A 54,345-nucleotide genomic window follows, 5' to 3' on the forward strand; every position below is an offset into this window, starting at 1 on the left:
AAAAAAAAATTTAAAAGAAATTCTTAATAGTCCTGATGGAATAATAATATTAATCGTTGTTGCGGCACTTTTAATCGGGGGGATATATTTATTAACATTATGATTTCAGGTATCTTAGTTTAAAACGTATAAGGAAATTAATAGCACGCATTAAGGAGGTACATAAGTAATGATAGATATAATATTCTCATTCTTCTTAGTGGTTACTTATTTCATTATTTATCTCTTTTCAAGTGGAGAAAAGAAACAACAAGCAAAAGAAAATCTAAAAGAAGTTATTACAGGTGCGGATGGTAAACTCCTATTAGTTACTGTTATGGGAATTCTAATCATGGTAATCTGGTTATATTTTTATGTTTTAGGTTTATGAATATAAACTAAAATCATATCCAAGTATACGAGATAATGGTTCACCTGGGAAGTATGCGTATTATGGTGGAGAATAGGACACTGGTGGTCTTTTTGGAGAAGCTAAATGTGTTATGAAACTGATGAACCGGATAATAGGTAGTATATAAAGGTCTTATCTTTTTTATAGGAAGATAAGGCTTTTTTATGCATAAAGAAAAGACACCCTAAGGTGTCTTCCTCCGACTTGAACCACTTTAATTTTAATAATATGTATTGGACTCCCGCCCAAATATTATTTTACCATGTTAAATTGCTTTGATCATTGAGAAATATGAGTTAGTGTTTTTTTACATTTGGTTTCTTTTGCTTTAGAAATGAAGTTAGTACAAATTCTTCTTTAAAAACATCATAAGAAAAGCGACAAATCACTTCTTCTGTATAAAGATCCCATATAAATGTTTTATTTTTTTTATTTTCTATATTTTCTGGTGTTCCAGCGCCTTTATCTCCATCAAATGCAGCTACAACTTCATCGTATGTCATGTACTGTTTAAGAGCATTATAAGATTTGAGTTTATCATAATAATTTTTATTACCTTTAAACTCTTCAAGTTCCTTAATTTTATCGTTTAGTTCTTTTTCTTTTTTTGTGTTATCAGAAATTATTCTGTCCACTTCTTCTTCAGTGAATGTTTTACTAGCAGTAGTGCTTTCCACTTTCTGAAGGTTTGATGCTATTAATCCCAGTCCAAAAAATAAGCTGATTGACACTAAAAATGTTAAACTTGTAACAATAAAAGTCTTTTTAATTGCTTTTTTATTTTTTAGTTTAACAAGCGCAACGATAAAAGTAATGATGGTGACCAGTACGAATAAATAGAAAAACCATACTAATGTCTTAGTGAAAGAATAGGTAAGTATATCAGGATGATCGTATTCCAGTTCAGATACGATCGTGAATATGGTGAAAAATGTAATAACGAAAAATACTATAATCCCCGTAATTATAGTTACCAGTGATTGTTTTCTTGTCAGGTTCATAAGTATCTTCATCACTCCAAATGTAAGATTTCTCAACCAAGCATAACAAATCCAGTTACAACTATATTATCATATTTTGTCGAATGAAAATAAAAAAAGACACCCTAAGGTGCCTTTTGACTTGAACCACTTTAATTTTAATAATATGTATTGGACGCCAATCCAAATATTATTTTACCACGTTAATTTGTTTTGTACATTGAGAAAAATGGTTTAAATTTATATCTTATTGCGAATTGCTTTTAATACTCCGTCAACATTGTAATCAGGAATATTACTAATTGTACGTTTCTTTTTTCCAAACATTTTCTTTATTTCTAAGTAAATAACACCTGTATTTGCATTGGATAAGCCAAATAAATTTGGAGCAATATCGAAGTCTACGTTTTTAATATCCTTGTATTTAATTACTTCAGCTTCAGCGCCTCCGAAAAATCCGCCTTTCATCATTACGAGGTAGAGATTATGTTCCCCTACAACCATAAATCCCATTTTTGTTAATTTAGGATTAGCAACTTCAAAGCAGTAGATCGCTTCTTTAGCTTTCATAACCTTCTTTAAAGCATCGAAAGCATATTTATAATATGTGCGTTCTGTTTTCGGCAGTTCTTTTGATATTTCAACCATTTCTGCAAGTGTAACTGGGTATTCAATAATGCCAAAACGTTCATCAATTTTAGTGTATTTTGGAGTAGCCATATAATATCCCCTTTAAAAATGTAAGATTTAACCCAAGCATAACAAATCCAGTTACAACTATTTTGTCATATTTTGTCGAAGAAAAATAAAAAGCACTCATAAGAGTGCTTATCCATAAATCTAATGTTTTTTACTAGATTTTTTATGTCCTTTATTTCGTTCACAAGCCACGCCATCACCATCACGATCTAAATGTGAAGCATAAGCTGGGCTATCTGGAGTTATATCATAGTAACCAGCATTATTTGCATCTGTACAGTTTGCAAAGTGAACTTTCTCTTGTTTAGGTGCAGCTTGTTGCTGAGGTGCTGTGTTAGCTGCAGCTTTTTGTTGTTCCTGTTCTTTTGCTCGAGCTGCTTCTTGTTGTTTCTTTTGTTCTTCCTGTTGTCTTTGAGCCTCTTCTTGTTTGCGTTGTTCATCTAATCGCTTTTGCTCTTCAGCCTTTTTCTGTTCTTCCAATTGCTTTTGCTCTTCGGCTTTTTTCTGTTCTTCCAATTGCTTTTGCTCTTCAGCCTTTTTCTGTTCTTCTAACTTCTTTTGCTCGTCTAACTTTTTCTGTTCCTCAGCTTTTTGTTTTTCTTCCTTTTCTTTTTGCTTATCTTTGTCCTCTTGCTTTACTTCAGCAGCAGTTGTTTTTACTTTTGTATCTTTAGCCTTTTCGCTTTTAGGAGAAAGTGAGAAAAATACCATCGATAAAATTAAACAAGAAATTGCTGAAATAGCGAGTTTCTTTTTACTCTTTCTTCTAATAGCAGCGACAATTAGCAATACTAAAAATATAAGTGCGGCTAAAAAGAATAATGCCATTAATGCTTCCATAATCGGGCCTCTTTTCAAATAATATAGATTTTGAGAATCACATAATGTAAGATTTCTGGATAATTATATCAAAATAAATATCTGTATATTGTCATATCGTGTCGAATGGAAATAAAAAAGAGAGCCGAAGCCCCCTTATTATATTCCTAATAGTTGTTTCTTTTTTGCTGTAAACTCTTCTTCTGTTAGAATTCCTTGATCTTTCAATGCAGCTAGTTTAGTGATTTCGTCAGCCACAGAATAGTTATTTACAGGATTTGTTGTAGAAGAATGGTCATTAGAAGCGGAAGTATTTTTTTCTTGTTCGTTCATGTACCCTTCTATTAAATCTTTTGCTTTTAAGAAATTGTTATATTCGTGTTTATTAAACATGACAGTATTTTCATCTTTTGCCAAGTCAGAGGTGGATCTAGTTTTTACTTCAGAGCTTCCAGGGAAAACGAATTGAATATAACCATGTGAAAGGAAGCCTGGTGGTTTGAATTGTATACCCGTAAGACTTTTGATTTGGATTTCTTTAGATCCCCTACCGATCAAACGAGAGTATTTAATAGTAATTTTAGTTGGTGTGACTACTAGTGTACTTAGTTGCCCTTTAAATTCTAGCATGTATATCTCCTTTTATAACAATTTATATTGATAATAAGATGATAATAGCAAATTACACCTTCTTAATTTGTCATATTCTGTCGAAAGGTAAGAAAAAAACACCCTAAGGTGCCTTCCTCCGACTTGAACTACTTTAATTTTATATAAATATACACGTATTACCCCTTTGTTATACGTGTAAACACATCCTATAAAACAGAATCGTCTATATACACCAGATTGTTAGTTCACAAAATATCAAGAGATTTGAGATCAATATGTTACGTCTTTCAAAGGAATCTGCTTTATAGAATGTATCCACAATTTATATTTTACTACATGTAATATTTATTTGGTGTAATTTTCATGAATATGTATAATTGCATAAAGTTGATGAAAAAATACGAGTATAATTTGGTATTGTGTAATAAAGGCAAGGCCCACCTACGGAAATAGGTGGGCTTTTTTATTGGGTATTACTATCTCAGTGCACAAAAGGGAATTTGTATTTAAATAATAGCATATCCTTAAAGTTCTTATATTGAGAAATAAAGAAAAGACACCCTAAGGTGCCTTCCTCCGACTTGAACCATCTTAATTTTAATAATATGTATTGGACGCCAATCCAAATATTATTTTACCATGTTAGGTTATTTTATTCATTGAGGAATAGGGCTTGAATTTATACTTTGCTGGAGTGAAAATCTTCCATATCAATACTTATAATGCACTTTTTAGTTTTTGAATTATATTACTGACCCCATCAATGCAACAATCTAAAAAACCCAGTAATTCTTCATCAATTTCCTCAATCAATATAAATAATACTTTTGAACTATCAGTGTCTATTAACAATAAAGGCATTTTTCTAAAAGGAGAGGAGCCATCTGGTTTTGTTATACTAGAATAATTAATCCCGTTTTTTGTGTACGTTTTATAATCAGCAGAATCTCTTTTAATAATACTTAATTGCTCATGTTTATTTTCGTTACAGATGGTTGCAAAATCAGCTAGCCAACTATTTTGTTTATCTACAAAAGGCTGAAAAGATTCAAATACAGGAAGTAAGTCTGGACGATCCTTTAAAATACCGGGCAATAATTTACCGACTCGGGATTTGAAATCCTCCTGTTTGAATATTTTACTTACTATTGGAAAATATACATGTGGTGACGGAGTACTAGAGATATTTTCTACAACCTCTCTAGCACTGTAATCCAGTGCAGAACGCAAGTGTTCTAAAATTTCTTTGACAATAATTTTTAATTTTAAGGTTACAACACCACTCACTAAAGATTCTTCGTATGGATCCCCATGATCCCCTATTTGTGACCTTGTATATTTTGCTCTTTCTATTAACGCTTCAGCCATATCAAACCTATTAATTTTAAATTCCTCCCTATCAATTCCCCTTAAAAATACAGTGGAATTATATAAATACATGCATTTTTTTGCAAATTATAGTTGAATTTTTCATTAGTAATTATAACTAATTCAAGTTATAATTATATAGTGAAACACTAGTTCTTAATTATAGGAATTACATGGAGGAGATAATATGGAAACAGAAAAAAAAGAATATATTGCTGCTGTGACAAAAGCTGTCAGAAATTCTTTAGGTTTATCAACTCCTATAGATTTAGAATCATTGGTAGAAAAATTAGGAGGAACCTTATCATTTACAAATGCAATAGATTATGATAAGGAAGCTAAAATTGAGAAAAAAGAGGATTCGTTTGAAATCTATATAGATCAAAATAAACCGGAAAGTAGAAAGCGCTTTTCAATTGCTCATGAATTAGGACATTTATTCTTACATATGGGCTATTTAGTAAATCCTGAGAAATGGAATTCAACAACTGACTATATAGATTCTGTATATTATCGATACGGATATAATATAGAGGAATATGAAGCTAATGAATTTGCAGCATGCTTACTCATGCCGGATGATGAATTTCAAGAGGTTGCTCAGGAAAACTTCAATCATAATCTTAAAAATTATGATATCAGATCAATAGCTAGCCACTTTAATGTTTCTGAAGAAGCTGCAATTGTTAAAGGGAAATTTATGGGATTATTTGAGGGATACTGAAAATGGGGGATTTAAGCACTTTACAAGCCGACCTGCAACAACTTAATTTGGTAAAAACTAACAATGATGAATCTAACGAATCGGGAGCTTTTCTATTTATTTCATTTGACTTAGTTAATTCAACTGCATTTAAAACATTATATCCTAATAACTGGCCAGTTATCTTTCATCGTTTTTATGAATTAGTTGAAAACCATGTGCTAAAAAATTTTTTAAACTCTAAAGTTTGGAGATATGCAGGTGATGAGATTTTATTTTATAAACAGATAAAAGACCCATCAGAACTGTATGATGCCCCTCAATTTGCATTAAAAATTATAAATTTAGTAAATGATGCTTTGAGTAAAAATTATGCTGAAACAAATAATATTTTATATGTAAAATCTACTTTATGGATTGCGGAAGCCACCTTTGTAAAATCACAAGATATTGAAAGTGTTTTCAAGGTATCCCAATTTCCTAAATTAACAAGTGAAAACTTAAATAATAGAAATAATCTTATTATCAATTTTGAGATTAACGGGAAAAGAAATATAGATTTCTTAGGTTCTGATATTGATTTAGGTTTTAGAATTGCAAAGTTTGCTCAAAGAAATAAAGTCGTGATAAGTGCAGAATTAGCTTATATTTTATATAAAGAAAGAGAAGCTATTGAAGAAATGCCCAATGGCTATGATGTAACAAATTGTTTAAGAATTGTAAGTTATGAGAAACTGAAAGGAATATGGAATAATAGGCACTATCCAATAGTATGGTATCATGATTCATGGAATGATATGGATAAAATGTTTTTATATGACGAACATTTTAACTCAGAAATCGTCAATAAATTAATTAATCAACCATTCTCTAAAAATATGAAAATAAAACGACTAAAAAAAGTTTTTACAGAAGTAGATAATATTGAAAAAATGAACAGTTTAATAAAATGTTTTTCCAATGAAAATAGTGAAATTAATGTATTACCAAGTACATCCCAGTACAACTTAACAGAGGTTCATTGTGTGGCTGTTTGTTTTAATGAAGACGGTAATATTTTATTAGGGAAACGTCCAAGTGATAAAAGAAGGTTCCCCGGAATTTGGGAATTTGGATGTGGTCAACTTAAAAAGTTCCAAAGCTTTGAAAATTGCCTTAAAGAAAGCTATAAAGAAGACTTTGCTGCGGATTTAGATTTTTTTGATAAACTTACACCTGTTAGTACTTACTTGGTAAATGATATTAATGAGGGAAGATCAATACCTGGAATAATTTTTATTGCAAGAATATTAAATGCAACAGAAGTAGACTCTAATTATTCACAGACGGCTCATCCAGAGGTAAAATGGTTTAATCCTTCTGAAGATTTTACAACCTTTGTAGATGAGGAATATGTTCAAGATTTTAAAGATACTGTAATCAAAGCTGTTAAAGCTTTTAATGAAAAAACAAATTAAAAAGCTAGAATTGTGTTCAAAATGACATTTCTAGCTTTTTATATTTATAAAATACTACTTATCTAACATCCATGAAAAACCTGAAAATAATATTCCTGCAACAAAAACAATAAATGAGTATTTTAGAAATTTGTATTTTACAGCACATACTTTAGCTAACGCATGATTTTGTTTTGCCATATCGTCTATAAATATGTCTTCTTCAGATTCCTTTAATTTTTTTACATAATCGTCTTGATTAGTATAAGCTGCAATGCCTCCCCATGACATGTATTCTAAAGTATTTGAATTATATCTAGGCCATAAAACCTTAAATAGTGCAATACCAGCAGACACAACTAAAGTTAAAATACCTATGATTAAAAATACTTTACATGCAAGTAGTTTATCCCACTTCGCCTCTTTCAAATAATTAATAAAGAATCCAATTAAAGCAACATTAATTGTTAAAGCAATACTAGCTTTTTGATCAGCAAGCTTAATATAATCCCCGATATAGACAAGGTTGTGCTTATTATAATCAAATAGCTTTTCTTCTGTTATCTTTTTCAAGTGTTAACTCATCCTCCTTGGTAGCAATCCTAATTAAAATCAGCGATTCCATTTTATTGTTTAGTTTATTTTTATATTGGCTGATTTGGTATAACATATTATTTTAATACAACTCACAAAATAAAATTATATCACTTTATTTACTAAGATGCTTACTTAAGAATATAGTACTTTTTGTGCAATATTTATGTTTTTTTACTAATATATTCTTTTTTATTCACTGATATACTCGCACTTGTTTATTTGGAAGTTTATTCTTATGATTCTAAAGAAGGAATCATAAGGATATATAAGATGAAAGTATTGATATCTAAAACAAGGTGGCGAAGGAAAAATTAGATTAATAGTATAGGGATTTTTTAAAATTATAAAAAAGAGAGCATAGGGGCCCTCCTTTCATAATTTATTAAATAAATTAGATGTAAAATTTGAATTGTTTACTGAACAGCTGAAAGTTGAGGATGATTATAATTATTAGGTTATACAGTTTATCTTTCAGCAATATTTTGATTTTTATTTTCGTAATATTCTCTATAAAGATCTGATGTTAACTTTATAAAAACTGTAATAGATAATTCTAATAAATTCATGTAATTTTCTATCATCTTATTTGAAATGTATAATGAATTTTTATGAATTACTTTATTTCTAATTGTTCTTAATTCGTCCCATGAAGTATAAAAATTCTCATCATATTGTTTCATAAGTTGTTCTAAACTTGTATTTCTATTAGAATCTAGATGTGCAATTTTTCGTGGGATAGGCAGAAACTTTTTGCTAGGAGCAGGGATATCTTGAATAGTACAGGCATCTTCATAATAAATATTAAATAGTAATTCTATAGTAGAAGCTATTAATATTACTATAGGCTTCCTATAAAGTGTGTTTACTAAAGGGAGAGAAGAAACGATACTTATTGCTAAATCAGTTGGATACCATTGGACTAATTTGTCTTCTAAATGATCAACCACTCTTGATTTAACATCAATACTATATTCTACTTCATTCTCAAGTAAATTATCTAATATGTAATAGATTTTGGTGTAGTCTTCTAAGGATAAAATTTCATGAGTACCTGCATTTTTATTAAGCATTTTGTAGGCAGATGTTAGTTCTTCAGTTAAATCATCTTTATTTTGTTTGTTTAGTCCTTGAATTGTTTTTACGAAATCATTTACTGAAAAATGAGGATAATAGCAATGTTTTAGTCTTTTATGAGCCCCACAGAATTTACACACAACACCGTTAAATACTTTTTCATGTGATGTATCAAAATTATATTTTTCAATTATTTCACCACAATCATAACAAAAGAAAGAAACCGTCAATCACTTCACCAGCTTTCATCGAATTAAATGCTATCTAATTATTTTATCCATAATCTTTTTATCCTTATTAAACTCTTCATCTTTTATATCATTATTTATTTGTAATAGATAAGATTACCATCAAATTATAACAAATCCAGTTATAACTATATTGTCATATTATGTCGAAATAAAATAAAAAAGAGAGCCGCAGCTCTCACGGTTAATATGGTAAAACATGCATAAGAGTACTTCATACAGAAAGATGCACTATTGCATATCCTTATCCGTAAGCGTGAGAAAGCATTGATATAAAGCTATTCACAAACTTTCTCAACATTTTTCTGATAACCCCACGACTGAATTTTGGCAAAAATATGATATTATGAAAATAATAAAATAAACGGACGTAAAAAGACCCACGGTGCAAGTAGTGCTGGTAACACTCTTACACTGCCCCTACTACCCTAGGGAACATTGTCGCGGATCTTATACATATAATTATAACACACCATAGATTGAGGGTGGCACGTTTTCCTTTATGGGGTTTACGTGTCTTTTGTTCCGGCAAGGAGGAGCAAAATGAAATATTGGTTATTTAAAGTTGTTGATCAAATTGATTTTCAAAAAAAGAGCCAAGAGAGTATTTCAAAAGAACTTGGAATAAGTGGCCCTGCGTTTTCAAAGAATTTATCAGGGAAAAGTGAATTGAATTTTTTAAATGTAGTAAAGTTAGTTGAATTATTATATGAAGATCCGCTTGAAAAGAATTATATGATCCATGAATTTTGTAAAAAAACTAAAAGTAAAAAGAATTTAAGAATAGCTATGGAGTATGGAAATGCTTTAGGGGATTTGGAACTCCTTAGAATCGCGATTCAAAGAGGCTTTGAATCTAATAACTCTAAAACTTACGAATGGGCATATATATATGAACTCGTTTGGTTAAGAGCTAAGAAATTTTTTACAGCTGAAAAACTTTTAACGGAGACTGAGAATAGGAAAAAGAGTAAAGTTCTTAAAAATGAAGAAACTAAAATAATGTTTGATATTTTAACATTATATTCTATGTATGATTGTAGGGATTTTAAACTTTTAAATGGGTATATACAAACATTACAGGAAAAAATATCTGAACTTCCTAGCCAATTTATAAAAGATATATACAGTAGCCGTGTAAAGGAATGGTATGCGTATGCATTGCTAATGGACGAGCAAATAGAAAAATCAAGAGAACTATGCCATAGTATATTGAATGTTAATGATGAATTAGGTTATTTAAGGTTATTAAAAATTTCTGCATTAGGATATTTAGGTGAATCATACGTTGAAAATTATGAACAATCTTTATGGTATTTAAATAAAGGGATTGAGATGCTAGACCAACTATCTTATGAGAAAGCAGAAAACCGAAAAAAAGAGTTTTTAAATATGAGGTCTTACATTAGAATAATCCATCAAAAGGATATGTATGATTTACAAATTTTTGATGTGGGCGAGAAAGCGCTTCTATATATAGTAACAGGAGAAAAAGAAAAAGCTGCCACTATATTAAGAAAGTACGAAAAAGAGAATGGTAGTCTGTCTCCAATGAAATTATGTTATTTAGGAATGGCATTGGAAGATAGAAAATTACTAGAAAAATCAATTGAGTTATTCTACTCGCAAGGGTGTAAATTTTATAGTTATTTACCTCGAAAAATATTGGTAGATATTAATAAAAATAGTATAATATACAAGGGTGATGCTAAATGAAAAAAGTACTAGCTTTAGTAACAACTTTGGCTTTAGTCGGAGTATTATATGTATCTCCTGTTAAAGGTCAAAAGGAGCAGCCTAAACAAGTAGCAAAGGATGCTCAAACTCAAATTATGCTTAGAATGGATCCAGGGACAGGAATGGGATAATTTTCTGGTTAAGGGTCCGATATAAATAGATTGAATGCGATTGTCTCTTAATGGGGCAATCGCATTCGCTGTTTATAGGGGGATTAACTAAATTTCAAAATTAAATATTGGTTATACGTTGTGATAAATTCACAAACTACTATGAAAATATCGGAGGATGTTGGTGATGGAACAAAATACAATCGAAAAAGAGTTAATTGAAGTTGAAAGTAATCTACAAGTAATCTTTAATGCGGCTCATAATGGGGATGCTGAGTCTTATGAAATTCTTTTGAAAATAAAAGAGGCGATCGGTAGCATTTAACGCTATCAATCGCCTGATATTTTAACTAGTTGTTTTATCATTTCAATAAGTTCTTTTTGTTTATCAGGATTCTTAGATCGGATATCTATCATTACTTGTTCTAAGTCATCCTTAGCTGTTAATTCAGGGTTCTTCTCATCGGATTCACCTAATACATAAGAAACGGATACATTTGCGAGTTTAGCTATATCTAAAGAAGTTTTTCTCGATGGACATTTATCTATTTCTTCGTTCTCCCACATAGATACAGCAGATTTACTTTTTAGTCCTAGTGCGTTAATGAATTCAGATTGGCTCATTTTGAGTATTTCCGTTCTGATTTCTTTAACCCTTTTACTAATCAATTGATGATTCATTAGTTTTCTCTCCTTTATAGAAGTCCCGTCTACTATTATCTTTTACTTTTTTTCATTAACTATAGTCAATATATATAAAATTTAACAGGAAAGTTCACTCAAAGACAACCTTTTTAAGTTTATAGAAAAAAATAAATTTAACTGTTCACAAAATGTGAACGTTGTGTTATTATCAAATTAACGAAAAGAACAAAGGTGATAAACATGAAACTAAATATCGAAAAGGCCAAATCGTTACGCAAGAAACGTGGTTATAGTCAGGCTTATGTAGGTGATTATCTTGGTTACTCAACAAAATCCGCTTATTCACAACTTGAATCTGGCAAGAGACAACCAAGTATATACAGATTGGGTTTGTTGTCTAAATTGTATGATGTTAAAGTTGATGAATTAGTAGAAAGTTAACGAAAAGTTAACTATTATTTTTAACTAAATGTTCACTTTTCGTGAACTTAGAGGAGGAAAGAAAATGAAGCAGTTACAGGTTTTCAATCATCAAGAATTTGGAGCGTTAGAGGTTATACACCTTAACGGTAAGGAAATGTTCAATCTTGAAAATGTAGCGTGGTCACTTGGATATACGAAAGTGGCAAAAGGGAAAACTTATCTTCGAAAAGATCGTATCGAGAAAGTCATCCAAAAAGCTGATATATCAGTAATTGTCCACGATGGACAACCATACATTACCGAAGATGGATTGTATGAGCTGATTTTCGAATCAGAAACTCAGAAAGCAAAAGAATTTCGAAAATGGGTAACAAGCGAAGTGCTTCCTTCTATTAGAAAACATGGAGCATACATGACACCAAACACAATTAATGCTCTACTTCAAGATCCAGACTTAATTATCGGTCTCGCATCACAACTCAAGCAGGAACAACAAGCGAGACAGGTTGCTGAACAAAAAAATCTCATGTTAACACAACAAATCGCAGAAAACGCATCAAAGATTACATACCTAGACCAAATTCTTCAATCACAAGATACAGTAACAGTCTCACAAGTTGCAGCGGATTACGGATTATCAGCGATGAAGCTTAATAAAATCCTGAAAGAAGAAAAAGTGCAGTACAAAGTGAATAATCAATGGTTATTGTACTCCAAACACCAAAACAAAGGTTATACAAAATCGAAAACAGTTGATGTAGTGCATACAGATGGTAGCAGATCAGTGAAAATGAATACTCGATGGACACAAAAGGGGAGGCTCTTCATCCACGAACTTCTAACGAAACGTGGAATTATTCCAGAAATGGATAGGGAGGCGATGTAAATGATGGAGGAAAGTACATTATCATTGGCGATTGTATCAGCGGCTATATGTCTATTAACATACCTCGTACACAGAATTGATGTCTGGGATAAAAAGACAGGATGGTCACAAGATGACAAATAAACAGCAACGTGATGAATATGAACGAAAGAAAATCTTGTGGATTATAAAGGATTTAAGAGCAAAGGGTGTACATAACAGCGCAGATAAGGTTGAGGAAACATACAAAAGGTATATCACGCTTGCTAAATGATAAAAGCCCTGCAAGGGGATGCAGGGCAAGACTAAGGGTATTGAAGAATTGTCGATTCTAAAAGTAAAGGACTTCTTGGAATGTAATAAGTTTAACACGTAGTTCATTAAATTTTTATATAAAGATTTTACAGATTTATGAACACAATAAAATTTGATAAAAGGAGTGATTCATGTGGAAGAAAACAAGAATCAAGCCCCTGCGGTAACAGAGGCTGTTGTAGAAGTGAAAATTCTATTAAATAATAAGCAAATTTGTGAATCTAACGTTGTACTTCAACTTGACCAGAAATAGTAGCACTATATCGTTCATGCATACGTTTTCTTAAGTTATCTTCATAAGCTTTTGTCGCTTCTTTTATAACCATTTCTAGACTGCTCTCTGGAGTTAAATCATTATACTGGTGCGATTGTTCATGGACGTATTTTAAAACACCGTCAACAATTTCATGATGAGATAGTTTGAAAATATCATCTAAGTCAACACGAATATTTATAGTAGTTGGTTTCATAAAAACACCTCCTTCCGTCTGATTAATTCGACAAAAAGGAGGAAAATCCTACAAGGATAAGACGCGCGTTCGCTTGTCGTAATATTCAGGAATTTAATGGTGTTCCCCATCTAGTAAAAGGATTCCTGGATATTTTGATGTGTGAAAGCATCAAAAAAGCCCGTACAGAAGCACAGGCCAGTTGTTACACATATCGGTAACTAAATTTTAACAAACTTTCAGAAAGTTAGCTATTGAAAAATAAAAAACGCTCGATGGCAACGAGCGAAGTAGAGAAAACATTCCCTAAAATTAGCTACCTATATTATACCATAAGTTTTCTCTCAGTAAATAAGGAGGAATTCAAAAAAATGATTGAAAATCCAATTACTTACGGAAATCATCACGATTCATCAGCAAGAGAATTCATGGATTATTGCCAAGGGTGTGGTGGAGAAATCTTCTACGGAGAAGGGTACCTTGATTTTAGTGGTGATCCAATCCATACCGAATCCCAATGCATCAAACAGTACGTTGAAGAACATTCGATGAAGAAAGTAGCAGGTGAATAAGGTGATCCTACAAAACAAAATTGAAGCTGAAATTCAAATTATGAAGAGTCTAGTTGAACGATACAAGCAAAGCAAAGAGCCTAACGCTGCATCAATGGTTGTAGCTTACGAATATGGATTACAAGCACTTATGGAAGTGTATGAAGCTAGTAAACAAACGGAAATAGTACCATTTTAAAAGAAGGGGAGATTCATATGATAACTGAAAATTACTTTTCTAAATTGGCTCAAATAGATTGTTCGGGACATGTTGAGAAGAAAGGGCGTTTTAATTACTTATCGTGGGCATGGGCGGTTAAAAAGCTTCGTGAAGTAGATCCAACAGCCACATGGGAAGTAAAACGATTTGATGGAGTGCCTTACCTCAAAACAGATTGTGGTTACTTTGTAGAAGTTGAAGTAAATGTACAAGGGATACCACTAAGTCAGATTCACCCGATACTTAACAATCAGAATAAGCCGATTGCAGAGCCTAGCAGCTTTGACATTAACACAAGTATCCAACGTTGCTTAGTAAAGGCAATTGCACTTCACGGATTAGGATTGTACATCTATGCGGGTGAAGATTTACCAGAGATCCAAGAGGAAATGATTACTGCTCAACAAGTTGGTGCAATTAAATTAAACATAAAAAAATTAGCTTCTCTTCGAAAAGTGGATGAAGACACGATTAAAGGACACTTAAGTATTAAAGAAGTTGGCGAATTGACATTAAACCAAGCTGGAGAAGTACTTAAGAAATTAACAAAGTGGGTTAAACAGGCTGAAAAAGAAACCTCTGAAATCGAAGAGCAAGAACAAGTAGAAAAAATAGAACAAACAAACTAAGGTGATGCTAAGCCTATGTTAGACAAAAATCAATCTAAAGTCGTCCTTCCGAAGTGGGTGTGGAAGGGCGCACGGAATGAAAAAGAAGCAAGAGTAAAGGCGATTGAGTACATCACTCCCGATCGCTACCCAGGATATAAAATAATCAAAATCCAAGGCGACATAGCGGTATGCGAAAGGGCGAATGCGTGATGTTTAAGATACCTGTCAGACGTGGATCAATGAAAGAAATGCTAATAGCAGTTCGTGATTTAGAAAAACGGGGTTATGACTATGTAACACCAATTAAGCGGGTATATAGAGCAGAAAGAACTTTCCATCACGAAGGTAAATTCAGGGGGAGAGACAAGGTTCGTTTTACTGGCATGGAAGACAATGTGAGCTATGAATGTTGGATGAAGAAGGTGAATTAAATGGCAGATGTTAAATGGATAAAGCTCTCTACTAGTATGTTTGAAGATGAAAAGATTCGATTAATTGAAAGTTTACCAGATGCAGATACACTACTAATCATTTGGATTAAATTGTTGTCTCAAGCGGGCAGAACAAATGCCAATGGTTACATTTTTTTGAGTGAAAACATTCCTTTCACAGAAGAAATGCTCTCAACACTTTTTAATAGACCGATAGCAACTGTGAGACTCGCACTACAAACGTTTAAGCAATTCGGAATGATAGACATCACTGATGATCAGTACATATGCATCTCGAATTGGGAGAAACATCAGAACATCGATGGGCTAGAACGTGTAAAACAATTGAATGCTGAACGAAACAAAAAGTACCGTGAACGTAAGAAACAACAGCAATTAGCGCTAGAAAATAAGGTTGAAGAAAATGACGTTTGCGTGACGTCACGTGACGATACAGATATAGAAGAAGATAAAGAATTAGATAAAGAAAAAGATAAAAAGACGAGAGAAAAATCTTCCCGTCACAAGTTTGAAACTTGCGACACCAATGGGGCTAAGTATCTGTTTGAAAAAATTAAGGGTAACAATCCTAAGCAAAAAGAACCTAACTTCGATAATTGGGCAAATGAGTTTAGATTAATGCGAGAACGCGATAACAGAGAACCGCAAGAGATTAAAGATGTTATTGATTGGTGCCAAGCTGATCCGTTCTGGCAAGGTAACATTTTATCTCCTAAAAAGCTACGGGAGAAGTTCGACCAACTAACTATTCAAATGAATTCTAAAAAAGGAGCGAATAACAATGCAGAGAGCTGCGGCAGCAATACCAACCGATATAGCCAAAAAGGTGAATATGACTATGGATTCTGATGTGTGTGATACGCATGGCATGAATAAGATGAAGTTCGGTGGACAAGTTGTTTGCCCTCGATGCTTCCTTGAAAACGATAGTAAGAAGCTTCAGCAACAGGAACAAGCGAAATACGATACGGATAAAGCGAACGAGAAGAAATTCATGTTTCACCAACAAAGTATGATTGCCGATAGCAATATTAAACAAGCTAATTTTGATAATTACAAACCTACTAGCAAGGAAGGAACGAAGAACCTTGGACTGGCAAAGGTAATTGCTACGGATTATCTCAATGGAAAAGTATTTAACACGATTATGGCCGGGAATTGCGGAGCAGGGAAAACACATCTTGCTTACGCTATAGCGGACCAACTTGCAGGAGCAGGGAAGTCAGTTGTCTTCGTTACAGTTGGCGAATTGCTACGGAAGATTAAAAGTACGTTTAGCAAAGATTCCTCCTTAACTGAGGATTCAATCATTCGAAGCCTAGTAAAAGCGGAAGTTTTAATAGTCGATGATTTGGGAGCGGAATTAGGTGCATTAGATACCAACACGAAAGCAACTAACTTCATTAATAGAGTATTATTCGATGTTTTTGATGGAAGGCAGGGTAAATCTACTATCTTCACGACAAACCTTACAGGAGAGCGTCTAGAAGGTGCATATGATGAACGAATTGTATCACGTATCTTCAATAATTTTAGAGCAATTGTTTTCAAAGATACAAAGGATTACAGAAGAAAAGCATTGCCATTCTAAGGGGGAAATGAAAATGACAAAGGTAACAGTTGAATTAACAGAAAAGCAGGTTAAGTTCCTAAAATTATTTAGCGAAAAACAATACGAAGATGCAGAAGACAATCAATACACATGTGATGCTTTGTATGTTGTTCAGAAAAAAAGATACCGTTTCATCCCATATAGCGAAGAAATTTCAGGTTACTTTGATCCAGATATCTTAAAGTTTTTTGTTGATGAAGAATATGAAGATTGGCATGAGAATGAAACGGCAGCAGTTAAACAACGGTATGAATTGATAGAGGAAGAATGTCCGATTGAAATAAAAACGTTCGATGATTTGCAATACGAACGAGTTATTGGAACAGATGGAGAAGAAAGATTCATTATGAATTTCGATGATTACTTTAAACATTATGGAATAGAAAATTACGACATAGCTTGGGTAGAAAAAGAATGGGAAAATGTAGCGTTCTTCTTCATTTTGGAAGAAGCTAAGCACTATCTAAAATATCAAGCTCATAATCTAGGGAAATCAAGAATCTACACTTATTCTGCTGGCTATGACAATAGAGGAGATTTTACGCACTTCCGTAATTTGTTATTGAAAATGGGGCAAGGGCTAAATAAGGAATCTAATCAAAAAGAAGCAGCAGCTGTTTAAAAATATAAAGGGGGAATAAACGATGTGTGTATGTGAAGGAACGGGAGTAATTAGCAAAGATATGGGGAATGGCTGCTATCAATTTGCACCGTGTATTTGCGAAGCAGGGAATCGCAGTCCTGAAGAAGTGGATAGAAGACGTAATGCCGTTATGGCGGAGTTACGAGAAATTCATCAATTACAGCTGGAGGGGAAATGGGATGCCACGACTTGGAACGGATTTGGAGAAGGAGAATTACACAATGGCGTTGCAGCAGGGGAAGTACATGAAGAAGTCGCGTCGTAACTTATATATTGCTTTAGAAGAGTTGGATTTAGTGTTTGATGAAAGCGAAGTGATTCAATTACGAGAAATGTGGGATGAGGATAAAGATATTCTTGAAATAGCAAAAGAGTTAGGAAGGCATCAACTAGAAATCGCTGCATTAATTATGGATCAGGCAGATAAGAATAAAATTAAATCTCGTCCAATGGGGTTAGGAGCATGAAACAACTAACACTGGAGGATGTAGTCGGAAGTTTCGATTATACCGCAACAAGTACCGTGGATAAATTCTTGAAGCGTAATAGCGTTATGACGTACTCAGTAGAGTTTTACGACAAAGACGAGAAGTGGAAGCTTCGTTGGTTTGAAGCAAAGTCCGAGAGCGAAGCTATAGAAATGGCTAAAAAGAAATACGGAAAGATACAGATTATCACCACGTATATTTCTGATAGGACCTTAGAAGAGATAATGAATTTAGATTAGGGGACATAGCGTTATGACGTATTTAAAGGGTAGAAATTCATTTGATTGAGCGAGACACCTGTAAGCGTCATAGCGTTAGTAGAAACGTTGGGATTATTGGAATCAGAAAGGAGAAATATGGGTTTCGGATTTACTGGCTATGGGCACTAAATAAAAAAATGGTCCTTACTATTACGTAAGAACCCCATAATCGCAGAAAAAGAGTCGTATGTGAAACCAAGTGGAATCACAATAACATTTTAACATCTAAATATATAGTTGTCTATACATCAAATCAAACCAAATAATTATTTAAACGAAGGAGCCCTAGATTTAGGGATCTAGGGCTTCTTGTGTCGGTATAACTCACACAATTTTATGAAAAGAAAAGAACTTACTGAAGATAACATATGAATGTTTCGTAAATGTATCAAAAAAGTGAACAAAATAGTTATTTTATGATGGATAAATAAAAGAAACCGTTTGTTATAAACGGATTCTTCCCACAAGGTTTGCAAGAAATTCAAGGTAACTAGAGCGGAGCACTTATTGAAATTCTTGTGATAATACTGTATGCAAAGGAATCAATAAGGTTAATGAATTTTAAACAAAATCCTTATTGGAAAGAAAAAGAGATAGGATTCACAACCCCATCTCTTCCAACAGAGCTGAATGCAATTTTGCTTCTTCACAATTTGGATTGATGCAGTAATGGATAAACGAATGTTCATCGTGTTGTATGAGAGGTTGATCACAAGATACACATGTATACGGTGAGAGCATTTTATATACCTCCTTACAAATTATGGGTTAATTTTAACACAGTTTTATTTGGTTGAGGAGTAAGACAAAATCATTAATTTAATAAAAAAAGAGCCCCGCGATAATGGCTGCAGGGCTTCATAAGGTCGAGTTATGTCGTACTCACAAGGGATTTTAACATGAATGTTGTGGTAAACATACTGGTAAATGTATCTAATTTATTTAGAACTGTTATTTTAAACAAAAACGCTATTTTAATAAAAAAAGAGCTTGCAAGGAAACAAGCTCTAACGTAATTGAGATGTCTATATATTACCATTCATTTCATTATAATTCCATCCGTTGTGGTTGAGAAATAAAGTATAAGCAATTTAATAAAAATTTCATTTTGTGGAAATAAAAAACCCTAGTTTCCTAAGGTAATGGTATAACAGCCAAATATATTTTATTCTTTTATATCGTAACTTAATATTACGTTAAAAACATCAGGTAAGTGTAACCAATTGCAGAAAATAAAAGAGCAGCTAGCAAAAGCTAACTGCTCGGTTCTCCAAGGGGGAACAAGGAGAAAGTAACTTAATGGGTTGTCTACAGTATTGACGGAATATTGAGTTTTATTCACGAGGAACGATGTTTAACTTAATGCATAGCCAACGATCAAAGTTAGTGTTAAAAACACTGATAATAAAAGTGTTAGTAGAACTGTTGCTATGCTTCTAAGCATAGCAACCCAATTATCTATTTTAGAAAATCCTTTCATACCAGCAAAAAAAGTTCCTATTGTTAAAACTAGTAAAAAAAATAAAGGATGGATAGGTAGCGAATTCATAATAAACAATTTCGTTTCAGATGAGGCTATCGAACCAATTTCAAGATATAAGAGGAATAAACCAATGCAAATAAAAGAAAAAATAAAGGACCATAGATTAATGTTATGTTTCATTGCTTTCTCCTATGTAATTAAAATATTTACATTTGATTTTACTGGAAAATTAAAGAAAAAGATAGCGATTATAAATTGAAATAAATTTTTTAACAAAATCATCCTTTTAATAGAAAGTGAGGAGTAAAGATGGGACTAGGAAATCGCGGAATGGCATTTGAGAAGCTTATCAATCTAGCTAATGAAATGTATCAAAGAGGTGGAGTGGCGCTTATAAATAAGCGTCCAACTCCTGTGAAGGTGTTGAAGAGTAAGAATGGCCGTGTACTAAATGGATTCTATGAAGCTAAAAGCACAGTAGACTATGATGGTGTGTATAAAGGACGAGCTATCGCATTTGAAGCGAAGTCTACAGAGAAAGATACACGTTTTGATTTAAAGAACATTGCACAGCATCAATTGGATTACCTGGAGAAAGCGGAGAAGATGGGAGCGATATGCTTCTTCCTTATAGAATTCAGTAAGGATAGGTCAGTATTCGCAGTGCCACTATCAGTCATTCAATCTTATGTAAGGATGTCTCATCAACCGAAGGGCAAGAAGTCTATACCAAGAGCAGACTTTGATATTTATGGGTACTTAGTAGAACAGACAGAACGAGCGCCAATTGATTACTTACAATACGTAGATGAAGCAGTGGCTCCAGTTATGTTTGATGGAATGATTCAGTTTGATCAGGACTATCAAAAGGTAGCGAATAATATTGAAGCAGCAAAAGAAAAGATGGCCAACAAGGAACATAGATTATTAAAAGCTTAATGAATAACGGAACAATGCAGAGTGTATGGTGGGGCTATGTTAATGTGCGCTGTTCCCTTATTCAACAAAGAGATAGTAAAATTTCACGTACCTGATGTGAATGTAAAAAGACAAATTCAGAAATAGGGGGATTCCTTCATGGAGAGACAATTAACTTTATTACCGGCAATCGATAGAGAGACAGAAAAACAGGTTCAGAAAGAAGTAGTGAAAATTCTAAAGGAATACCGTGCATTAAAAACTCGTTTTGAGAATGAAGTGGAGTTAGAACACGAAGGAATCAGTTTATTCCCTGAGATTAGAAACACGAGACATATTAGTAACATTAAATTTAAACAGATTGATAAGGCATTACAGTATGTTTTAGATTATGACGAGGCTGAGATTATTAAGAGGAAGTACCTAAATGCAGATAAGCCGAAAGACAGTTTTATTTATACTGAATTATCGATGAAGAAAGATCACTTCTATTATAAGAAGAAAAATGCGATTCGATTGATCGCTACATCTTTAGGGATGATTTAATAATACAAAAAAAGCCAAATTAACAGTTTTTAATTAACTATCCATTTGGCTTTTTATGTTTTATTTTTTAGGCATCCATGTATGTCCGCAATTCATGCAACCATTAACAATATTTTTTCTACCAACAAATCCACTGAATAAAATTATTGGTGGTCCTAGAAGTATAATAAGAAGACCAACAATTGCAGAAAGTCCAACAACTCCATCCATAGAATTTCGAGGAACTATAACATATAAAAAATTAGAAACTATTCCAATAGTTATAAGTGTACCTAACAGAAGAAACAGAATAAAAAACGCCCTTTTGAAATTATAACCACGCTTATTACCGACTATTTGATCTGATTTGCATTTCCTACAAACCACGCGCTTTGTTACTTTTTCTTGTTGTACCGTCATGTCTAACCACCCTTGCTTTTATAAAATCATAATAGGTTAATTATATGATATTATTACTTGAACTGGATACAAATATTATCAAAAAAAGAAAAAATATAATAAATTGGAATGTTTATGTTTTTAAAAACTTCGACAAAATACCGACAAAAATGGGGACTAAATAGGGGGAATTTTGATAATGAAATCAACGGTATTCTTAATTTACAAGCTCTTTGACAACCGCATATCGAAGAGGATTAGTACACCTATTAGTGAAACGTTCTTATGCGAGAATGTCACGGTAACGTATACCGCATAGTAGGGCGGGCAAGGCGGTACGAACCCGCGTTAAGACGAAAAGACCAATAAATGTATAACAATGACATATTCCAGTTTGGCGGGTGTGAGATAATTCGCATTCGTCATGCTGTTTCTATTGTATTTATCAATCAGCTCGGAATGCGTCCTCTGGGTTGATAATAAATATAAGTCTATTTCTCTCTAATATGTTGGTTCTTGAAAATGGAATGGGGGTGGTTGCTCATGATTGAGTGACACTTGCATTCTAAAAAGCTAAAAAGTATACGTATCTCGTACATTAGTAATTACTCATGATTCTTATTAATGACCAAAACGAGGGCAAAGAGTTCCACTCTTTGTTTGAGCCAATACAACGGAAACATTCCCCTTCCGTCCCTCTAGTGTATTGGTTCAAACAAGGCGTCGGAAGATTCATATACGTCTTGGATATAATAATTCCAGCTATATAAAAGATTTGGTCAGCTAAGGCCCTGCGACAGCTGATGTATTGACCAGCTCTACGGAGCATAAACGAGAAGATTCCTAGTCTTCTCCCAGCCACCGAACACAGGGCGTGTAGCCATAATAGTTGATGCGGTGGCTTGGAGAAGGTTGAGAGTACTCAGCCTTAAAATGATTGCGAAATTCCCCTTTCGTGAATGTTTCTCCCATCCCCTTGAAAAAAGCCTGATTACTTCGAAGGCTCAAGTTCCACTTGGGTTATTAGTAGGAGTAATGGGGCTTTTTGTTTTTTAGGAAAAGATTGTAAATAAAGTATCGTAATGTTATGTTTTATATGAAGGGGTTACATAATGAATAAAGGGGGATTATAAAATGGGAAATGTAATGATAATAGCTGAAGAGATGGAAAGTATTAAATTGTCCGCTCGGCAAATTGCTGGTAAACAACATGATATTTTAAAAAAAATGATAAAGCACATGGAAGCATTAGTTCCGTTGGAAGATGTGAAAATTGTTTATTCTAAAGGGCTTCATAATGATGATGAAGAATTCCCAAAAGAATTTTATTTTTTCACAGAGAAAAAAGTATTTATTGTTAAAGAAATCAATAATTCAATTAAATTACAAGTGATTTTTAATATTCAGGTTAAAGATATTAATTTCAATATCCTTAACGATAATCAAAATCTTGTTGAATTAAATGTTTTATATGACAATGGAACGGAAATTAGATTCCATAGCTTAGAAGACTCTAATCACCATTGGAAAAGTGAATATAGAAAACAATTAGAAGAAATTTTTAAGTTATATACACATTGAAATTATTAAGAAAAAAGCATCCATAACGGGCGCTTTTTCTTTGTTATATAGAAATTACACATTAAACGTATTTAAATACTGTTTTAGTTTTAACATGAATTCATCAATGGTACAGATAACGGATGTTTTTCTATTTAGATTAGATGTTAAATGTACCGTGAAACTCTTGGAAATACAATGACGGGAAAATATAGTGATATTGGTATATTGTAGGATAATGCGCAATTGAAGGAGTAAAAGAAATATGTCCAGGTTGCATACCATATTGATCATATGAAGGATGGTGAGGTAAATGTTGCCAAGTCGAAGTTGGAGCTACAAAAATCCTCATCGGGAAAGGATTCATAATATAATCACTCCTAAAGTAGCATTCATGTAATAGGGTATGCACTTACTGAATATAGATGTGAATAATCTAGGTTTATAAACATAATAATCAACGGACAGAAAATAGGGTTACTAATCTTATGATGTGTTCATTATGGTTGTTTTATTTTACTATGTAGATAGAACAAACATGTGTATAGCAATTATCGTAGGCGCTGCCGTGATTTGGGTGGCGTCTTGTTTGTTGTTAAGGAAAGATAAGGGGGTGAGGGGTTAGATAGTATGTATCAAAAAATCCCCTATTAAAGGGGATTAGCAAACTTGTTAAATGCAAACTTCAATGAAATTTTGCCCAAGTGGTGTAATATCAACTATTCCTTTTCGAATATCAATATTTTTAAATGGGAATGAACCATCCGAATTTGAATTTTGTTGCTCAAGCATTTGCGTTACTTCTTTAAAAAATGAATGACTAACATACTTTTCGTAGTAGGCATCATTATTTAAGTAATGCTCATAAGAGATGGAGATTAAGCCTAATCGATCTAAATTAGAAATGGATGTCGCGTTTAAATCTATTTCTTTATTCTCTGTATTCTCTAAAAATATATTTGCTTTACAAGGAGCATTTCCGCCATTGTGATAGATGTAGTCGTATTGCGCTATAGGATATCTAGAACTAGTTTTAAATAGCTTTAAATTTATTGCATCTAGTGGAGAAAGTTGTTTTATTATTTCCACAAATGATGGATGTGTTTGAGATATTGTAGCAGCATTCATAGAAGCTGATATTAAATTTGCAAACATGGTTCGTAAATCAGAACTTTCGAAGTAATATTTAGATGCTTCTAAACTTGGACCCACAATATGTAGGGGTGGTTCAACTATGTTTTCCTCTGGAATGGATGAGACAGCTTGTTCTAGTTCTTCTTTAAATTGATTTAGTGCGTTAACCCGCTTTAACTGAGTTTTTTCTGCATAAATATCTATGCCCCCGAACGCGATAGTCCAAATTGAGGATAGAGTGTTACCTGCCCTTTGTGCTAATGGTGTTACGGCTTCGTCAAGAAATTTCGGAATAATATTAATCTCCATATTAATTCATCTCCTTTTATTACATTATAACGAAAAAAAAGAAAGGTTGCGGATAAAAATGGAAGTGATTTATGAGAATCCATGGTTAACTACTTGGTTTGTTGGCTGATTTTTCTTTTGTTTTTCTAGTATCGTCGCGATGGTAAAGTCTAACAAAACAAACGAACACAACGAACGAAAATAAATGTCCTACTTAACTGTCTAAAAGTTGACCCTTTTGTACAGTTGAAATGTATAGGGTAAAAACTTTGTAAACAGATAGTTGTTAATGTCTAAAAGATAGTCTAAAATAAAAGTATATAATTCTTAAGACTTTTAGACTATTTTGAGGTGATTTGGATGGCTATCGTTGGTTATGCAAGGGTGAGTACAAAAGATCAAAACTTAGATGCACAAATTGAAAGGTTAACAGAATATGGATGTGAAAAGATATATTCTGAAAAGTACAGTGGAGCTAATAGTGATCGGGAAGAATTGCAAAAGGCATTAGAGTATATGAGAGAAGGGGATAAATTTGTTGTTTGTAAAATAGATCGTTTAGCTAGATCGATATTTGATTTGCATAAGATTGTAAATCAATTAGCTGATCGAGGAATAGCGGTAGTATTTCTTAAAGAACAAATTGATTTCTCTACACCAGCAGGTAAATTGATGTTTACTATGTTAGGGGCTATTGCTGAGTTTGAAAGGGATTTAATTAACGAAAGAACAGCTGAAGGAAGAGAAAGAGCCAAAGCAATGGGCAAACATATGGGGCGTAAGGGGCAGGATGAAAAACAGGTGAAGCAGGCTATGAACTTATTCTTTAATAGGAAAGAGAATGGTTTGAGTGTAAATGATATTTCAAAAATGACGGGAGTTCCGCGTTCTACTATTTATGCTAAAGCAAAAGAATTAAAAGAGGAGGAATTATGATGAAGGAATATGAACAGCTACGGCAGGAATTTTGAAATATAAGTAATCAGTTAAAGTAGCCTAACAGCTGCTTTTTTATTTTATAAAGAAAAAGCCCTACCTGGGGCTATATAATTTTCTTCATAACACATTGACGGCATTCTCTTAAGAAGATGAAATTTTTAATGGAACTTTTGAATGTGGAATTACCGCAATTATCACAGCGACCACTGATTTTATCAGGATGCTCTTCGTATGTGTATATTTTGCTTAAATCGTATTTTTGTTCATGTTCTTTATTTTCCATTCGTTTCACCTGCATATCAATCTGAATTAAAACAATTTAATCATAATAACATGAAGTGTTTATATAATGGATGTTTTTTATTTGACAAAGAGAACCTGCAAACATGCAGATTCTCTTGATAATGATTTATGAAGTAAGACCCGAAAATATAATACAATGATTCGAAAATGAGTTCAAGAGTGTTTGGTGATTTAAGCCACTCTATAATCTTTGTTTTTAAGCTTTTTTCTAGTATCCATGAATCCTATAATCATTATTGCCATGCATATTAACTTAAGCCAACGAACCTCCTGGTGGTACATTAGCCCAGAAAAGAATTCATAGGCATATAACAAACCGACAATTGGAAATAGCCAAGTCATAAATTTCAAATCTTTTAGATGAAACTTATAATTATTAATCTTTTTCCACATATGTATCAACTCCTATTGTTATGAGGTTCTGTAGTTTTTCTTTTTGAAATCTCGCATGTTGAGGATAAAGAATAGAAGGAAGATAACAGCTCCGATGCCATTAATCCAGTAGTATGTGCGCCCTGTTGTGAATCCGTTATAGAATTCATAGGCATTCCAAATTACAAGAAGTACTGAGCAGACAGTAGAGACCATTAATGAGCCAAAACTTCTCATGATTTTCACCTCGATTCAAAATGTTAGAACTTATTTATAATTTTACATTTAAATAAATAGATTTACAAGAAGAGGGAATAATAAAAAGAACCCGCTGGAGTTCGGGTCCTTTCAGAAGTGATGATGTATTCTCGGCTTGGGAACTGAGAAAAACACAAAAATATAATACATCGAGTTTTAGGGAATTTCAAGAATAAATTAGAGTGATTTTGGAGGATGATGAATAATGAAACTAACTAAACAAGAACAAGCGATTGCAATTGGTACATTCATTTCGATGTTGGGACAGGACTTTGTAAATGAGCGCATCGATAAACAGAAATTAGAAAGTGCAATTCCAATCTTTAATGAGTTAGAAGATAACACAACACCAAAGCAAAAGAGAGAAGCAATGGTTAGTTTGCTCGATAAAACAATGAATGAATTCCTAAAAGCTTAAAAAACTAATAGAGCCTATCGTGAGGTGGTGGTTATGGCTAGACAACGTAGCCCGGACAGAGATAAAGCATTCGAAATATATAAAGTAAGTAAAGGTGAGAAGCCATTAATTGATATTGCTACTGAGTTAAACCTTAAGCCTTCGCAAATCAGAAAGTGGAAATCACAAGACAAATGGGATGAACAAATGAATGGTAACGTTACTATTGCGAAAAGGAGCGTTACTAATGTTAAAAATCCCAAAACGAAAGAAAAACTGAAAGAGATTTTAGAAGATGAAGAGCTGACCGAAAAGGAAAGGCTCTTTTGTTTGTATTATGTGAAATACTTCAATGGTACACAAGCTGCACTGAAGGCTGGATACTCCAAAGACGGTGCTCATGTACAGGCTAGTCGATTGCTAAGACGTGAACGAGTTTCTTCCTATATAAAAGAGCTTAAAGGTGAGTTAGTCGAGAATGTATTTGTAGAAGCTATGGATGTGCTTAAAGAGTACATTAAGATTGCTTTTGCTGATATTACTAACTATGTAACCTTTGGACAGAAGGAAGTACCTGTAATGGGGATGTTTGGCCCGATGAAAGATGAATCCGGTAAAGAAATAACTCGTATCATAAATTATGTAGATTTACACGAGGCTGACATGGTTGATGGTTCTATAATAACCGAAGTAAAACTCGGAAAAGATGGCGTGTCGGTAAAACTTGCTGACAAGATGAAAGCACTGGACAAACTATCTCAGTACTTTGACTTAGTACCTGACAATTTCAAACGTAAAATAGAAGAAGAACGCCACAAAATGCAGATGGAAGTCCAGAAAGCTCAAATTGATAAAATTAAAGCAGATACTTCTCGTATTAAAGGTGATGAAGGTGAAGAGTATGAAGATGACGGATTCATCGATGCGTTAGAAGGTAAAACAGCAGAGGTGTGGGAAGATGAAACTTAAACCTGCTCCTTTTAAATTTAGACCATTCTCAAAGAAACAATTACAAGTACTCACTTGGTGGAGAAAAGATTCACCTGTGAAGGACCATGACGGTATTATATGCGATGGTTCTATTCGTGCTGGCAAAACTGTTTCGATGGCTCTTTCTTATGTTATGTGGGGAACTGAAACATTTAATAGTGAAAACTTAGGTATGGCAGGTAAAACAATTGGATCACTGCGACGCAACGTAATTACTCCATTAAAGAAGATGTTAAAATCACGTAAATATAAAGTGAAAGACCATCTATCAGAGAACATGCTTACCATTAGTAAAGATGGCCATACGAATCATTTCTATATATTTGGTGGTAAGGACGAATCATCACAAGAACTTATCCAAGGTATTACATTAGCTGGTATGTTTTTTGATGAAGTTGCTCTTATGCCACAAAGCTTTGTGAACCAGGCTACAGGACGTTGTTCTATCGAAGGCTCAAAGTATTGGTTTAACTGTAACCCTGCCGGCCCGTATCATTGGTTCAAACTTGAATGGATAGATAATAAAGAAGACAAGAATCTGCTACATGTTCATTTTACGATGGACGATAATCTTTCTTTATCTGAAAAAGTGAAGCAAAGATACTATCGTATGTATAGTGGAGTCTTCTTTCAACGCTTCATTTTAGGTTTATGGGTGCTTGCAGAAGGTATTGTATATGACATGTTTAATAAAGAAAAGCATGTTGTAAAAACAGTAGAAAGAGAATACGAGAAGTATTATGTATCTTGTGACTATGGTACACAGAACCCTATGACATATGGACTATGGGGATTGTGTAAAGGTATATGGTACAAAACAAAAGAGTACCATTATGATGGTCGTAAAAATTCACGGCAAAAGACAGATGATGAGTATCTTGACGACCTAAAAGCATTCATTGGAGATATTTCTATTCGTGGGATTATAGTTGATCCATCAGCAGCTTCATTTATTGCTTTATTGAAAAAGAATCGATTCAAAGTGCTTAAAGCTAAGAATGAAGTTATAGATGGCATACGAAATGTAGCGCGACTTCTTAATGAAGAGAAGATAAAATACAATGACTGTTGTAAAGAAACATTTCGTGAATACGCTTCTTATACTTGGGATGAAAAAGCTACAGCTCGTGGTGAAGATAAACCAAATAAAGAGAATGACCACCAAATGGATGGTGATCGTTACTTTGTAAATACAGTTGTTGTAACTAATAACAAAGCTAAGGCTGTTAAGTCAATCTATTAAGGAGGTGAGACGATGTTTGAACACTATATTCCGTTGCTGGATGAACAAAATGGCGAGCCTACCTCAAAGTTACTAAAAAAATTATTGATGAGTTTGAACCATTAAAACAACGCATGATTAACAGGTACGAGCGATACAAAGCAAGTGAAAAGGGTGTGCCTATCTTTACTCGCGAGTTTAAAGGTAATGGTAATAAAGATAAGGTTAACAATAAGCTAAACAATGACTTCTTTTCTGAAATTATCGATACAAAAATCGGTTATATGTTTGGGTTGCCTATCTCATACAGCTTAGATCATGAAGATAATGAAGTATTGAAACGTATTCAGGACTTTTTAAAAGCGAATCATACTGAGGATGCTGACGCAGAAACAGGGAAGTTCGCTTCTATTTGTGGATACGGAGCGAGACTACTGTATCACGATAAAGAAGGCATCGAAAAGGTTATGAATATCAAACCTTATGAAGCTATATTTCTTACGAATTCAAGTATTGCAGAACCTAAATACGCTATACGCTGCTATCCAATCAAAGTAATTGATGGTGATGATTTCAAGGATGGTTACAAAGTAGAGTTTTACAATGAAACAAACATTATTGAGTACACTGGTGAAGATTTAGATAAGTTAACAGAGACTGACCGTATTCCAAACTTATTTAAAGGTGTGCCACTTATTGGGTTTCCTAACAATGAAGAATTACAAGGAGATGTAGATAAAGCTATATCACTTATTGAAGGTTACGACCGTTCGTTTTCCGATGTAAACAGTGAGATTGAACAGTTTCGTCTGGCTTATATGATCTTTAAAGGCGTTGATATAGATGATGATACTATCGAGAAGCTAAAACAAACAGGAGCTCTTGATGTAGGTGAGAATGGTGAGGCTTCTTTCTTAACTAAGGACCTTAATGACAACATACTTGAACACCATCTCGACAGATTAGAAAAGAATATATGCCGTTTCACAAAGCATGTGAACCTTTCTGATGAATCATTTGGTGGTAACCTTACTGGTGTTGCTATTCGTTACAAGTTATTAGCTTTAGAAACTAAATCAGGAACATTAGAAATGAAGTTTACTAAGTCATTGCGACAACAATTTAAGTTATTGTTTGATGCTTGGAACTTACGCTCAAATAAAGGAGAACTAGACTACCTTTGTATGACGTTCCAATTCACACGAAATCTTCCAGCTAACTTAGCTGATGAAGCTGATGTGCAGTCTAAACTACAAGGTTTAGTAAGCGAAGAAACACGATTATCTATGTTATCTGTTGTTTCTGATCCGAAAGCGGAGATACAGAAGATGCAGGAAGAAGAGGCTGATTCCATGAATCTCGACAAGGTAGGTGAGCCTAGTGGAATGGGACAAGAAGCAGAAACACCTCCAAAAGATAGAGGACGAACTGGAAAAGACGATTCTCTACCTGTATAAAGATGCTTTAGAAGAAGTCAGAGGAATACTGGCTTTTTATTATGCCAAATATGCAGTGAATGAACAGTTAAGTATGCAGGAAATGCGTCGATTCAATCGATATAAGAGCATGCAAAGTGAACTGCAACAAGTAATTAATGAAATAACATATGAGAAAAAGAAAACTCTCAATGAAACGCTCTCCAATCAGTATGGAGAGTCTTTTTATTATACGAGTTATCTCATCGAGAAAGAAGTCGGCGTGGCTCTTTCGTATGGTCTTCTTGATCCGAACGTCATTAAACGAGCGGTACAAATGCCAATCGATAAAATGACACTCAATCAAAGATTAAGTACACATCGAGTACAGATAGTTAACCGAATACGCAGAGAGTTATCTATCGGTCTTAGAAAAGGCGAAGGATATGCAACAATGGCAAATCGGATTAAGCCGATACTTGATGGTGATGCGAGGAAAGCTCAAATGGTCGCTTGGACAGAAAGTGCTAGGGTGCAAAACTTAGGTACTTATGACAGTGCTTCTCACGCTTTTGATGAAGGTGTATCAATGAAGAAGATTTGGATTTCTACATTAGATAAACGTACGCGTCCTACTCACCAAGCAGCAGATCATCAAAAAGTACCGTTTAAAGGATTATTTAAAGTCGGTGGTTATAGCTGCGAATATCCACATGATAGTAATTTACCTGCTAAAGAAGTTGTACGATGCCGCTGTACTTTCATTACTGAGGTAGCGGATGTTAGCCCATTTATTGAGAGAAGGGCCAGAAACCCAACTACAGGTAAGAATGAGGTTATTACCGCAGTTAGTTATGAAGAATGGAAAGAATCTCTTGAATAATAAAAAACACTTGAGGGCTTATAGATTACGAACTTAATAGGGCGTAATTATAGGAACTCAGAGGAGGAATAATAATGAAACAATTACAAAAGCATGCGGAAGTACATTTTTTAGAAGAAAGAGAACTAACAAGGTTACCGTTACGTTTATCAAATCTGCAATTCTTTTCTGATCCTGCAATACCTGCAGATGAGACATTACAGAATGAACAAACATCACCTGCGGATGATATAACAGATTCACTAGTTGAAGAGCAAAAAGAACCGCCAGTTGGTGAACAAAAAGAACCGAAATTAGATGATGCAACAAAAACATTTATTGAGAAGATGGTACAATCAGCGGAAGATAGAGTGCGCTCTAAATATTCGAAAGAACTGAATGCAACAAAAAAGGAATTAGAGAACTATAAAACCGCTTCTATGACTGCACAAGAGAAAGCTGAATATGAGATGAAGCAACTTCAGGAACAACTAGAAGAACGAGAAAGAGTACTTCATCAGAAAGAAATGCAGAGTGTTGCATCAGATGGTTTATCAGCGGTTGGATTGGATCTTAAATTTGTAGATTTTGTTATTGGTTCAGATGTAGAAGATACAAAAGTTAGGGTGTCAAAGTTTAATGATTTATTCTCTACTGCATTAGAAGTAAAAGTGGCTGAAAAGTTTAAAGCTGCTGGCCGAGAAATCCATGTTAGTGGCGGAACTGGAGGAGGATTTACGAGAGAACAAGTAAATTCAATGAGTCAAGCTGAAATTAATGCGAACTGGCCACAAATTCAGAAGGATATGCGCAATTGGGGTAAGTAGCACTAGGAAAGTTAAGTGATTTGAATGGTACAGTCAAAAAAATATAAAACGAACAAAAGAGATTGCTAGTTTAGTAATCTCTTTTGTTATGGAAAAACATTAAGGAGGAATTAATATATGTCAGTATCAACTTTTATTCCAACAATTTGGGAAGCGCGCTTGATGGCGAACTTTCACAAGCGTTCTATTGCGGATTTAATTACAACAACGCCAACGAAAATCGAAGGTAATAAGATTATCTTTAATCGTGTAGGCGCAGTAAATGTAAAAGATTATAATGGTACAATCGAATGGGATGATACCAACCCTTCTAAAGTAGAAATTAATATGGATCAACAAAAGTATTTTGCTTTCAAAGTTGATGATGTAGATGCAGTTCAGGCTGCTGGAGATTTAATCGACCCACATACACAAGAGGCAGGAGCGGTACTTCAGGAAACCGTTGATACATTCGTATTAGGGCTTTATAAAGGCGCTTATAAAACTCATACAATTGGGAGTGACTCTAGTCCAATTGAGTTATCACCTAAAAATGCATATGATTACATTGTAGACTTAAATACGATTTTAAATATTAAAAAGGTCCCTAAAACTGAACGATTCACAATCATCAATTCTCAGGTTTTAGGTTTATTATCTAAAGATGATCGCTTTACTAAGCAACCTGTTGTTTTAGAAAATGGTATTGTTGAAGGACAGATTATTAATGGATCACAAATCGTTGTATCAGAAGAAATTCACGGTACTGGTGGTAAGTATAAAATTTTAGGTCTTCATAAGTCTGCCATTGGATACGGGACACAGTTAACTGAAACAGAGGCACAACGTCTGCAAAATTCCTTTGCAGATGGTATTCGTGGTCTTATGGTTTATGGTGGAGATATCCTTCGTCAAGAGTCAATAGCGGTACTTACAGCTACAGTTACATCAATTACTCCGGAAAAACCAGGTGGAGGGGCTTAATAAGCCTTCTCCATTTTTTTCTTTTACGTAAGTAGGTGATTAGATGGAAGATATGAAAGCAGAAATTTTAAAACGTGTAAAACTGCAAGTACCTAATATAATTGATGAAAATTTATTAATAAGCATTGAAGATACAATGTTAATGGTTGCAGAGTATACCAATAGAACTATTTCTGAATTCCCTCCTGCTTATCCTGGTATCATCGCTAAAATGGTGGTTCATCAGTATAAGGAGCGGGAGAGAGAAGGGAAGAAAGGCGAATCATTAGGTAACTATTCTGTTACTTATGATGACGTGGGAGATTATCCAGCAAGCATCACGAAGGGGCTGAAAGTGAGGTTACGTATTCGATGATTCAGTCAATGATTCGCAAGTTTGGAAAAGATGCTACAGTACTTCGCAACGCTGGTTTTGATGATGGACCATATCCAATAGAAGAATGGAAAGAAATCAATACTGTTAAAGGTGTATTGGATGCAATCCAAGGGACAAAGGATGCTCGCAATAAGAAAGTAGAAGAGAAAAGCACACATTTCTTTTACTGCATGCTTTTCGACGTAACTATTCAAGATAGATTAGTTATCGATAAGAAGGTATACAGCGTTACTTATCCGGGCGATCCAATGAATGCGGGTAGATTCTTTCAAATAGAATTGGAGATGTTGCCATATGAGCATGAAATTTCAATCAAATAGAGCCGCTGTTATGGCAAGACATTTGGCTGCAAAGAAAGCAGCTCATACTGCTATTGGTCAATTTGTATCTTCTAAAGCTAAATTACTTGCTGCTGTAGACACTGGCAATCTAAGAAGAAGCATTAGTTCTAAAGCAGAGCAAGAAAAAGTTATTATCGGTACTTCTGCTGATCATGGAATTTATGTTGAGAAAGGAACAGGAATTTTTGCTGTAGACGGTGATGGGCGTAAAACTCCTTGGATGTACCGTGACCCTAAAACAGGGAAGATGGTTAAAACTCAAGGGCAACATGCACAGCCTTTTCTTAGACCAGCAGCAGAGAGCAATAAACCGCAAATTACACAAGTTGGCACGCGAACCTATTCGTCGTTAATGAGGTAGATAGCATGAATGACTTTATAAATATATTACACAGTGAATTAAAACAAATTGATAAAGAAACGTATTATGAAATCGCTAAAACAACCGCTGTAATGCCTTATTTGGTGTACACGATTAATGATGATAAAGAATCATGGGGAAGAAAAAATATCATGCTTACAATTGATATTTACGGTACTTCTGCTCATCTTGCTCAAATAGACGAACTGATTACGAAACTAGAAAGCAATCTTCATAGAAATAGATTAAGCAGCGCTGAATTTGGTGCTGCTATTTCTTATCTTTCGAGTCAGAAAGTACCTGATTCAGACCCAAATATCATACGCAAAGAAGTGCGGTTCATTTTACGAACTTATTTTAAACAATAGAAAGGGTTGATTATATGGCAGCTCCACAACCAAAACCAGAAAATGTTCTCTTTGGAGACTGGGGGGCATTCTTCTTTAATTACGGGGAAAAAGATGAACTATCAGTAGGTGCCACACAAGGTGGTGGTTCGTTTAAGTATGAACCAGAGTTTAAAGAAATTGAATATGATGGTTCTCCTGGTGACACTATGGGGATGAAACGTATTACGAAATCAAAAACTCAAATTAGTTTTAAAACACTTGAATTCCTTGATAAAGATAAAATTAAAAACTTTATTGCTGGATTAAAAGTTTTCGAAGAAACCGTTACGAAAGACGGAAAAACTATCAAATACGATGTAATTGAAGCAACGGAACGTCTTACGAAAGAAAGCTATCTTAAAAATGTAGCATGGGTTGGTGAAACTTTAGGTGGCGATATCGTTGAAATTATCGTATATAACGCACTATCTGACGGTTCATTAGAACTAGGATTTGAAAATGAGAGTGAAGTTGTTCCAGAAGTAACATTCACAGGACATCGTGATCCAGAAAACATTCGAAAAGTACCATGGAAAAAACGTATTTTAACAGCGACAGAAGTAGCTAAATTAATACCAGCAGGTTAAAGAGTAGGGACAATCCCTGCTCTTTTTATTTTAAGGAGGAATAAATGTGACTATTGCAATTCAAGAAAAAGAATACAAAGTGAGACAAATTCATGGCGGAGATTTATTTTCTGTAGTTCGTATTTTGAAGAAATCGAAATTTAAGGTTGATATTAACTTACTTAAAGATTTAATGATGGGCGTACGAAATAAAGAAGGGGCAACACAAGCAGATGTATTAGCTGCACAAGAGACGTTCGGTTACGACATCATTATGAAGTTTATCTTTGGATTAGAAGAGGCTGAGCAAGAATTTTTCGAGTTCATTTCTGATCTATTAGTGTGTGAAGATGAAAACGGTAAAAAAGCATCCCCAGATTGGGAAACAATACGAACTTTAAATCTAGAAGAGTTAGCGAAGTTGTTTACTGCAATTAAAAACTCAGAAGTTGGACTGGTTAAGCTTTTTTCCAATGCGGTGAACTTGATGAAATAGACTTCATCGATACGTTAGCTTCTCGTTATCCGAACATGGAGTACATACGTGGTTTGGATGCCGAGATAGTTATTAATTTGTATCTCACCGCAAAGAAAAAAGAGATGGACCGCATGTTATGGGAGGAATGGTGTGCCCTACAACCGTACTGCGATGTAACGTTTCCTCAATTTAAACATAAACGTGAAAATCCAACGCAAGAACAGGTACTACAATATAACAATTCAATCGAACAAACATCGAAACAGAAACTCACAAAAGAAGAAGTGTTTGCTCGAGTTGCGACAATCCGCGGAAAGGCGGGTGAATAAATGGAATTATTTAAGATGTTTGGGTCAATCTTCTTAAAGGACGATCAGTTACAAAGAGGATTGGCTAATGCAGAAAGAAGCGGGCAAAGGGCCACAGGTGTCTTAGGTCGTGGATTTGGTCAAGTTGGTGCTGCGGCAGCTGGTTTAGGTTCTTCTGTTGGTGGAGCGGCTATAGCTATGGGAGGATTAGTCGGCATCGCTGTCGGTGTTGGTGCCGCAGTTGCTGGTGTAGTTCATGTTGGTTCTGAGTACACGAAACAAATGTCAAAGGTAGAAGCTCTTTCGCGTTCGAACGGACTACAAATGGCTGAGCTTGGAGCTAACGCTCGTAAACTTGGTGCTGATACCAGATGGTCTGCTACCAACGTAGCCGAGGCCTATGAATATATGGCTCTCGCAGGTTGGGATTCTAACCAAATGATTGCAGCTAGTAAACCACTACTTGATTTAGCAACTGCTGGTGCATTAGACCTTGCAAAGGCTTCTGATATCGTAACAGATACAATGACACCATTCGGAATGAAGGCTTCTGAAGCAGGAAGAGCGGCCGATGTATTCGCGTTAGCCCAAGCGACTGCCAACTTAAATGTTGAACAACTCGGCGAGACCATGAAATACGCAGCTCCTGTAGCTGCTACATTCGGTTTAAACATCGAACAAACAGCTGCAATTGCTCAGATATTTGCAAATAACGGTATCAAAGCTTCTATGGCTGGTACTGCATTACGTGCCGGATTATCTCGTTTAGCTGCCCCGCCGAAAGAAGCTGCTAAATCGTTATCAGCATTAAATGTAACTGTAAAGGATTCACAAGGTAATTTAAAACCAATGAATGAGATTATTGGTCAATTACACGATGGGTTTGGGAAGTTAACCGACGCTCAACAAATCGCTGCTGCAAAAGCAATCTTCGGTGAAGAAGCGTATGCAGGATGGATCCAAGTTATTAAAGGTGGTAAACCTGCCTTTGATGATATGGTAAATACCCTCGAAACTGCTGAAGGCTCTGCAAAGGTTATGGCTGAAACAATGGCAAATAACTTATCGGGTGCAGTTGATGGCGTTAAATCACAATTAGAAAATTTAGGGCTTGTTGTTTTCTCACATGTTGAACCAGCACTTGTTGCAATGACAAACGGAACAAATAGTGCTGTTAAATCTCTTACTGACTGGCTTGATCCATCTGGTAGAGCTGTTGAAGCAGCTAAGCTAATGCAACAAACTGATCAGCAGTTAGCTCAATCTAAAGCCATTCTTGATATGAATCTCAAAAAAGGGAAGATAACGCAAGAAGAGTATAATGAAAAACTTGCTTTATCTAAGAAGCACGCTGAAGATATGATGAATGCCGATGGTATGTTAGCTCAGAAAAAAGAAGAGTTAAAAATGAAGGTCGAGGAAGGGACCATGACTCAAGAAGAAGCCAATAAAATCCTCGACCAATCTGAAGTTGAATACCAGAAACTCCAACAGGGTATTGAGCAAACTCGTCAACGTCAAGAAGCGATGAATAAAGTATTCGAACCACTTCGTGATGCAATTGGAATCATCCAACAAGTTGGCGCTGCTATCGAGCAATTCTGGATTGCTGCAACTGGAGATAGGAATGCGCTAGTTGAAGGGTATGACATCCTTACTAAACTAGGTTTTTCGGCTAATGCAATTCAGTTTATACAAGAAACTACAGCCGCAGTGCAATATGGTGTAGAAACTATGAAAGCCCTCGTATCTGGTGATTGGGGAGCCGCTAGTAATTTCTTGGATAAGTTAGGGTTTTCTCCAGAACAAAAAGCGGATATTATTATGTTCGTTCAGGATGTACATGCCCAATTAAGTAGTTTTATAGAAAATGTACAATCTCTAATCTCAGCTGCTGCTCCAGTAATTATGGGAATCATTGGTGCTACGTGGGATTTTATTAAGGGTGTATTTAATACGATAGCTCCTTACTTACTACCTTTGCTAACAGATGTGATGTCGTTTGTGAACGGAATTATAGAAAAAATCGCGGCATTTTGGAAAGAAAACGGAGATCAAATTGTTCAAGCTGTAAAAAATGCATTCGATATTATAAAAGGAATTATAGAATTTGTAATGCCTGTTGTTCTATTCATTATTGAAGATGTCTGGGGAAACATAAAAGGTGTTATAAATGGAGCCTTAGATATCATCTTAGGGACAATTAAACTATTTTCTTCCTTACTAACTGGTGATTGGACTGGTGTTTGGGATGCTATTAAACAAATTTTATCAGGAGCATGGGAATTCATTTGGAATTTCATTCAAATATGGGGAGTTGGAAAGGTACTTGGCATCATTGGCAAAATAGGCAGCAAAATGAAGGGACTGTTTGGAGAAGCTTGGGAAGGTGTAAAGAAAGTATTTTCTGACATGTTCGAGGGTATTTTTAAAAGCTCAGGAGACACCCTTACAGTGATAAAAGAAGTGTTCGGAAAAGTGAAAGATGCAATCGCAACCCCATTTAAAAATGCTTGGGAAGGCGTTATGGAATGGATTGATAAAATTAAAAAAGGTGTTTCAAATATGTTTAGTGGCGTGCATATACCTGTTCCCAAAATTAGTGTGAACGGTTCTCTAAATCCTGTAAATTGGGCTAGTGAAGGTCTGCCATCTTTCGATGTTAAATGGGCTGCGAATGGAGCTTTAATTAAGCCCGGTAATCCTACATTAATTGGGGTTAAATCTAGCCCGGTTGTCGAGAAATCGGCAGCATAAAATATCGTGTGAATTCGGGGAAACCTAAGTTTTATCAACAATTTCAAGTATGGTATAATATAGGAGAGAGATAGATTTGGATTAGCTACCTGAATTGAAAGAATCTTCCGACACCTTTTTTCTCATTTAAAAATTAAATAATCGGATAAAAACTCTGTCGGAGGGGTATTTGTTATGTCTAAAAGAGTCAGATGTTTAGAAGATGCTATTTCTTTCGTTAACGAGAATAGTGATTGTACATTAATTTCAGATGAATATGTTGGCAATCGCGAAAAAATGAAGTTCAAATGTGACTGCGGAGATGAATTTATAACCACTTTCAATCAATTTAGGAAAGGGAAACGTAAATGTAATAAGTGCGGTTTCAAAAGATGCAATCAAGATAAGATATTCACTTATAGCGAGATAAAAGCCTTTATTGATCTCGAAAGCGACAGTGGTTGCACTTTAATTAGCAACGAATACACAAATTGTAAAACACCTATTAAACTTAAATGTAGGTGCGGAAACGAATTTGTTACCACATTCGACTCTTTTAAAAATAGCGGAAAAAGAAGATGTAATTTTTGCTCCAATAAGAACACAGGGAAAACAGCAGCTTTATTGGCAAAGAGAAGACCTAAATCTGAAGGGCCATATAATAAATCTAATCACAATGAATTTGTAACAAGAATGTACAAGCTATTAAAAGACGAGTATTCTGTACTTGGTCAATACACAACAGCGAGAGACAAGATTCTTGTAAAACATAACGATTGTGGTCATGAATATTATGTAGCGCCGGATAAGATTTTAAACCAAAATAGACGTTGCCCTAATTGTAGCGACTTTCGTTCATCCAAAGCTAGTAAAGAAATTGAAAGCTGGTTAACTGAACATGATGTTCTATTTGAAAAAGAATACAAATTCCCTGATTGTAAACACCAAAGGAGCTTAGCCTTCGATTTCGCTGTTTTAGATTCAGATGAACATGTTAAATGTTTAATTGAATATGACGGAGAACAACACTTCAGACCCTTTCAATATATTAGGGATGAAGATACAAGAAATACTAAATTTCGAGATTCTAAGAAAAGGGATGCAATAAAAAATGCATATTGCAAACGAAACAATATCCCATTGATTAGAATTTCTTACCTAGAGCAAGATATATTAAAACCAATACTTGAATTGAAGGTAAGCACTCTATTATGAGTGCTTTTTTTGTTGATAAAATATGGCAATCCCGAGCCAAGCCTGTACGGAAACGACAGGAAGGTGTAGAGACTAGGTAAAGTAGCCTAAGCTAAAAGTATGGCGAAATATCCAAGAGCGCACGACACCCGATGAATGGGTGATGATATAGTCCGATACTCCAGTGAAAACCGGAGAGTTAAGGATAAAGAGCCTTAACATAACAATTGTGGTGACGCAAGAGGATACGACGAAACGGTTTTACCTTTACGTAAGCAAACGTTTGACGCGATTGCGAATGGAATTATGGGTTCATTACCATTAAATCAACAGCAAGGGGCCAAATATGTATCACAAAGCCCAACTATTTTGCAAATCAATCTAAACGGACGAGAAATAGCGAAGGAAATTTACTCAGATGTTAATGAATTTCAAGAACAAGAAAAAGAAAGACGTAAAGTATTTTAGGCAGGTGATGGTATGACGGGAATTAGTTTCTTTAGTTTTAATGGGAAAAGGAATCCAAATGTAATTCCACTGCAGGGTAAAAAGCGCCCTGCATGGGCTCCTTTGGATCATATGTTTCTTGAAGTCTCGCATTATCCAGGAGGTAGGTTACTACGCACACAAACTAAAATGAGAAAGATTTTAGTTCCTATTGCACTATTATATGATTCAGCTGAAGAAGCTGAAAAACTAAAAGAAGAAATAGCAGATTGGCTCGTTACGGATCAACCGTGCGAGCTTATTTTTGATGATGAAAAAGATCGTACGTTTTTAGCTGTCGTAGATGAAACTTTAGATTTAGACCAGTTAGTTGATCTAGGTGAAGGTACTTTAACTTTCATTTGTCCAATGCCATATAAGTTAGGAAAAGAGCAAACGGTTGACTTTAAAAAAGATGTTAGTGGGTTAGTTGCTAATGTCCAAAATAAAGGAACTGTTCATTCTAACCCTATTATTGAGATTGATATTACGAAACCAAATACTTTTCTAGATGTATGGTTTGGCGAGACATCTTTAAATGATCGGGATTATTTTCGTATCGGAATGCCGTTAAAAACTGTGGAAACACCTGTAGAAAGAAATCAAAGGCTTATATGGGATGAAATGGCTACCACTGTAGGGTGGAGTAAGGTCAGCTCGATGGAAGATGGTGAACCAGTAGGTGAAATGAAATCAGATAAATACCAATTCTATTGTTCTGATTTTGGTACTGCGGGTAAAGGGTGGCACGGCGCAGCCGTTAAAAAGAGTATCCCTGGCGGTCCAGTACAAGACTTTATTATGCAAGCCTACGTTACATGTAAGAGTAAAAAAATCAATGAAATGGGACGAGTTGAGATAGCTATACTGGATGAAAATAGCAAGGTACTTTCAAAAATTGCTATGAACGATCTCTTTTGGCAAGCTGAACAAAATTTTGGAACAATGGTAATTGGATATGACAATAAGCCGGGGAAAACAGGTTTAATTTATGAGAGTGGCGATTATCCGAATACATGGAATCAGTATTTTGGTCGATTGTGGATAGCTAGGACAGGAAATGTATGGGAAGCGTATATTTCAAAATTCCTTCCAGGTACAGAAAAAGATGATTCAGAACGATTTGCACGTTGGACGGATGAAAAAAACTATCATATGGAAAAAGCAACACAAATTCAGATTAGCATCATGCAGTTTCAAGACGTTCCACCAGTAGAAGCAATGTCAGTTAGTGATTTGAAGTTTTGGAAAGTGAATTTAAATACGAAAAATACACCGCCTTATATAGTAGATGTTGGTGATAAAGTCGTGATCGACACAGAAAACAGTCATGTAACAATTGAAGGAAAGAATGCGATTAACATTAAGGACATTTTCAGTAATTTCCCTGTTATCAATAGAGGCACTAATAAACTAGAGATCATGCCTTCTGATATCGGAACAGCAAGGGTCAAATATAGGGAGCGATTCAGATGAGAACACCAAGCGGAATACTTCATGTTGTTGATTTCAAAACAGATCAGATTATATCAGCTATTCAACCAAAGGACTACTGGGCTGATAACCGTCATTGGGAAATAAAAAATAACATTGATATGTTAGAATTCAAAACTTTTGACGGCACTCCACATGCAGTTACTTTACAGCAGCAGAACCTAGTTTTAAAGGAAGTGCGTGATGGTCGCATTGTTCCATATGTTATCAATAATGAAGTAGAAAAAGAATCTACTGATAGATCGCTCACTGTACATGCTTCTGGTGCCTGGGTTCAAATAGCCAAAGATGACATTATTAAACCTCAACGTATAGAGAGCGAAACAGTTAATACGTTTATTGATATCGCTCTTGCTGAGTCAAAATGGCAACGTGGAATAACGGATTATTCTTCATTCCACACGATGACTATTGATGAATTCATCGATCCCCTCACTTTTTTAAAGAAAATCGCGGCTTTGTTTGAGTTAGAAATCCAATATCGTGTTGAAGTATTCGGTTCTCAAATTACTGGATGGTATGTCGATATGATAAAGAAACGAGGGAGAGAAACAGGGAAGGAAGTAACCTTGGGAAAAGACTTAATAGGCATTAGACGCATTGAACATTCCAGGGATATTTGTACCGCCTTAGTCGGATTTGTACGGGGCGAAGGTGACAAACTTATCACGATTGAGAGTATTAATAACGGGCTTCTTTATATTACAGATAGTGATTCCTTTCAACGCTGGAATGCGCATGGTAAGCATAAATTTTGTTTCTACACTCCGGAAACAGAAGACCAAAATATGACACCGCAGCGATTAATGACTTTGATGAAGACGGAATTAAAGAAGCGTGTCAATTCTTCAGTTTCTTATGAAGTAGAAGCACAATCGATTGGACGCATTTTCGGTCTAGCACATGAACTAATTAATGAGGGCGATACGATTCGAATCAAAGATACAGGATTCACACCTAAGTTATACCTTGAAGCACGTGTAATTGCTGGTGATGAATCTTTTACGGACCCTACACAAGATAAATATGTGTTTGGTGATTATCGCGAAATTACTGATCCAAACGAAGAACTACGAAAAATTTACAATCGAATCTTGGGGTCATTAGGTAATAAACAAGAGCTGATAGATCAGTTAGATAAATTAGTGAAAGATGCGAACGAAACAGCTAGTAATGCTAAGAAAGAATCCGAAGCAGCGAAAACATTGGCTGAAAAAGTTCAAGAGAATCTTAAAAATAACACGGTAGAAATAATTGAAGCTAAGAATCCACCGACAACAGGACTAAAACCTTATAAAACACTTTGGCGTGATATTAGCAATGGGAAGCCTGGTATTTTAAAAATATGGACAGGCGCAGCTTGGGAATCGGTTGTACCTGATGTAGAGTCTCTCAAAAAAGAAACACTTGAACAGGTTAATAAGGATATTCAGTCCACAAAAGAAGAAGTAGATAAAAAAGTAGAAGATGCGCAAAAAGAGACAAATGGACAATTCAAGGAAGTAACAGAAAATCTTCAAGAAGTTTCTCTAAACATTAAAAATGTACAAAACTCTCAAGGTGAAATAGCTAAAAAAGTTACTAGCTTGCAGCAAACTAACGAAGGGTTCAATAAATCTATTGAAGCATTAACAAAAAAAGATGGTGAAATCACTGAGAAACTAAATACAGTAGTAGAGACTTCCGAAGGCACAATAAAGAAAATCTCTGAGGTGCAGCACACAACAAGTGAACTAAAGAAAACAACAACTGAAATAAAAGAAGAAGCAGGGAAGATAAGTGAGAAGTTAACAAGTGTAGAAACAAAGGTAAATAACGATAAAGCTGGAGGACGTAATCTTTTATTAAAATCAAATGTTAAATATGAAAAAACAGACTATCTAATAAATCAATATTCCCTAACTGAAAATTTCTTTGCGGGTGAGGAATATACCTTTGTAATTAAAGGGAGTGTCCCACAAGGGCAGAAATTTGGAGTTTGGCAGAATGGCGGGTCTAGTAATGTTGGATATGCAACAAGTGTTTACGCTAATGGAATAACTTATGTAACCTTCAAAGCTGTTGCAGCTGCAAGTGGAAATGAACGAAAGTTAAGCTTATATAACTATCCGAGTAGTACTACGAAATCTATTGTGGAATGGGTTGCCTTGTATAAAGGGAATAAGCCTCAGGATTGGACGGCACCGCCTGAAGAGCAAGTAACAACCGATGCATTCACCAAGAAAACAACCGAGATTGAAAAAAGTGTGGATGGTATCAATGAAACAATTACAAAAGTAGAAAATAATCAAAGTGGATTTGATAAGCGCGTTGCTACTGTAGAAAAAGATGCAACTGCCATTAAACAAAATGTCTCTTTAATACAAAATACGCAGACAGAACAAGGAAGACAATTACAAGAGGCGAAAGCTGGATGGGAAAATACTGCGAAAGCACTTGAAGGTAAAGTTGGGCTTAAACAAGTAGAGGATTATGTTGCTGGGTTTAAGATTCCAGAGTTGAAGCAAACAGTTAATCAGAATAAACAAGATTTATTAGGTGAATTGGCTAACAAGCTTGCGACTGAGCAATTTAATCAAAAAATGACTTTGATTGATAACCGTTTTACTATCAATGAACAGGGTATCAATGCTTCGGCCAAAAAGACAGAGGTATATACAAAAGAGCAAGCAAATGGGCAATTTGCCACATCATCTTATGTAAGAGATATGGAAACCCGTCTTCAGTTAACTGAAAAGGGTGTTAGTATATCCGTAAAAGAAAATGATGTAATCGCAGCATTCAATATGAGTAAAGAAAACATTACTTTGAATGCAAATAGGATTAACTTATTAGGTTTTATTACAGCAAATCATATCAAAGGAAAAGTTTTAGAAGGAGTAACACTTAAAACGAGTGGAAACAGATTTGTTGAAATAAATAAACAAGACATGAAGATTTTCGATTTAGATAAGCCACGTGGTTATATAGGATTTATGGAGACAAATGATGGGAGTATTCAACCTTCATTAGTCCTTGGTTCTGATAATAGAAAATACGCTGGTACAGGATCATTTTATATTTATCAAGTCATGCCGCGAATTAATGGAGTCGATCAACCTTCTAAAGCGTATGCAAAATTTGGGGTTTCTAAAGGAGAAAATGCAGAAGGAACTAATATTTGGTCAAATTATATTCAAATGCAGAATGACGGTGGACATCTAAGCGTATATTCAGATGGACAATTTCGTTTTCAAAACTTGAATGATATTATTTTTGAATCTGAAGGATGGGCTCCAGGATATGGTTACTTCTCTGTAACTACAACTGAACCGCATATTTTTAACAATAACAAGGGACAGTTTACTTTCAAAAGAAAAGGCAGTGACTATAAAATACATTTCATAAACGGCGCCACCGATCATGATTTAATCATGGGTAATGCAATGATAAGATCAAGTTTTGTACAAGGTTATAACAACGGATTACAGATTAAAGATATGATGGGCCAAGGATGGAAAGATATAGAATTAAGAACGCTACGAGCGCAAGAAAATGTAAATGCTAATGGTCAAATGTGGGCGAAAGCATTTAATCCTACATCAGCTAGGAATATGAAAGAAAATATAAAAGATATTCCTTTCTCCGCTCTTGATAAAATCATGAGTTTAGCTATCAAACAGTACAACTTCAAGGACGACATGTATGATCTGTATCAAATGCGTGTGAACAAACCGGAAGAACAAACAGAACCATATACAACAAAAGAAATTGAAACGTATTTTGGTATGATTGCAGATGATACGGAAGATATATTTACAGATAAAGAGAAACGGGCTATTAATTTATATAATACTGTTTCAATCTTTATTGCAGCTTTCCAACAGCAGTATCATCAATTTAACGAAGAGTTAACTACTGTTAAAGGTGAGAATAAACAACTAAAAGAGCAAGTTACGAAACTAACAAACGATGTGTCCACATTAACAGAATTAGTACAAAAATTAATAGACGAGAAATCAGAGCAGCCATAAGCTGGTCTTTTTTTATTATCTAAAAAAGGGGAGAAAAAGATGGATCGTATTGATGTATTATTAAAAACCTTTATTGCCACTTTTGGTGGCTTCTGTGGGTATTTCTTGGGAGGATGGGATGCAACATTGAAAGTCCTAGTAATCATGGCAGCTATCGACTATATCACAGGAGTAGTCGCAGCAGGATATAACGGAGAGCTAAAAAGTAAAGTTGGTTTCAAAGGCATCGCCAAAAAGGTGGTGCTTTTTCTTTTGGTTGGAGTGGCAGCTCAGTTAGATACAGCACTTGGAAGCAATAGTGCCATTCGTGAAGCGACAATCTTTTTCTTTATTGGGAATGAGTTGCTTTCACTTTTAGAAAATGCAGGGCGTATTGGAATACCTTTGCCTTCAGCGCTAACGAATGCAGTTGAAATTTTAGGCGGTAAACAAAAACAAGAAATAAAAAAAGGAGATGTTGAATAATGGCTAGATATAGTAATCATGGTGGACACAATACAATTGTACAAGGTGCTAATTGGGGTAATAGAAAAGAACACATCATGGATAGACAAGTTAAAGATTCTGTAACAGCTAAATTAAGAGCGTTAGGTCATATTGTTTATGATGACACTGATGAAGTAGGAAGAACTCAAGCACAAAACCTAAATAACATTGTAGCAAATTGCAACTCGCATGCTGTTGATTTAGTTATTTCATATCATCTAAATGCTTCAGACGGTAATGGTCATGGTGTGGAGGTACTTTATTTTGATCAAAAGGATTTAGCGGAAAAAGTATCAGCTCAACTTGCTAAAGATATCGGGTGGCGTGATCGTGGTCCAAAACAACGTACTGATTTAGCTGTACTAAGAGGAACTAAAGCACCGGCAATCCTAATTGAACTTGGATTCATTGATAATGATGATGATATGGCGAAGTGGAACGTTGATAAAATTGCTAATTCAATTGTCTATGCTCTTACAGGACAAACAGTAGGCAATTCGAATGCAGTAAATACAGGCGGTGCCGTTCAATTGCTTAAGGTGCAAACTGGAGGTGTAGGATTTAGTAATTTACAAGCTTTATCCCAAGCAATGGTTGATGCAGACGTTGACGGACAGATTATTGTTCAGAAAGATGGTATTGGTTACGCTGTAACAAATGGTTATCCATCCGGGAAAATTGATAAATTCACAGCTTGGTTGGATGAGCGTAAATGGTATTATGAGTATTTAAAATAACACTCGAATAATATAAAAATGAAATGTTTTTAATTTTTTTAGGAATGCAATTAGAGGTATTTTTGACATCTAATTGCATTTCTTTTATAATTAGTACACAAATAAAGAAAGGACATGATAGATATGAAACAAATTTCGTTAAGGTTAGATGACGAATTACATTCGCGTTTAACTGAGTACGCAAAAGCTGCTAATAAAAATTTAACTCAATATATAAATGATTCATTCTACAGATATGGAGATGTGTATAGAACGAATAAAAACGGTCGAATTCAACTGTATATTAATCATACGTATCTGGGTGATTTATTAATTATGGGTCATATTTCTTCATTTAATGGTATGTACGACATAATGGCTGAGTCTATTAAAAATGGAGGACAAGTAATTATTGAAAAACATTTCGATAATGATTTTCCGATGCATATGCGTACTTTTGAGGTTATTGAAGATTTAGAAAAATGGAAGAGTGATATTACATCTATTAAATTATAAGAAAAAACAGAGAAAATTTTTTAAGGTTTTCTCTGTTTTTTTCTTATTTAGCATCAATAATACCAATAAATTTCAACGTCATATTATTGTAAAATGCATCTGTACAAATTATAGATTTATTCAACGGATCTATATCAACGACGGTCATATAGCTAGTAAGTAAAAAACCACCTTCATAATATGTAATCAATATTTCTTCTTCAGAAAGCAGCGAACATAATAACAGGTTCTCAATACGTTCTTGTTCATCCTGGGTTAATGTAGGTCTCTCCACTTTCGTCTTTTCTTTAATAATCTCACGGATACCAGCGAATTGCTCCGGCATAGCGGCGAACGGAGTCCATTTAACCATTCCTCTTCCTTTTGGCATATTAGCGTTGTTCATGCTTTATGTCCCCCTAACAATGTGTTTCTGTATCTTGCTGTTGCACTATTTGTATACGAAATTCCTCTTAATATGCTGTTCTTACCAAATTTAGTGCGTATTTCATCCATTACTTTAGTTAGTTTCATTTCTTTTTCTCGTTGTATTACATTATCGAATAGTGAGATTTGTTCTTCGCCTTCATTGATTAAGTTAGTTAAAGAAACATTGATGGTTCTAATGGGTTCTCCAGTATAAAACTCATGTAAAAAATATGTACAAATCTTATAGATATCCATTGTTAAATTGGTAGGTCGGTTCATAGTGTGAGTTTTTCTGAAACCACCAGCGTAATTTTTGCTATAACCAATGGAAAAATGAATAGTTTGAGCTAGTTTGTTTTGCCTTCGCATTCGATAACAAACTTCTTCAATATGCTCCAGTAGAATAATCGGAAATTCTTCTATAGTGTAATCGCGCATAAGTATTTGACTCTTACCAATAGAAGTTGTTGCTGGAACGTATTTTTCTGATATACGGCTAAAATCTATGCCGTTACTATGTAAGTGTAATTCTTCGCCAATGACCCCGAAGCTTTGCTTTAAGTATTTGAGTGGGTATTGCGCTAAGTCTCCAATTGAATGAATTCCTTTTCGGTTTAACTTCGCTTCTGTTTTACCCGAAATCCCCCAAAACTTACTAAGTGGTCGTATTGGCCATAATTTTATGGGTACATCTTCGTATTTCCAGTATGCTATGCAATCTTTCGTTTTCTTTGCTTCCACATCTAAAGCGACTTTGCTCATTAAAAGGTTGGGACCAATCCCTATCGTGCATTCGATTCGTGTCTTTGCATAAATTTCATGTTTTAATTTTAATGCGAAGTCGTATGGGTCGTTAGCAAACAAATGAATACTATCCGTAATATCCATAAAAAACTCATCGATGGAATATTGGTGAAAATCCTCAATAGGCACGTATTGTAGAGCCAACTTAGTTATGAAATTAGAGCATTTTATATAAGTGCTCATAATTGGGTTTACCACAAGGATATCTTTACGACGTGGTATTTCGTATAATCTAGCCATTTTCTTAACACCCAACGCTTTTAATGGTGGAGTTGCAGCCAAAACAATTGAACCACTCCTATTCACATCGCCGACTACAGCTAATTTAGTATGAAGTGGGTCTAATCCCATCTTGATGCAACTGACTGAAGCATAGAAGCTACGAAGATCTACACATAAAACAATTCGGTTTGGCAATATTGAATAGTCATACACCGTTATTCCCCCTAAATAACAGAACGTTAGTTCTTATTATATACGAATGTATGTTCTTTTATGAAGAGGTTTTTTTTAAAAAAATAAAAAAGTTGACTACATTTAGCCAACTTTTCAAGAATATATTTATTCCTGCAATCGCCCTAGATATTGCTTATGAAGATCTTTATATGGACTTTTATCTAGTTCAGTATATAGAAATAATTCTCCTTTTATAGATATAACTTGTCCTTCCACAAAATTATCAGCAGCAGTTGGTTCAGGGTTAAACGCTTCAATATTTCTTTCGTTTAAATAATCTACAAATGTAATGCTAGCCATGTAAATCGCTCCTTTTATTCTGAATTATCTTTTAATTCAATTGTATCATAAAATAAGTTTATGAACTTATTGGAGGACAACATGACTTCAAAAATATGGTTATCTTATTACATATCCCAAAAGTCAGTGGATTTAGCATGTGGATTTATCCTTCGAATGGCCTGGAGTATCTTTTTCATAACAGTAGGACTAGGAATGTATTCTTTATCATTGCAAGCTTTGGATACAGTAGGTCTGCTTAATTTTGCTATTTTTTCTAAATCATTTTGGTTGTATCCATTCGAGTCGAGAAATTTCCCTAACTTGGTTCGCTGCTTTCCGCCAAATTTCCAAAACACCTCTACCACTCCTAAAACTCTTTTTCAACATTGTGGACACGTATGTAAAAAAATATTCGCGTAGAGGAAAAAGTTTTTTACATATTGTTCAAGCCTTATAGAATACGATTTACCATACCAAACAAATTACGATTCTCAGTTCCGAATTAACAGCCTTTTAAAACTACGTTTCACCTATTCCAAATAGAGTTCGTTCACAGAATGCTGCTTCAGACATTAAAAAATTAGTATTTTCAATGATTCATAGCTGTTTTCATCTCTTCTAATCTTTAGGGACTATTCTTGCAGAATACATAAAGAAGGGTGGTGTCAGTTTGTGATATTTGAGTTAGTAAGTTCAGCTGCAGTCGGTGGTGTAGTCTTTCTATCAAAAATGCATCAAAAAGGAGCAACAAATGATGCTTCTAAGATTCAAAGGATTTGTGCGAACTGCGGATTAAAAGTAAAAGAAGGAAAAGAGACCAGGACTATACAACTGCTTCGCAAAACAAGAAATGATTGGGGAGTTGAATATGCGTATAGGATCCCTCTTGGACTTAGCTTCTCCGATTTCGAGCAAAAGATGCAACATTTAGAGGATGGATTAAATCACAAGAGCAAAGTTTATGATTTTAAACTACAAGACTTCAAATCTCTTCGTTTGCGAAAAGATATCTTAAAACAAATACAAAACGTTATAAGCAAGAAAAAACTCATTAGAAAGGAAATTGAGCTGTTTTACGATGGGTTACTTAAAATACGAGTTTACGAGAAAGGGATACCTGATTTCGTGAAATTTGAAGAAGAGATGATGAAGCAATGTAGGGGATGGGAAGTACCTATTGGTTATACAAGGGACGGATTAGTAAAACACGACTTTGACCAGTTATCACATATGATCTCTGCCGGCATGACGGATATGGGGAAATCGAATGTATTAAAGCTTATTATTACTTCGCTGGTACGCAACCAATCAGAAAATATAAAGCTATTCCTTATAGATTTGAAGGGTGGTCTCTCTTTCAACCGTTACCGATTCTTAAACCAAGTCGAATCAATTGCGAAGAATCCAGAGGAAGCCCTTAAGACTCTAAGGGAATTGCAAGATAAACTGAATGCTAGAAACGAATACTTACTAGAAAAAGGATACGAAGATATAAAAGAAGCGGGGGATCCAGTACGGTATTTTGTAATCGTAGATGAAGCAGCCGATATAGCGCCATACCAGGAGTGCCAGGACATTATTGTTGATATTGGTCGTCGTGGCAGGGCGGCCGGATTCCGTTTAATATATGCAACCCAATATCCGACGAATAGCGCTATGCCATCACAACTGCGTCAAAACATTGGTGCTCGTGTTTGCTTTAGATTGCAGACAGAAGCAGGGAGCCGTGCCGTATTAGACGAGGGCGGCGCAGAGAGTCTTCCTAACATAAAAGGAAGGGCTATATATCAAACGAACGAGAAAACGGTCCTACAGACTATTTATATCGATAATAAGCAAATTGATAACATCATAAAGCCACACATCAACATAAGAGCGAGGAAGGAGCATGAAGATGCAAAAACTAGCCATGAAGGAACAACGCACAGAAAGCATACTCTACAGCTTGAGGAAATTGGGATTCTTGACTAGGAAGCAATTACAGGTTCTTCATAATCTCGGTGGAGATAGGAATGCATCGCGTGTCATGAAGGGAATTGAAGAATATGTGTCTAGCTTTAGGGATGGGGAGAAAGTTTATTACCTTAACAAAGAAGGGCGCGAACGTATTGGGAGCAAGAAAATACTCAAACGTTCGAATCAATTCCGACACTACATTATGAGGAATGACATCTATATTGCTTACGAATGTCCGAAAACGTGGAAGCAGGAAGTGAAAATGAACGTAAAAGGTATCGTTTCTATAATTGCAGATGCACTCTTCACTGATAATGGCCGTTATTACATTGTAGAAGTGGATCATGAGCAGAAAATGAGTGCAAATCGTATCAAGATGCAGAAGTATTGCAAATTGATGGAATGCAAAGTATTTGAAAAGACCCCTAAGTTTATTTGGTACACCACGACAGAATATCGCAGAAAACAACTTCAGAAGCTTTGCGAGGGATTGGATTGCAACATATTTACCGTTACTGATTTCCATTAAAAACAGGGAGATGGTCCATATGGCAACTGAGACAATGAGCATCAAAGATTTCATGGATGGTAACTATGGAGCAAAGAAAAAGTGGAGCTTGTTCAAAAAGAAAGCAAAAAAATACGCACCCGTGGCGGCGCGAATAGGAATTATGATTGGCAGTGTAATTATATTCAATAATTTTATAGATATTCCTCATGTGTTTGCTGATGGAAATAATCCAGACGTGAATGAAGTATTTAAAGATGTACAGTCCAATGACGGGGCAATAAAAAATTATATAGATGGCCAACTGTATAATCTTATTGTGAATGCGTTTGAACCGGTTATCTTTCTGATTAAAGCGGTATCCTATCCAATTGCATCCGTTGTAGCGTTATGTGGGGGCTTGTTCATTATGGTTGGTAGCCAGGAACGGGGGTTTTCTCTTATATCAAGAGCAGGGATTGGCTATATTGTAGTTCAAATGATTCCGTTGTTTATGAGGCTACTTGTTGAGATCGCTAAGGCTATTTAGTCCTACTTAATGTAGGACTTTTTCATATAATAATAATAATAACCATCTATCGTTATTATCAGACAACATATCTTAACTCAACATTCGCAATAAATAGTTTTATGTTTCTAAAATTGTAATATATTTACATAAAATAAAATCGAAAGTATGATGAAGGTGCAAGCTATAAAACTATTAAAGGGGGATTTTTTATGTTAAAGAAACTAGCAATTGGAGCATTAGCGACTGGGGTCATGTTGTCTGGAGCTGGCGGTGTGATGGCGGCAGAAAAAACACCAGCTTTAAGTAAGGAAAAGGTTGCAGACTTAAATACTTTAAGTACGGCGTATACTACTGTTAATGTCTATGGGAGCACTGTTGAGTTTGCTGTAAAAGGCTTAGAAAATCCATTCACTTCAACGTATTATCAAAAAATAGCTTGGACAAATAGTTATTCTGATCCAAATAATTACAATACATTAGCAGTAGCATATCCACAAAGCGGGAATGATTATAAGGCATATGGATATGAATCATTAAATAATGTTAAACAAAAAATCGGCTCTGGTCAGACTGTCTATGGTTTCGCTCTAGCAAAAAACGGAACATGGTATCCGGCTGGACAAGCTACAATTAACTATTAAGATTTAAGACAAAAAGGAGTCCTAGTAGGCTCCTTTTTTTACTTGCAGGAATTTCTTAACCATCATGGAATACTCTCACTAGGAGGTGTTGTGACGTTATGACGGACGAAATTGTTTATTCTGCTAGTGAAGTATATAAACGACTAGGAATAAGTGATAGCACCCTTAGAAAGTACATGGAAGTATTGCAACGCGAAGGATTCGTAGTGAAGAAGGATAATCGCGGCAGACGCCAGTACACAGACAGTGACATTATGGTGATTGAGAAATTAATTGAGCTTAGCAAGCATGACGGTATGACACTAGAGAAGGCAGCGAAGATGATTGCGCAGCAAATAGAGAAAGTTAATCCGGATCTGATTCAAGAAGAGCCTGAGGAAACGGACTTAGTGCCATTCCACATTAAACAACAACTACAGGAACAGTACAGCGTTATGACGCAAGAAATGAATCAGAGTATGTTAGCGATGGAGAAGCGATTAAGCGAGCAGGCCAAGCAAAGCAATGAGGAAATCAAAGCAAGCGTAGAAGCACATAATGAACGAGTGGAAAAACGATTGGAAGCGCGAGACGAGACGCTTATGAAGACACTGCGTGAGATGCAGGAAACGAAGAGAATGATGCAAGAATTTCGTGATGAGGTTGCTGCTGCGAAAGAGAAGAAAAAGCCGTGGTGGAAGTTCTGGTGAGAATAAGGAGGTTCCCTTGTGAGAGGAGGGTTCCTCTTTGTCTTTGCTACGGATAATGATGCGCTTTGTTAAACCCAATTTAAATAAAACATTTGGAGGAATGGACTTATGTCTAATGAAGTTTTGCCTTTCACAGTAAGACTAGCTGCTTCAGAAGATTTTTGGGATATATCAAATATAAACAAGCAGGTTCAACAGTTACATATAGAGGGAAGACCAGATATTTACGCTGATACTTCAGCTTCTTTGGATCGCAATGCATACGAAGAGTGGCTTAATGATAAAAACATAGAGATATTTGTAGTAGAGGACAATAATAAAGAGATTCTTGCTTACTTAATCTTAGATATTAAAGAACCATCTGAAAATCCAAAGTTAGTTGAGCGAAAAGTACTCTTTATCCGCAATATTGGTGTAAGTGAAATATGTCAAGGAACAGGAATAGGAAAAATTTTAGTTCAAAAAGC

At 34.8% G+C, this 54,345-nt stretch carries 71 protein-coding genes and 2 pseudogenes (1 of these 73 only partly in view); 52 read left to right on the forward strand and 21 right to left on the reverse strand.

The genetic code is table 11. The features are described 5' to 3' along the window. Positions 1–169: 169 nt before the first annotated feature. Positions 170–370, forward strand: a complete 201-nt coding sequence (locus HMAS_RS26100; RefSeq protein WP_000565400.1) for a hypothetical protein — start codon at positions 170–172, stop codon at positions 368–370. A 317-nt stretch (positions 371–687) separates the two neighbouring features. Here the strand turns inward: HMAS_RS26100 and HMAS_RS26105 are convergent, their stop codons facing one another. From HMAS_RS26105 to HMAS_RS26125, 5 genes are all read right to left on the reverse strand, one after another. Further along, positions 688–1,392 carry a hypothetical protein gene (locus HMAS_RS26105; RefSeq protein WP_116345094.1) on the reverse strand — a complete coding sequence of 235 codons (705 nt, stop codon included), beginning with the start codon at positions 1,390–1,392 and terminating at the stop codon, positions 688–690. Positions 1,393–1,611: 219 nt separating this feature from the next. After that, on the reverse strand, positions 1,612–2,091 hold the full coding sequence (locus tag HMAS_RS26110; protein ID WP_070179605.1) for a PH domain-containing protein: 480 nt from the start codon (positions 2,089–2,091) through the stop codon (positions 1,612–1,614). A 120-nt stretch (positions 2,092–2,211) separates the two neighbouring features. Then, entirely contained in the window at positions 2,212–2,910 is a 699-nt protein-coding gene (locus HMAS_RS26115) for an excalibur calcium-binding domain-containing protein (protein ID WP_116345095.1), read from the reverse strand. Positions 2,911–3,048: 138 nt separating this feature from the next. Next, positions 3,049–3,519 carry an SHOCT domain-containing protein gene (locus HMAS_RS26120; protein WP_116345096.1) on the reverse strand — a complete coding sequence of 157 codons (471 nt, stop codon included), beginning with the start codon at positions 3,517–3,519 and terminating at the stop codon, positions 3,049–3,051. A gap of 699 nt (positions 3,520–4,218) precedes the next feature. Further along, positions 4,219–4,869, reverse strand: coding sequence for a hypothetical protein (locus tag HMAS_RS26125; protein ID WP_116345097.1), 651 nt, complete (start codon positions 4,867–4,869; stop codon positions 4,219–4,221). A gap of 187 nt (positions 4,870–5,056) precedes the next feature. Between HMAS_RS26125 and HMAS_RS26130 the strand changes: the two genes are divergently transcribed. Together HMAS_RS26130 and HMAS_RS26135 are read left to right on the forward strand one after the other, a co-directional pair. Next, the gene (locus HMAS_RS26130) at positions 5,057–5,593 is read left to right on the forward strand and encodes an ImmA/IrrE family metallo-endopeptidase (RefSeq protein WP_098123979.1); all 537 of its coding nucleotides are present in this window, start codon (positions 5,057–5,059) and stop codon (positions 5,591–5,593) included. Positions 5,594–5,595: 2 nt separating this feature from the next. Then, positions 5,596–7,029 carry an NUDIX hydrolase gene (locus tag HMAS_RS26135; RefSeq protein WP_116345098.1) on the forward strand — a complete coding sequence of 478 codons (1,434 nt, stop codon included), beginning with the start codon at positions 5,596–5,598 and terminating at the stop codon, positions 7,027–7,029. A 54-nt stretch (positions 7,030–7,083) separates the two neighbouring features. On the opposite strand, the gene HMAS_RS26140 is transcribed toward HMAS_RS26135, so the two are convergent. Together HMAS_RS26140 and HMAS_RS26145 are read right to left on the reverse strand one after the other, a co-directional pair. Next, positions 7,084–7,581 (reverse strand): Pycsar system effector family protein, encoded by a 498-nt coding sequence (locus tag HMAS_RS26140; RefSeq protein WP_116345099.1) that lies wholly within the window; start codon positions 7,579–7,581, stop codon positions 7,084–7,086. A 488-nt stretch (positions 7,582–8,069) separates the two neighbouring features. Next, positions 8,070–8,909, reverse strand: coding sequence for a hypothetical protein (locus tag HMAS_RS26145; RefSeq protein WP_116345100.1), 840 nt, complete (start codon positions 8,907–8,909; stop codon positions 8,070–8,072). Between the two features lie 561 nt (positions 8,910–9,470). Between HMAS_RS26145 and HMAS_RS26150 the strand changes: the two genes are divergently transcribed. The 3 genes from HMAS_RS26150 (at position 9,471) to HMAS_RS27865 (ending at position 11,099) form a co-directional block, all read left to right on the forward strand. Beyond that, a complete protein-coding gene (locus tag HMAS_RS26150; RefSeq protein WP_098509041.1) occupies positions 9,471–10,643 on the forward strand; it encodes an AimR family lysis-lysogeny pheromone receptor in 1,173 nt (390 codons plus the stop codon). Then, entirely contained in the window at positions 10,640–10,795 is a 156-nt protein-coding gene (locus HMAS_RS27860; RefSeq protein ID WP_000756311.1) for a hypothetical protein, read from the forward strand. Before HMAS_RS26150 ends, HMAS_RS27860 begins: the two co-directional genes overlap by 4 nt. Before the next feature lie 166 nt (positions 10,796–10,961). Then, positions 10,962–11,099, forward strand: a complete 138-nt coding sequence (locus tag HMAS_RS27865; RefSeq protein WP_162871159.1) for a hypothetical protein — start codon at positions 10,962–10,964, stop codon at positions 11,097–11,099. A gap of 5 nt (positions 11,100–11,104) precedes the next feature. Here HMAS_RS27865 and HMAS_RS26155 read toward each other — a convergent pair whose 3' ends face one another. Beyond that, complete coding sequence (locus HMAS_RS26155) at positions 11,105–11,455, reverse strand: helix-turn-helix domain-containing protein (RefSeq protein WP_001016404.1); 351 nt, start codon at positions 11,453–11,455, stop codon at positions 11,105–11,107. A gap of 204 nt (positions 11,456–11,659) precedes the next feature. Between HMAS_RS26155 and HMAS_RS26160 the strand changes: the two genes are divergently transcribed. From HMAS_RS26160 to HMAS_RS27870, 4 genes are all read left to right on the forward strand, one after another. Next, on the forward strand, positions 11,660–11,860 hold the full coding sequence (locus HMAS_RS26160) for a helix-turn-helix domain-containing protein (RefSeq protein ID WP_116345101.1): 201 nt from the start codon (positions 11,660–11,662) through the stop codon (positions 11,858–11,860). A gap of 64 nt (positions 11,861–11,924) precedes the next feature. Then, a complete protein-coding gene (locus HMAS_RS26165) occupies positions 11,925–12,728 on the forward strand; it encodes a phage antirepressor KilAC domain-containing protein (RefSeq protein WP_098770407.1) in 804 nt (267 codons plus the stop codon). Further along, positions 12,729–12,851: a hypothetical protein gene (locus HMAS_RS28295; protein WP_000969704.1), complete on the forward strand. Its 123-nt coding sequence runs from the start codon at positions 12,729–12,731 to the stop codon at positions 12,849–12,851. Beyond that, the gene (locus tag HMAS_RS27870; protein ID WP_162871160.1) at positions 12,841–12,981 is read left to right on the forward strand and encodes a hypothetical protein; all 141 of its coding nucleotides are present in this window, start codon (positions 12,841–12,843) and stop codon (positions 12,979–12,981) included. The genes HMAS_RS28295 and HMAS_RS27870 overlap by 11 nt, the downstream gene beginning before the upstream one ends. A 262-nt stretch (positions 12,982–13,243) precedes the next feature. On the opposite strand, the gene HMAS_RS26170 is transcribed toward HMAS_RS27870, so the two are convergent. Further along, entirely contained in the window at positions 13,244–13,492 is a 249-nt protein-coding gene (locus tag HMAS_RS26170) for a hypothetical protein (RefSeq protein WP_000805481.1), read from the reverse strand. Between the two features lie 350 nt (positions 13,493–13,842). Here HMAS_RS26170 and HMAS_RS26175 point away from each other — a divergent pair, with 350 nt between their 5' ends. From HMAS_RS26175 to HMAS_RS26215, 10 genes are all read left to right on the forward strand, one after another. Continuing rightward, on the forward strand, positions 13,843–14,043 hold the full coding sequence (locus HMAS_RS26175) for a hypothetical protein (protein WP_097862710.1): 201 nt from the start codon (positions 13,843–13,845) through the stop codon (positions 14,041–14,043). Further along, positions 14,036–14,221, forward strand: coding sequence for a hypothetical protein (locus HMAS_RS27875; RefSeq protein ID WP_179861025.1), 186 nt, complete (start codon positions 14,036–14,038; stop codon positions 14,219–14,221). Before HMAS_RS26175 ends, HMAS_RS27875 begins: the two co-directional genes overlap by 8 nt. 17 nt (positions 14,222–14,238) lie before the next feature. After that, positions 14,239–14,871, forward strand: coding sequence for a DUF1071 domain-containing protein (locus HMAS_RS26180; protein WP_116345102.1), 633 nt, complete (start codon positions 14,239–14,241; stop codon positions 14,869–14,871). A gap of 191 nt (positions 14,872–15,062) precedes the next feature. Next, positions 15,063–15,284: a hypothetical protein gene (locus HMAS_RS26185; protein WP_000472845.1), complete on the forward strand. Its 222-nt coding sequence runs from the start codon at positions 15,063–15,065 to the stop codon at positions 15,282–15,284. Beyond that, the gene (locus tag HMAS_RS26190; protein WP_116345103.1) at positions 15,285–16,154 is read left to right on the forward strand and encodes a phage replisome organizer N-terminal domain-containing protein; all 870 of its coding nucleotides are present in this window, start codon (positions 15,285–15,287) and stop codon (positions 16,152–16,154) included. Then, positions 16,138–16,896 (forward strand): ATP-binding protein, encoded by a 759-nt coding sequence (locus tag HMAS_RS26195; RefSeq protein ID WP_116345104.1) that lies wholly within the window; start codon positions 16,138–16,140, stop codon positions 16,894–16,896. Before HMAS_RS26190 ends, HMAS_RS26195 begins: the two co-directional genes overlap by 17 nt. Before the next feature lie 13 nt (positions 16,897–16,909). Beyond that, the gene (locus HMAS_RS26200; RefSeq protein WP_240325954.1) at positions 16,910–17,539 is read left to right on the forward strand and encodes a hypothetical protein; all 630 of its coding nucleotides are present in this window, start codon (positions 16,910–16,912) and stop codon (positions 17,537–17,539) included. A 22-nt stretch (positions 17,540–17,561) separates the two neighbouring features. Continuing rightward, positions 17,562–17,825, forward strand: coding sequence for a hypothetical protein (locus tag HMAS_RS26205; RefSeq protein WP_116345105.1), 264 nt, complete (start codon positions 17,562–17,564; stop codon positions 17,823–17,825). After that, positions 17,782–18,027, forward strand: a complete 246-nt coding sequence (locus HMAS_RS26210) for a hypothetical protein (protein WP_002099119.1) — start codon at positions 17,782–17,784, stop codon at positions 18,025–18,027. Before HMAS_RS26205 ends, HMAS_RS26210 begins: the two co-directional genes overlap by 44 nt. Beyond that, positions 18,024–18,287, forward strand: coding sequence for a hypothetical protein (locus tag HMAS_RS26215; protein ID WP_061660541.1), 264 nt, complete (start codon positions 18,024–18,026; stop codon positions 18,285–18,287). Before HMAS_RS26210 ends, HMAS_RS26215 begins: the two co-directional genes overlap by 4 nt. A 621-nt stretch (positions 18,288–18,908) precedes the next feature. On the opposite strand, the gene HMAS_RS27880 is transcribed toward HMAS_RS26215, so the two are convergent. Together HMAS_RS27880 and HMAS_RS28175 are read right to left on the reverse strand one after the other, a co-directional pair. Then, on the reverse strand, positions 18,909–19,049 hold the full coding sequence (locus HMAS_RS27880; RefSeq protein ID WP_162871162.1) for a hypothetical protein: 141 nt from the start codon (positions 19,047–19,049) through the stop codon (positions 18,909–18,911). A gap of 613 nt (positions 19,050–19,662) precedes the next feature. Next, positions 19,663–19,971 (reverse strand): hypothetical protein, encoded by a 309-nt coding sequence (locus tag HMAS_RS28175; protein WP_015945881.1) that lies wholly within the window; start codon positions 19,969–19,971, stop codon positions 19,663–19,665. Positions 19,972–20,100: 129 nt separating this feature from the next. On the opposite strand from HMAS_RS28175, the gene recU reads away from it, so the two are divergent. Both recU and HMAS_RS26230 read left to right on the forward strand, forming a co-directional pair. Then, positions 20,101–20,730 carry a Holliday junction resolvase RecU gene (gene recU, locus HMAS_RS26225; RefSeq protein ID WP_116345106.1) on the forward strand — a complete coding sequence of 210 codons (630 nt, stop codon included), beginning with the start codon at positions 20,101–20,103 and terminating at the stop codon, positions 20,728–20,730. A gap of 138 nt (positions 20,731–20,868) precedes the next feature. After that, positions 20,869–21,255 (forward strand): ArpU family phage packaging/lysis transcriptional regulator, encoded by a 387-nt coding sequence (locus HMAS_RS26230; RefSeq protein WP_116345107.1) that lies wholly within the window; start codon positions 20,869–20,871, stop codon positions 21,253–21,255. 60 nt (positions 21,256–21,315) lie between these two features. Here HMAS_RS26230 and HMAS_RS26235 read toward each other — a convergent pair whose 3' ends face one another. Continuing rightward, positions 21,316–21,654 carry a hypothetical protein gene (locus tag HMAS_RS26235; protein ID WP_116345108.1) on the reverse strand — a complete coding sequence of 113 codons (339 nt, stop codon included), beginning with the start codon at positions 21,652–21,654 and terminating at the stop codon, positions 21,316–21,318. Between the two features lie 1,113 nt (positions 21,655–22,767). Between HMAS_RS26235 and HMAS_RS26240 the strand changes: the two genes are divergently transcribed. Then, complete coding sequence (locus HMAS_RS26240; protein ID WP_116345109.1) at positions 22,768–23,214, forward strand: DUF3908 family protein; 447 nt, start codon at positions 22,768–22,770, stop codon at positions 23,212–23,214. Positions 23,215–23,353: 139 nt separating this feature from the next. Here the strand turns inward: HMAS_RS26240 and HMAS_RS26245 are convergent, their stop codons facing one another. Together HMAS_RS26245 and HMAS_RS26250 are read right to left on the reverse strand one after the other, a co-directional pair. Next, entirely contained in the window at positions 23,354–23,560 is a 207-nt protein-coding gene (locus HMAS_RS26245) for a hypothetical protein (protein ID WP_116345110.1), read from the reverse strand. Positions 23,561–23,865: 305 nt separating this feature from the next. Continuing rightward, positions 23,866–24,636 (reverse strand): DUF4393 domain-containing protein, encoded by a 771-nt coding sequence (locus HMAS_RS26250; RefSeq protein WP_116345111.1) that lies wholly within the window; start codon positions 24,634–24,636, stop codon positions 23,866–23,868. Positions 24,637–24,975: 339 nt separating this feature from the next. Between HMAS_RS26250 and HMAS_RS26255 the strand changes: the two genes are divergently transcribed. Further along, positions 24,976–25,551 (forward strand): recombinase family protein, encoded by a 576-nt coding sequence (locus tag HMAS_RS26255; protein WP_001018890.1) that lies wholly within the window; start codon positions 24,976–24,978, stop codon positions 25,549–25,551. Between the two features lie 106 nt (positions 25,552–25,657). Here the strand turns inward: HMAS_RS26255 and HMAS_RS28180 are convergent, their stop codons facing one another. The 3 genes from HMAS_RS28180 to HMAS_RS28185 all read right to left on the reverse strand — a co-directional run bounded on the left by HMAS_RS28180 (position 25,658) and on the right by HMAS_RS28185 (position 26,466). Beyond that, positions 25,658–25,837: a hypothetical protein gene (locus HMAS_RS28180; RefSeq protein WP_116345112.1), complete on the reverse strand. Its 180-nt coding sequence runs from the start codon at positions 25,835–25,837 to the stop codon at positions 25,658–25,660. 191 nt (positions 25,838–26,028) lie between these two features. Next, positions 26,029–26,250, reverse strand: coding sequence for a hypothetical protein (locus HMAS_RS26265; RefSeq protein WP_029441601.1), 222 nt, complete (start codon positions 26,248–26,250; stop codon positions 26,029–26,031). An 18-nt stretch (positions 26,251–26,268) separates the two neighbouring features. Further along, the gene (locus tag HMAS_RS28185; protein WP_080019658.1) at positions 26,269–26,466 is read right to left on the reverse strand and encodes a hypothetical protein; all 198 of its coding nucleotides are present in this window, start codon (positions 26,464–26,466) and stop codon (positions 26,269–26,271) included. Between the two features lie 226 nt (positions 26,467–26,692). Between HMAS_RS28185 and HMAS_RS26275 the strand changes: the two genes are divergently transcribed. The 22 genes and pseudogenes from HMAS_RS26275 to HMAS_RS26380 all read left to right on the forward strand — a co-directional run bounded on the left by HMAS_RS26275 (position 26,693) and on the right by HMAS_RS26380 (position 47,623). Continuing rightward, entirely contained in the window at positions 26,693–26,905 is a 213-nt protein-coding gene (locus HMAS_RS26275; RefSeq protein WP_116345113.1) for a hypothetical protein, read from the forward strand. Positions 26,906–26,938: 33 nt separating this feature from the next. Beyond that, on the forward strand, positions 26,939–27,853 hold the full coding sequence (locus HMAS_RS26280; RefSeq protein WP_116345114.1) for a terminase small subunit: 915 nt from the start codon (positions 26,939–26,941) through the stop codon (positions 27,851–27,853). After that, entirely contained in the window at positions 27,843–29,117 is a 1,275-nt protein-coding gene (locus tag HMAS_RS26285; protein ID WP_116345115.1) for a PBSX family phage terminase large subunit, read from the forward strand. Before HMAS_RS26280 ends, HMAS_RS26285 begins: the two co-directional genes overlap by 11 nt. A gap of 113 nt (positions 29,118–29,230) precedes the next feature. Continuing rightward, a complete protein-coding gene (locus tag HMAS_RS26290; protein WP_240325955.1) occupies positions 29,231–30,553 on the forward strand; it encodes a phage portal protein in 1,323 nt (440 codons plus the stop codon). A gap of 73 nt (positions 30,554–30,626) precedes the next feature. Beyond that, on the forward strand, positions 30,627–31,394 hold the full coding sequence (locus HMAS_RS26295; RefSeq protein WP_116345142.1) for a phage minor head protein: 768 nt from the start codon (positions 30,627–30,629) through the stop codon (positions 31,392–31,394). Positions 31,395–31,468: 74 nt separating this feature from the next. Continuing rightward, on the forward strand, positions 31,469–32,200 hold the full coding sequence (locus HMAS_RS26300) for a DUF4355 domain-containing protein (protein WP_116345117.1): 732 nt from the start codon (positions 31,469–31,471) through the stop codon (positions 32,198–32,200). A gap of 117 nt (positions 32,201–32,317) precedes the next feature. Further along, entirely contained in the window at positions 32,318–33,163 is an 846-nt protein-coding gene (locus HMAS_RS26305; protein WP_116345118.1) for a hypothetical protein, read from the forward strand. A 43-nt stretch (positions 33,164–33,206) separates the two neighbouring features. Continuing rightward, positions 33,207–33,518: a hypothetical protein gene (locus tag HMAS_RS26310; RefSeq protein ID WP_098213101.1), complete on the forward strand. Its 312-nt coding sequence runs from the start codon at positions 33,207–33,209 to the stop codon at positions 33,516–33,518. After that, entirely contained in the window at positions 33,515–33,859 is a 345-nt protein-coding gene (locus HMAS_RS26315) for a head-tail adaptor protein (RefSeq protein ID WP_070179328.1), read from the forward strand. The genes HMAS_RS26310 and HMAS_RS26315 overlap by 4 nt, the downstream gene beginning before the upstream one ends. Next, complete coding sequence (locus HMAS_RS26320; protein ID WP_070179329.1) at positions 33,834–34,241, forward strand: HK97-gp10 family putative phage morphogenesis protein; 408 nt, start codon at positions 33,834–33,836, stop codon at positions 34,239–34,241. The genes HMAS_RS26315 and HMAS_RS26320 overlap by 26 nt, the downstream gene beginning before the upstream one ends. 5 nt (positions 34,242–34,246) lie before the next feature. Further along, positions 34,247–34,609, forward strand: a complete 363-nt coding sequence (locus tag HMAS_RS26325) for a hypothetical protein (RefSeq protein ID WP_116345119.1) — start codon at positions 34,247–34,249, stop codon at positions 34,607–34,609. A gap of 14 nt (positions 34,610–34,623) precedes the next feature. Beyond that, positions 34,624–35,217, forward strand: a complete 594-nt coding sequence (locus tag HMAS_RS26330) for a hypothetical protein (protein ID WP_116345120.1) — start codon at positions 34,624–34,626, stop codon at positions 35,215–35,217. A gap of 46 nt (positions 35,218–35,263) precedes the next feature. Continuing rightward, entirely contained in the window at positions 35,264–35,692 is a 429-nt protein-coding gene (locus tag HMAS_RS26335; RefSeq protein WP_070179332.1) for a hypothetical protein, read from the forward strand. 35 nt (positions 35,693–35,727) lie between these two features. Then, a complete protein-coding gene (locus tag HMAS_RS26340; RefSeq protein ID WP_240325956.1) occupies positions 35,728–36,003 on the forward strand; it encodes a hypothetical protein in 276 nt (91 codons plus the stop codon). Next, positions 36,004–38,703, forward strand: a pseudogene (locus HMAS_RS26345) (phage tail tape measure protein); the annotation flags it as partial. It lies immediately after the preceding gene. Between the two features lie 210 nt (positions 38,704–38,913). Next, positions 38,914–39,933, forward strand: a complete 1,020-nt coding sequence (locus HMAS_RS26350; RefSeq protein ID WP_098005715.1) for a DUF2726 domain-containing protein — start codon at positions 38,914–38,916, stop codon at positions 39,931–39,933. A 210-nt stretch (positions 39,934–40,143) separates the two neighbouring features. Continuing rightward, positions 40,144–40,380, forward strand: a pseudogene (locus HMAS_RS26355) (hypothetical protein); the annotation flags it as partial. A 12-nt stretch (positions 40,381–40,392) separates the two neighbouring features. Beyond that, complete coding sequence (locus HMAS_RS26360; RefSeq protein WP_116345122.1) at positions 40,393–41,874, forward strand: distal tail protein Dit; 1,482 nt, start codon at positions 40,393–40,395, stop codon at positions 41,872–41,874. Then, positions 41,871–45,905 carry a phage tail spike protein gene (locus tag HMAS_RS26365; RefSeq protein WP_116345123.1) on the forward strand — a complete coding sequence of 1,345 codons (4,035 nt, stop codon included), beginning with the start codon at positions 41,871–41,873 and terminating at the stop codon, positions 45,903–45,905. The genes HMAS_RS26360 and HMAS_RS26365 overlap by 4 nt, the downstream gene beginning before the upstream one ends. A gap of 39 nt (positions 45,906–45,944) precedes the next feature. Next, a complete protein-coding gene (locus tag HMAS_RS26370; protein WP_116345124.1) occupies positions 45,945–46,370 on the forward strand; it encodes a phage holin family protein in 426 nt (141 codons plus the stop codon). Next, positions 46,370–47,128: an N-acetylmuramoyl-L-alanine amidase gene (locus tag HMAS_RS26375; protein WP_116345125.1), complete on the forward strand. Its 759-nt coding sequence runs from the start codon at positions 46,370–46,372 to the stop codon at positions 47,126–47,128. Before HMAS_RS26370 ends, HMAS_RS26375 begins: the two co-directional genes overlap by 1 nt. A 123-nt stretch (positions 47,129–47,251) precedes the next feature. After that, positions 47,252–47,623, forward strand: a complete 372-nt coding sequence (locus tag HMAS_RS26380; RefSeq protein ID WP_116345126.1) for a hypothetical protein — start codon at positions 47,252–47,254, stop codon at positions 47,621–47,623. A gap of 43 nt (positions 47,624–47,666) precedes the next feature. On the opposite strand, the gene HMAS_RS26385 is transcribed toward HMAS_RS26380, so the two are convergent. The 4 genes from HMAS_RS26385 to HMAS_RS26400 form a co-directional block, all read right to left on the reverse strand. Continuing rightward, a complete protein-coding gene (locus HMAS_RS26385; protein ID WP_116345127.1) occupies positions 47,667–48,008 on the reverse strand; it encodes a YolD-like family protein in 342 nt (113 codons plus the stop codon). Then, positions 48,005–49,270, reverse strand: a complete 1,266-nt coding sequence (locus HMAS_RS26390) for a Y-family DNA polymerase (RefSeq protein WP_116345128.1) — start codon at positions 49,268–49,270, stop codon at positions 48,005–48,007. Before HMAS_RS26390 ends, HMAS_RS26385 begins: the two co-directional genes overlap by 4 nt. A 126-nt stretch (positions 49,271–49,396) precedes the next feature. Continuing rightward, a complete protein-coding gene (locus HMAS_RS26395) occupies positions 49,397–49,591 on the reverse strand; it encodes a hypothetical protein (protein WP_116345129.1) in 195 nt (64 codons plus the stop codon). Between the two features lie 107 nt (positions 49,592–49,698). Further along, the gene (locus HMAS_RS26400) at positions 49,699–49,929 is read right to left on the reverse strand and encodes a helix-turn-helix domain-containing protein (protein ID WP_116345130.1); all 231 of its coding nucleotides are present in this window, start codon (positions 49,927–49,929) and stop codon (positions 49,699–49,701) included. A 316-nt stretch (positions 49,930–50,245) separates the two neighbouring features. On the opposite strand from HMAS_RS26400, the gene HMAS_RS26405 reads away from it, so the two are divergent. From HMAS_RS26405 to HMAS_RS26430, 6 genes are all read left to right on the forward strand, one after another. Further along, the gene (locus HMAS_RS26405) at positions 50,246–51,544 is read left to right on the forward strand and encodes an FtsK/SpoIIIE domain-containing protein (RefSeq protein WP_116345131.1); all 1,299 of its coding nucleotides are present in this window, start codon (positions 50,246–50,248) and stop codon (positions 51,542–51,544) included. Further along, the gene (locus HMAS_RS26410; RefSeq protein WP_116345143.1) at positions 51,483–52,058 is read left to right on the forward strand and encodes a replication-relaxation family protein; all 576 of its coding nucleotides are present in this window, start codon (positions 51,483–51,485) and stop codon (positions 52,056–52,058) included. Before HMAS_RS26405 ends, HMAS_RS26410 begins: the two co-directional genes overlap by 62 nt. Positions 52,059–52,077: 19 nt before the next feature. Further along, positions 52,078–52,566, forward strand: coding sequence for a hypothetical protein (locus tag HMAS_RS26415; RefSeq protein ID WP_116345132.1), 489 nt, complete (start codon positions 52,078–52,080; stop codon positions 52,564–52,566). Between the two features lie 191 nt (positions 52,567–52,757). After that, positions 52,758–53,189 carry a hypothetical protein gene (locus tag HMAS_RS26420; protein WP_116345133.1) on the forward strand — a complete coding sequence of 144 codons (432 nt, stop codon included), beginning with the start codon at positions 52,758–52,760 and terminating at the stop codon, positions 53,187–53,189. A gap of 98 nt (positions 53,190–53,287) precedes the next feature. After that, the gene (locus HMAS_RS26425) at positions 53,288–53,878 is read left to right on the forward strand and encodes a DUF3967 domain-containing protein (protein ID WP_100655157.1); all 591 of its coding nucleotides are present in this window, start codon (positions 53,288–53,290) and stop codon (positions 53,876–53,878) included. 108 nt (positions 53,879–53,986) lie between these two features. After that, positions 53,987–54,345, forward strand: the 5' portion of a protein-coding gene (locus HMAS_RS26430) for a GNAT family N-acetyltransferase (RefSeq protein ID WP_086404394.1). 142 nt of this gene lie beyond the right edge of the window; the window shows 359 of its 501 coding nt (coding positions 1–359); the start codon lies at positions 53,987–53,989; the stop codon falls past the right edge of the window.

It is taken from the genome of Bacillus sp. HMA207 (assembly GCF_003402455.1).
GTDB lineage: Bacteria > Bacillota > Bacilli > Bacillales > Bacillaceae_G > Bacillus_A > Bacillus_A cereus.

What these genes read in the sequence shown, in the direction of transcription:
- HMAS_RS26100 (WP_000565400.1), top strand. Translation starts at nt 170, where the DNA reads ATGATAGATATAATATTCTCATTCTTCTTAGTGGTTACTTATTTCATT.
- HMAS_RS26105 (WP_116345094.1), bottom strand. Translation starts at nt 1,392, where the DNA reads ATGAACCTGACAAGAAAACAATCACTGGTAACTATAATTACGGGGATT.
- HMAS_RS26110 (WP_070179605.1), bottom strand. Translation starts at nt 2,091, where the DNA reads ATGGCTACTCCAAAATACACTAAAATTGATGAACGTTTTGGCATTATT.
- HMAS_RS26115 (WP_116345095.1), bottom strand. Translation starts at nt 2,910, where the DNA reads ATGGAAGCATTAATGGCATTATTCTTTTTAGCCGCACTTATATTTTTA.
- HMAS_RS26120 (WP_116345096.1), bottom strand. Translation starts at nt 3,519, where the DNA reads ATGCTAGAATTTAAAGGGCAACTAAGTACACTAGTAGTCACACCAACT.
- HMAS_RS26125 (WP_116345097.1), bottom strand. Translation starts at nt 4,869, where the DNA reads ATGGCTGAAGCGTTAATAGAAAGAGCAAAATATACAAGGTCACAAATA.
- HMAS_RS26130 (WP_098123979.1), top strand. Translation starts at nt 5,057, where the DNA reads ATGGAAACAGAAAAAAAAGAATATATTGCTGCTGTGACAAAAGCTGTC.
- HMAS_RS26135 (WP_116345098.1), top strand. Translation starts at nt 5,596, where the DNA reads ATGGGGGATTTAAGCACTTTACAAGCCGACCTGCAACAACTTAATTTG.
- HMAS_RS26150 (WP_098509041.1), top strand. Translation starts at nt 9,471, where the DNA reads ATGAAATATTGGTTATTTAAAGTTGTTGATCAAATTGATTTTCAAAAA.
- HMAS_RS27860 (WP_000756311.1), top strand. Translation starts at nt 10,640, where the DNA reads ATGAAAAAAGTACTAGCTTTAGTAACAACTTTGGCTTTAGTCGGAGTA.
- HMAS_RS27865 (WP_162871159.1), top strand. Translation starts at nt 10,962, where the DNA reads ATGGAACAAAATACAATCGAAAAAGAGTTAATTGAAGTTGAAAGTAAT.
- HMAS_RS26155 (WP_001016404.1), bottom strand. Translation starts at nt 11,455, where the DNA reads ATGAATCATCAATTGATTAGTAAAAGGGTTAAAGAAATCAGAACGGAA.
- HMAS_RS26160 (WP_116345101.1), top strand. Translation starts at nt 11,660, where the DNA reads ATGAAACTAAATATCGAAAAGGCCAAATCGTTACGCAAGAAACGTGGT.
- HMAS_RS26165 (WP_098770407.1), top strand. Translation starts at nt 11,925, where the DNA reads ATGAAGCAGTTACAGGTTTTCAATCATCAAGAATTTGGAGCGTTAGAG.
- HMAS_RS28295 (WP_000969704.1), top strand. Translation starts at nt 12,729, where the DNA reads ATGATGGAGGAAAGTACATTATCATTGGCGATTGTATCAGCGGCTATA.
- HMAS_RS27870 (WP_162871160.1), top strand. Translation starts at nt 12,841, where the DNA reads ATGACAAATAAACAGCAACGTGATGAATATGAACGAAAGAAAATCTTG.
- HMAS_RS26170 (WP_000805481.1), bottom strand. Translation starts at nt 13,492, where the DNA reads ATGAAACCAACTACTATAAATATTCGTGTTGACTTAGATGATATTTTC.
- HMAS_RS26175 (WP_097862710.1), top strand. Translation starts at nt 13,843, where the DNA reads ATGATTGAAAATCCAATTACTTACGGAAATCATCACGATTCATCAGCA.
- HMAS_RS26180 (WP_116345102.1), top strand. Translation starts at nt 14,239, where the DNA reads ATGATAACTGAAAATTACTTTTCTAAATTGGCTCAAATAGATTGTTCG.
- HMAS_RS26185 (WP_000472845.1), top strand. Translation starts at nt 15,063, where the DNA reads ATGTTTAAGATACCTGTCAGACGTGGATCAATGAAAGAAATGCTAATA.
- HMAS_RS26190 (WP_116345103.1), top strand. Translation starts at nt 15,285, where the DNA reads ATGGCAGATGTTAAATGGATAAAGCTCTCTACTAGTATGTTTGAAGAT.
- HMAS_RS26195 (WP_116345104.1), top strand. Translation starts at nt 16,138, where the DNA reads ATGACTATGGATTCTGATGTGTGTGATACGCATGGCATGAATAAGATG.
- HMAS_RS26200 (WP_240325954.1), top strand. Translation starts at nt 16,910, where the DNA reads ATGACAAAGGTAACAGTTGAATTAACAGAAAAGCAGGTTAAGTTCCTA.
- HMAS_RS26205 (WP_116345105.1), top strand. Translation starts at nt 17,562, where the DNA reads ATGTGTGTATGTGAAGGAACGGGAGTAATTAGCAAAGATATGGGGAAT.
- HMAS_RS26210 (WP_002099119.1), top strand. Translation starts at nt 17,782, where the DNA reads ATGGCGTTGCAGCAGGGGAAGTACATGAAGAAGTCGCGTCGTAACTTA.
- HMAS_RS26215 (WP_061660541.1), top strand. Translation starts at nt 18,024, where the DNA reads ATGAAACAACTAACACTGGAGGATGTAGTCGGAAGTTTCGATTATACC.
- HMAS_RS27880 (WP_162871162.1), bottom strand. Translation starts at nt 19,049, where the DNA reads ATGCTCTCACCGTATACATGTGTATCTTGTGATCAACCTCTCATACAA.
- HMAS_RS28175 (WP_015945881.1), bottom strand. Translation starts at nt 19,971, where the DNA reads ATGAAACATAACATTAATCTATGGTCCTTTATTTTTTCTTTTATTTGC.
- recU (WP_116345106.1), top strand. Translation starts at nt 20,101, where the DNA reads ATGGGACTAGGAAATCGCGGAATGGCATTTGAGAAGCTTATCAATCTA.
- HMAS_RS26230 (WP_116345107.1), top strand. Translation starts at nt 20,869, where the DNA reads ATGGAGAGACAATTAACTTTATTACCGGCAATCGATAGAGAGACAGAA.
- HMAS_RS26235 (WP_116345108.1), bottom strand. Translation starts at nt 21,654, where the DNA reads ATGACGGTACAACAAGAAAAAGTAACAAAGCGCGTGGTTTGTAGGAAA.
- HMAS_RS26240 (WP_116345109.1), top strand. Translation starts at nt 22,768, where the DNA reads ATGGGAAATGTAATGATAATAGCTGAAGAGATGGAAAGTATTAAATTG.
- HMAS_RS26245 (WP_116345110.1), bottom strand. Translation starts at nt 23,560, where the DNA reads ATGAATCCTTTCCCGATGAGGATTTTTGTAGCTCCAACTTCGACTTGG.
- HMAS_RS26250 (WP_116345111.1), bottom strand. Translation starts at nt 24,636, where the DNA reads ATGGAGATTAATATTATTCCGAAATTTCTTGACGAAGCCGTAACACCA.
- HMAS_RS26255 (WP_001018890.1), top strand. Translation starts at nt 24,976, where the DNA reads ATGGCTATCGTTGGTTATGCAAGGGTGAGTACAAAAGATCAAAACTTA.
- HMAS_RS28180 (WP_116345112.1), bottom strand. Translation starts at nt 25,837, where the DNA reads ATGGAAAATAAAGAACATGAACAAAAATACGATTTAAGCAAAATATAC.
- HMAS_RS26265 (WP_029441601.1), bottom strand. Translation starts at nt 26,250, where the DNA reads ATGTGGAAAAAGATTAATAATTATAAGTTTCATCTAAAAGATTTGAAA.
- HMAS_RS28185 (WP_080019658.1), bottom strand. Translation starts at nt 26,466, where the DNA reads ATGAGAAGTTTTGGCTCATTAATGGTCTCTACTGTCTGCTCAGTACTT.
- HMAS_RS26275 (WP_116345113.1), top strand. Translation starts at nt 26,693, where the DNA reads ATGAAACTAACTAAACAAGAACAAGCGATTGCAATTGGTACATTCATT.
- HMAS_RS26280 (WP_116345114.1), top strand. Translation starts at nt 26,939, where the DNA reads ATGGCTAGACAACGTAGCCCGGACAGAGATAAAGCATTCGAAATATAT.
- HMAS_RS26285 (WP_116345115.1), top strand. Translation starts at nt 27,843, where the DNA reads ATGAAACTTAAACCTGCTCCTTTTAAATTTAGACCATTCTCAAAGAAA.
- HMAS_RS26290 (WP_240325955.1), top strand. Translation starts at nt 29,231, where the DNA reads ATGATTAACAGGTACGAGCGATACAAAGCAAGTGAAAAGGGTGTGCCT.
- HMAS_RS26295 (WP_116345142.1), top strand. Translation starts at nt 30,627, where the DNA reads ATGCAGGAAATGCGTCGATTCAATCGATATAAGAGCATGCAAAGTGAA.
- HMAS_RS26300 (WP_116345117.1), top strand. Translation starts at nt 31,469, where the DNA reads ATGAAACAATTACAAAAGCATGCGGAAGTACATTTTTTAGAAGAAAGA.
- HMAS_RS26305 (WP_116345118.1), top strand. Translation starts at nt 32,318, where the DNA reads ATGTCAGTATCAACTTTTATTCCAACAATTTGGGAAGCGCGCTTGATG.
- HMAS_RS26310 (WP_098213101.1), top strand. Translation starts at nt 33,207, where the DNA reads ATGGAAGATATGAAAGCAGAAATTTTAAAACGTGTAAAACTGCAAGTA.
- HMAS_RS26315 (WP_070179328.1), top strand. Translation starts at nt 33,515, where the DNA reads ATGATTCAGTCAATGATTCGCAAGTTTGGAAAAGATGCTACAGTACTT.
- HMAS_RS26320 (WP_070179329.1), top strand. Translation starts at nt 33,834, where the DNA reads ATGAGCATGAAATTTCAATCAAATAGAGCCGCTGTTATGGCAAGACAT.
- HMAS_RS26325 (WP_116345119.1), top strand. Translation starts at nt 34,247, where the DNA reads ATGAATGACTTTATAAATATATTACACAGTGAATTAAAACAAATTGAT.
- HMAS_RS26330 (WP_116345120.1), top strand. Translation starts at nt 34,624, where the DNA reads ATGGCAGCTCCACAACCAAAACCAGAAAATGTTCTCTTTGGAGACTGG.
- HMAS_RS26340 (WP_240325956.1), top strand. Translation starts at nt 35,728, where the DNA reads ATGGAGTACATACGTGGTTTGGATGCCGAGATAGTTATTAATTTGTAT.
- HMAS_RS26350 (WP_098005715.1), top strand. Translation starts at nt 38,914, where the DNA reads ATGTCTAAAAGAGTCAGATGTTTAGAAGATGCTATTTCTTTCGTTAAC.
- HMAS_RS26360 (WP_116345122.1), top strand. Translation starts at nt 40,393, where the DNA reads ATGACGGGAATTAGTTTCTTTAGTTTTAATGGGAAAAGGAATCCAAAT.
- HMAS_RS26365 (WP_116345123.1), top strand. Translation starts at nt 41,871, where the DNA reads ATGAGAACACCAAGCGGAATACTTCATGTTGTTGATTTCAAAACAGAT.
- HMAS_RS26370 (WP_116345124.1), top strand. Translation starts at nt 45,945, where the DNA reads ATGGATCGTATTGATGTATTATTAAAAACCTTTATTGCCACTTTTGGT.
- HMAS_RS26375 (WP_116345125.1), top strand. Translation starts at nt 46,370, where the DNA reads ATGGCTAGATATAGTAATCATGGTGGACACAATACAATTGTACAAGGT.
- HMAS_RS26380 (WP_116345126.1), top strand. Translation starts at nt 47,252, where the DNA reads ATGAAACAAATTTCGTTAAGGTTAGATGACGAATTACATTCGCGTTTA.
- HMAS_RS26385 (WP_116345127.1), bottom strand. Translation starts at nt 48,008, where the DNA reads ATGAACAACGCTAATATGCCAAAAGGAAGAGGAATGGTTAAATGGACT.
- HMAS_RS26395 (WP_116345129.1), bottom strand. Translation starts at nt 49,591, where the DNA reads ATGGCTAGCATTACATTTGTAGATTATTTAAACGAAAGAAATATTGAA.
- HMAS_RS26410 (WP_116345143.1), top strand. Translation starts at nt 51,483, where the DNA reads ATGAAGGAACAACGCACAGAAAGCATACTCTACAGCTTGAGGAAATTG.
- HMAS_RS26415 (WP_116345132.1), top strand. Translation starts at nt 52,078, where the DNA reads ATGGCAACTGAGACAATGAGCATCAAAGATTTCATGGATGGTAACTAT.
- HMAS_RS26420 (WP_116345133.1), top strand. Translation starts at nt 52,758, where the DNA reads ATGTTAAAGAAACTAGCAATTGGAGCATTAGCGACTGGGGTCATGTTG.
- HMAS_RS26425 (WP_100655157.1), top strand. Translation starts at nt 53,288, where the DNA reads ATGACGGACGAAATTGTTTATTCTGCTAGTGAAGTATATAAACGACTA.